General features: G+C 63.7%; 53 protein-coding genes (1 of these 53 cut by a window edge). 27 read left to right on the top strand and 26 right to left on the bottom strand.

Features of this window, described 5'->3' with window-relative positions:
- Window positions 1-23 precede the first annotated feature (23 nt).
- Entirely contained in the window at window positions 24-455 is a 432-nt protein-coding gene (locus NKJ64_RS13560) for a L,D-transpeptidase (protein WP_023681747.1), read from the top strand.
- A gap of 13 nt (window positions 456-468) precedes the next feature.
- On the opposite strand, the gene NKJ64_RS13555 is transcribed toward NKJ64_RS13560, so the two are convergent.
- From NKJ64_RS13555 to NKJ64_RS13525, 7 genes are all read right to left on the bottom strand, one after another.
- A complete protein-coding gene (locus NKJ64_RS13555) occupies window positions 469-1,476 on the bottom strand; it encodes a lipid A biosynthesis lauroyl acyltransferase (protein ID WP_031201580.1) in 1,008 nt (335 codons plus the stop codon).
- Between the two features lie 4 nt (window positions 1,477-1,480).
- Window positions 1,481-2,509 carry a zinc-binding dehydrogenase gene (locus tag NKJ64_RS13550; RefSeq protein ID WP_023696479.1) on the bottom strand — a complete coding sequence of 343 codons (1,029 nt, stop codon included), beginning with the start codon at window positions 2,507-2,509 and terminating at the stop codon, window positions 1,481-1,483.
- Between the two features lie 36 nt (window positions 2,510-2,545).
- The gene (locus NKJ64_RS13545; protein WP_023696480.1) at window positions 2,546-3,817 is read right to left on the bottom strand and encodes a beta-ketoacyl-ACP synthase; all 1,272 of its coding nucleotides are present in this window, start codon (window positions 3,815-3,817) and stop codon (window positions 2,546-2,548) included.
- A 42-nt stretch (window positions 3,818-3,859) separates the two neighbouring features.
- A complete protein-coding gene (locus NKJ64_RS13540) occupies window positions 3,860-5,053 on the bottom strand; it encodes a beta-ketoacyl-ACP synthase (RefSeq protein ID WP_023696481.1) in 1,194 nt (397 codons plus the stop codon).
- 55 nt (window positions 5,054-5,108) lie between these two features.
- Entirely contained in the window at window positions 5,109-5,390 is a 282-nt protein-coding gene (locus tag NKJ64_RS13535; RefSeq protein ID WP_010909964.1) for an acyl carrier protein, read from the bottom strand.
- 209 nt (window positions 5,391-5,599) lie between these two features.
- Entirely contained in the window at window positions 5,600-6,148 is a 549-nt protein-coding gene (locus NKJ64_RS13530) for a histidine phosphatase family protein (RefSeq protein ID WP_023670442.1), read from the bottom strand.
- A 98-nt stretch (window positions 6,149-6,246) separates the two neighbouring features.
- Window positions 6,247-9,261 carry a caspase family protein gene (locus NKJ64_RS13525; protein ID WP_023744739.1) on the bottom strand — a complete coding sequence of 1,005 codons (3,015 nt, stop codon included), beginning with the start codon at window positions 9,259-9,261 and terminating at the stop codon, window positions 6,247-6,249.
- 145 nt (window positions 9,262-9,406) lie between these two features.
- Between NKJ64_RS13525 and NKJ64_RS13520 the strand changes: the two genes are divergently transcribed.
- From NKJ64_RS13520 to NKJ64_RS13510, 3 genes are all read left to right on the top strand, one after another.
- Entirely contained in the window at window positions 9,407-10,357 is a 951-nt protein-coding gene (locus NKJ64_RS13520; protein ID WP_023670444.1) for an AEC family transporter, read from the top strand.
- Window positions 10,358-10,575: 218 nt separating this feature from the next.
- Window positions 10,576-12,033, top strand: a complete 1,458-nt coding sequence (locus NKJ64_RS13515) for an NAD-dependent succinate-semialdehyde dehydrogenase (RefSeq protein WP_023714372.1) — start codon at window positions 10,576-10,578, stop codon at window positions 12,031-12,033.
- Between the two features lie 193 nt (window positions 12,034-12,226).
- A complete protein-coding gene (locus tag NKJ64_RS13510; RefSeq protein WP_352462790.1) occupies window positions 12,227-13,252 on the top strand; it encodes an aldose epimerase family protein in 1,026 nt (341 codons plus the stop codon).
- A 4-nt stretch (window positions 13,253-13,256) separates the two neighbouring features.
- On the opposite strand, the gene NKJ64_RS13505 is transcribed toward NKJ64_RS13510, so the two are convergent.
- The gene (locus tag NKJ64_RS13505) at window positions 13,257-14,177 is read right to left on the bottom strand and encodes a sugar kinase (protein WP_023829379.1); all 921 of its coding nucleotides are present in this window, start codon (window positions 14,175-14,177) and stop codon (window positions 13,257-13,259) included.
- Between NKJ64_RS13505 and NKJ64_RS13500 the strand changes: the two genes are divergently transcribed.
- Both NKJ64_RS13500 and NKJ64_RS13495 read left to right on the top strand, forming a co-directional pair.
- A complete protein-coding gene (locus NKJ64_RS13500) occupies window positions 14,101-14,775 on the top strand; it encodes a FixH family protein (RefSeq protein ID WP_245260578.1) in 675 nt (224 codons plus the stop codon). The genes NKJ64_RS13505 and NKJ64_RS13500 overlap by 77 nt on opposite strands.
- Window positions 14,776-14,779: 4 nt before the next feature.
- A complete protein-coding gene (locus NKJ64_RS13495) occupies window positions 14,780-15,979 on the top strand; it encodes a cytochrome-c peroxidase (protein ID WP_352462772.1) in 1,200 nt (399 codons plus the stop codon).
- A 1-nt stretch (window position 15,980) separates the two neighbouring features.
- On the opposite strand, the gene NKJ64_RS13490 is transcribed toward NKJ64_RS13495, so the two are convergent.
- Complete coding sequence (locus NKJ64_RS13490; RefSeq protein ID WP_023688158.1) at window positions 15,981-16,433, bottom strand: Lrp/AsnC family transcriptional regulator; 453 nt, start codon at window positions 16,431-16,433, stop codon at window positions 15,981-15,983.
- 163 nt (window positions 16,434-16,596) lie between these two features.
- Here NKJ64_RS13490 and putA point away from each other — a divergent pair, with 163 nt between their 5' ends.
- On the top strand, window positions 16,597-20,205 hold the full coding sequence (putA, locus tag NKJ64_RS13485; RefSeq protein ID WP_023815476.1) for a bifunctional proline dehydrogenase/L-glutamate gamma-semialdehyde dehydrogenase PutA: 3,609 nt from the start codon (window positions 16,597-16,599) through the stop codon (window positions 20,203-20,205).
- Between the two features lie 87 nt (window positions 20,206-20,292).
- A complete protein-coding gene (locus NKJ64_RS13480; protein ID WP_023829377.1) occupies window positions 20,293-21,357 on the top strand; it encodes a glycosyltransferase in 1,065 nt (354 codons plus the stop codon).
- A gap of 45 nt (window positions 21,358-21,402) precedes the next feature.
- On the opposite strand, the gene hmuQ is transcribed toward NKJ64_RS13480, so the two are convergent.
- The 4 genes from hmuQ to NKJ64_RS13460 form a co-directional block, all read right to left on the bottom strand.
- Window positions 21,403-21,717: a heme-degrading protein HmuQ gene (gene hmuQ, locus NKJ64_RS13475; RefSeq protein WP_023688161.1), complete on the bottom strand. Its 315-nt coding sequence runs from the start codon at window positions 21,715-21,717 to the stop codon at window positions 21,403-21,405.
- A gap of 55 nt (window positions 21,718-21,772) precedes the next feature.
- The gene (locus tag NKJ64_RS13470) at window positions 21,773-22,687 is read right to left on the bottom strand and encodes an energy transducer TonB family protein (protein ID WP_352462771.1); all 915 of its coding nucleotides are present in this window, start codon (window positions 22,685-22,687) and stop codon (window positions 21,773-21,775) included.
- Window positions 22,688-22,865: 178 nt separating this feature from the next.
- On the bottom strand, window positions 22,866-23,300 hold the full coding sequence (locus tag NKJ64_RS13465; protein WP_023821471.1) for a hypothetical protein: 435 nt from the start codon (window positions 23,298-23,300) through the stop codon (window positions 22,866-22,868).
- Window positions 23,301-23,305: 5 nt separating this feature from the next.
- The gene (locus tag NKJ64_RS13460; protein ID WP_352462770.1) at window positions 23,306-25,447 is read right to left on the bottom strand and encodes a TonB-dependent hemoglobin/transferrin/lactoferrin family receptor; all 2,142 of its coding nucleotides are present in this window, start codon (window positions 25,445-25,447) and stop codon (window positions 23,306-23,308) included.
- 273 nt (window positions 25,448-25,720) lie between these two features.
- Between NKJ64_RS13460 and hemP the strand changes: the two genes are divergently transcribed.
- From hemP to NKJ64_RS13435, 5 genes are read left to right on the top strand one after another with little or no spacing between them, the layout of a single operon-like run.
- A complete protein-coding gene (hemP, locus tag NKJ64_RS13455; protein ID WP_023673860.1) occupies window positions 25,721-25,927 on the top strand; it encodes a hemin uptake protein HemP in 207 nt (68 codons plus the stop codon).
- Between the two features lie 36 nt (window positions 25,928-25,963).
- Complete coding sequence (locus NKJ64_RS13450) at window positions 25,964-27,022, top strand: hemin-degrading factor (protein WP_023829375.1); 1,059 nt, start codon at window positions 25,964-25,966, stop codon at window positions 27,020-27,022.
- Between the two features lie 10 nt (window positions 27,023-27,032).
- Window positions 27,033-27,914 (top strand): heme/hemin ABC transporter substrate-binding protein, encoded by an 882-nt coding sequence (locus NKJ64_RS13445; protein ID WP_031203268.1) that lies wholly within the window; start codon window positions 27,033-27,035, stop codon window positions 27,912-27,914.
- 4 nt (window positions 27,915-27,918) lie between these two features.
- Window positions 27,919-29,013 (top strand): FecCD family ABC transporter permease, encoded by a 1,095-nt coding sequence (locus tag NKJ64_RS13440; RefSeq protein ID WP_352462769.1) that lies wholly within the window; start codon window positions 27,919-27,921, stop codon window positions 29,011-29,013.
- Window positions 29,014-29,036: 23 nt separating this feature from the next.
- On the top strand, window positions 29,037-29,825 hold the full coding sequence (locus NKJ64_RS13435) for a heme ABC transporter ATP-binding protein (protein WP_023707864.1): 789 nt from the start codon (window positions 29,037-29,039) through the stop codon (window positions 29,823-29,825).
- Window positions 29,826-29,933: 108 nt separating this feature from the next.
- Here NKJ64_RS13435 and rirA read toward each other — a convergent pair whose 3' ends face one another.
- Window positions 29,934-30,395: an iron-responsive transcriptional regulator RirA gene (gene rirA / locus NKJ64_RS13430; RefSeq protein ID WP_023672640.1), complete on the bottom strand. Its 462-nt coding sequence runs from the start codon at window positions 30,393-30,395 to the stop codon at window positions 29,934-29,936.
- Window positions 30,396-30,690: 295 nt separating this feature from the next.
- On the opposite strand from rirA, the gene NKJ64_RS13425 reads away from it, so the two are divergent.
- From NKJ64_RS13425 to NKJ64_RS13415, 3 genes are all read left to right on the top strand, one after another.
- On the top strand, window positions 30,691-31,986 hold the full coding sequence (locus tag NKJ64_RS13425) for a DUF445 domain-containing protein (RefSeq protein ID WP_352462768.1): 1,296 nt from the start codon (window positions 30,691-30,693) through the stop codon (window positions 31,984-31,986).
- A gap of 107 nt (window positions 31,987-32,093) precedes the next feature.
- Complete coding sequence (locus tag NKJ64_RS13420; protein ID WP_352462767.1) at window positions 32,094-32,516, top strand: phasin family protein; 423 nt, start codon at window positions 32,094-32,096, stop codon at window positions 32,514-32,516.
- 160 nt (window positions 32,517-32,676) lie between these two features.
- Window positions 32,677-33,174: a MaoC family dehydratase gene (locus NKJ64_RS13415; protein ID WP_023681725.1), complete on the top strand. Its 498-nt coding sequence runs from the start codon at window positions 32,677-32,679 to the stop codon at window positions 33,172-33,174.
- A 15-nt stretch (window positions 33,175-33,189) separates the two neighbouring features.
- Here NKJ64_RS13415 and NKJ64_RS13410 read toward each other — a convergent pair whose 3' ends face one another.
- Window positions 33,190-34,662, bottom strand: coding sequence for an MFS transporter (locus NKJ64_RS13410; protein ID WP_352462766.1), 1,473 nt, complete (start codon window positions 34,660-34,662; stop codon window positions 33,190-33,192).
- 131 nt (window positions 34,663-34,793) lie between these two features.
- Here NKJ64_RS13410 and NKJ64_RS13405 point away from each other — a divergent pair, with 131 nt between their 5' ends.
- Window positions 34,794-35,687, top strand: a complete 894-nt coding sequence (locus tag NKJ64_RS13405) for a LysR family transcriptional regulator (protein ID WP_352462765.1) — start codon at window positions 34,794-34,796, stop codon at window positions 35,685-35,687.
- Between the two features lie 4 nt (window positions 35,688-35,691).
- On the opposite strand, the gene NKJ64_RS13400 is transcribed toward NKJ64_RS13405, so the two are convergent.
- Window positions 35,692-37,110: an aminotransferase-like domain-containing protein gene (locus tag NKJ64_RS13400; protein ID WP_352462764.1), complete on the bottom strand. Its 1,419-nt coding sequence runs from the start codon at window positions 37,108-37,110 to the stop codon at window positions 35,692-35,694.
- 106 nt (window positions 37,111-37,216) lie between these two features.
- Here NKJ64_RS13400 and NKJ64_RS13395 point away from each other — a divergent pair, with 106 nt between their 5' ends.
- On the top strand, window positions 37,217-38,080 hold the full coding sequence (locus NKJ64_RS13395) for a DMT family transporter (protein WP_352462763.1): 864 nt from the start codon (window positions 37,217-37,219) through the stop codon (window positions 38,078-38,080).
- A 28-nt stretch (window positions 38,081-38,108) separates the two neighbouring features.
- Here NKJ64_RS13395 and NKJ64_RS13390 read toward each other — a convergent pair whose 3' ends face one another.
- From NKJ64_RS13390 to NKJ64_RS13380, 3 genes are read right to left on the bottom strand one after another with little or no spacing between them, the layout of a single operon-like run.
- Complete coding sequence (locus tag NKJ64_RS13390; RefSeq protein ID WP_352462762.1) at window positions 38,109-39,149, bottom strand: zinc-dependent alcohol dehydrogenase family protein; 1,041 nt, start codon at window positions 39,147-39,149, stop codon at window positions 38,109-38,111.
- A gap of 36 nt (window positions 39,150-39,185) precedes the next feature.
- Window positions 39,186-39,836: a maleylacetoacetate isomerase gene (gene maiA, locus NKJ64_RS13385; RefSeq protein ID WP_023672629.1), complete on the bottom strand. Its 651-nt coding sequence runs from the start codon at window positions 39,834-39,836 to the stop codon at window positions 39,186-39,188.
- A 4-nt stretch (window positions 39,837-39,840) separates the two neighbouring features.
- Complete coding sequence (locus tag NKJ64_RS13380) at window positions 39,841-40,563, bottom strand: fumarylacetoacetate hydrolase family protein (protein WP_352462761.1); 723 nt, start codon at window positions 40,561-40,563, stop codon at window positions 39,841-39,843.
- A 210-nt stretch (window positions 40,564-40,773) separates the two neighbouring features.
- Between NKJ64_RS13380 and NKJ64_RS13375 the strand changes: the two genes are divergently transcribed.
- A complete protein-coding gene (locus NKJ64_RS13375) occupies window positions 40,774-41,457 on the top strand; it encodes a response regulator (RefSeq protein ID WP_023672627.1) in 684 nt (227 codons plus the stop codon).
- A 123-nt stretch (window positions 41,458-41,580) separates the two neighbouring features.
- Here the strand turns inward: NKJ64_RS13375 and NKJ64_RS13370 are convergent, their stop codons facing one another.
- Window positions 41,581-42,924: a hybrid sensor histidine kinase/response regulator gene (locus NKJ64_RS13370; protein WP_023672626.1), complete on the bottom strand. Its 1,344-nt coding sequence runs from the start codon at window positions 42,922-42,924 to the stop codon at window positions 41,581-41,583.
- Window positions 42,925-42,927: 3 nt separating this feature from the next.
- Window positions 42,928-44,064, bottom strand: a complete 1,137-nt coding sequence (locus NKJ64_RS13365) for an FIST signal transduction protein (protein ID WP_031200506.1) — start codon at window positions 44,062-44,064, stop codon at window positions 42,928-42,930.
- A gap of 296 nt (window positions 44,065-44,360) precedes the next feature.
- Here NKJ64_RS13365 and NKJ64_RS13360 point away from each other — a divergent pair, with 296 nt between their 5' ends.
- The 4 genes from NKJ64_RS13360 (at window position 44,361) to NKJ64_RS13345 (ending at window position 49,550) form a co-directional block, all read left to right on the top strand.
- Window positions 44,361-44,861, top strand: coding sequence for a (2Fe-2S)-binding protein (locus NKJ64_RS13360; protein ID WP_023681712.1), 501 nt, complete (start codon window positions 44,361-44,363; stop codon window positions 44,859-44,861).
- A gap of 123 nt (window positions 44,862-44,984) precedes the next feature.
- Window positions 44,985-47,330, top strand: coding sequence for a xanthine dehydrogenase family protein molybdopterin-binding subunit (locus NKJ64_RS13355; RefSeq protein ID WP_023691066.1), 2,346 nt, complete (start codon window positions 44,985-44,987; stop codon window positions 47,328-47,330).
- A 112-nt stretch (window positions 47,331-47,442) separates the two neighbouring features.
- Window positions 47,443-48,240: an FAD binding domain-containing protein gene (locus NKJ64_RS13350; RefSeq protein ID WP_023739056.1), complete on the top strand. Its 798-nt coding sequence runs from the start codon at window positions 47,443-47,445 to the stop codon at window positions 48,238-48,240.
- Between the two features lie 287 nt (window positions 48,241-48,527).
- Entirely contained in the window at window positions 48,528-49,550 is a 1,023-nt protein-coding gene (locus NKJ64_RS13345; protein WP_023735274.1) for an acyltransferase family protein, read from the top strand.
- Between the two features lie 66 nt (window positions 49,551-49,616).
- Here the strand turns inward: NKJ64_RS13345 and NKJ64_RS13340 are convergent, their stop codons facing one another.
- From NKJ64_RS13340 to NKJ64_RS13320, 5 genes are all read right to left on the bottom strand, one after another.
- Window positions 49,617-50,123, bottom strand: coding sequence for a GNAT family N-acetyltransferase (locus NKJ64_RS13340; RefSeq protein ID WP_023746795.1), 507 nt, complete (start codon window positions 50,121-50,123; stop codon window positions 49,617-49,619).
- Window positions 50,123-50,893 (bottom strand): copper homeostasis protein CutC, encoded by a 771-nt coding sequence (locus tag NKJ64_RS13335; RefSeq protein ID WP_023735276.1) that lies wholly within the window; start codon window positions 50,891-50,893, stop codon window positions 50,123-50,125. Before NKJ64_RS13335 ends, NKJ64_RS13340 begins: the two co-directional genes overlap by 1 nt.
- Window positions 50,894-51,001: 108 nt before the next feature.
- Window positions 51,002-51,436 carry a cupin domain-containing protein gene (locus NKJ64_RS13330; protein WP_023672618.1) on the bottom strand — a complete coding sequence of 145 codons (435 nt, stop codon included), beginning with the start codon at window positions 51,434-51,436 and terminating at the stop codon, window positions 51,002-51,004.
- Between the two features lie 78 nt (window positions 51,437-51,514).
- Entirely contained in the window at window positions 51,515-51,901 is a 387-nt protein-coding gene (locus NKJ64_RS13325; RefSeq protein WP_023730737.1) for a hypothetical protein, read from the bottom strand.
- 64 nt (window positions 51,902-51,965) lie between these two features.
- Window positions 51,966-52,562 carry an alpha-ketoglutarate-dependent dioxygenase AlkB gene (locus tag NKJ64_RS13320; RefSeq protein ID WP_023672616.1) on the bottom strand — a complete coding sequence of 199 codons (597 nt, stop codon included), beginning with the start codon at window positions 52,560-52,562 and terminating at the stop codon, window positions 51,966-51,968.
- Between the two features lie 148 nt (window positions 52,563-52,710).
- On the opposite strand from NKJ64_RS13320, the gene NKJ64_RS13315 reads away from it, so the two are divergent.
- The 4 genes from NKJ64_RS13315 to NKJ64_RS13300 form a co-directional block, all read left to right on the top strand.
- Window positions 52,711-52,938, top strand: coding sequence for a KTSC domain-containing protein (locus NKJ64_RS13315; protein ID WP_023805420.1), 228 nt, complete (start codon window positions 52,711-52,713; stop codon window positions 52,936-52,938).
- 136 nt (window positions 52,939-53,074) lie between these two features.
- A complete protein-coding gene (locus NKJ64_RS13310) occupies window positions 53,075-53,455 on the top strand; it encodes a hypothetical protein (protein ID WP_023697645.1) in 381 nt (126 codons plus the stop codon).
- Between the two features lie 423 nt (window positions 53,456-53,878).
- Window positions 53,879-54,706, top strand: coding sequence for a phosphogluconate dehydrogenase C-terminal domain-containing protein (locus NKJ64_RS13305; RefSeq protein WP_023706030.1), 828 nt, complete (start codon window positions 53,879-53,881; stop codon window positions 54,704-54,706).
- A 321-nt stretch (window positions 54,707-55,027) separates the two neighbouring features.
- On the top strand, window positions 55,028-55,569 hold the 5' portion of the coding sequence (locus NKJ64_RS13300; protein ID WP_023691074.1) for a D-ribose ABC transporter substrate-binding protein. It continues 400 nt past the right edge of the window; only the first 542 of its 942 coding nucleotides appear in the window; it begins with the start codon at window positions 55,028-55,030; the stop codon falls past the right edge of the window.

Genomic DNA, 55,569 nt, shown 5'->3' with positions numbered 1-55,569 from the left:
GGGCATCAAAGGGGTTTGATCTCATGACTAAAATCGTTCTCATGGCAGCTGCTTTTGCGGCGATGCTGTTCGGCACGTCCATCGAAAGCAGGGCTGCCTCGCTGGTGGCCAGCATCGACGTCTCGTCGCAGACCATGACCGTCAGCCAATACGGCCAGGTGCTTTATCGCTGGAGCGTGTCGACCGCCCGCAGTGGCTATTTCACGCCGCGCGGCACCTATCGGCCGCAACGCACGGCGCGGATGTGGTATTCGAAGAAATACCACATGTCGCCAATGCCTTACTCGGTGTTCTTCCACGGCGGCTACGCCATCCACGGCACCGGCGCGGTCAGGCAGCTAGGGCGTCCGGCATCGCATGGCTGCGTGCGGCTGCACACCGCCAATGCCGCGATGTTCTATGCGATGGTGCGCGAAGTCGGCTTCGGCAATACGCGGATCGTTGTGACGAACTGAGGCTTTCGACGACTTAAGATTGACGCTGCCCCTGGCCGGTGGCGTTGGCCTGTCCGCGCCGGCGGCGACGCCGGCCTGAGATTTCCCACCTTTTGTGGAACCACATCCACTGTCCCGGATCTTCGCGCACCCAGCGCTCGACCACGTCGGCGAGCAGTTGGGTGGTGGCCGCGACATCGACGCTGCCGCTTTCATTGCGCGGCAAGGTCAGCTTGTCCTCGATCTCGAGGCGGAAGCGGTTGCCTGGCAGCCGCACACATCGCGCCGGATAGACGTCGCAATCATAGTGACGGGCGAGCATGCCCAGAACCGGATTGCTCTGGCATGGGCGATTAAAGAAGATCGTCTCCAGTCCGCTGGAGAATTTCTGGTCGACCAAAACGCCGATATTGCCGCCTTTCTCCAGAATCGACGCCAACGCGAAGGAGGCGCCGGTCGAAGACGGCAGCAAGGCGCCCATGCTCGAACGCCGCGTCGAATGGATATAATCGGCGAGGTAAGGATTGTTCGGCGGACGAAACAGCGCCGTGATCTTCATGCCGAACGTCGCGGCAGCCACCGGCAGCAATTCAAAATTGCCGAGATGGCCGGTGAACAGGATATGCGGTTTGTCCTCGCCAGCTATCTGATGGAAATGGTCGGCGCCGCCAACTTCGACGCGGCCGGGCGTCGCTGCGTTCGGATCATAGTCGAAGAGCGCGTCAAGAAAGATGTATTCGGCGGCGAGCCGGGCCATGTTGCCCCACATGTCGGAGGCGATGGCCTCGATCTCGACATCGCTCTTTTCGGGATAGGCAAGGCGCAGATTGCTGATGGCGACGCGGTGGCGCCCGACGCGCGGACCGATGCGGCGTGCGGCGCGGTCGGCAAAATTGAGCGCGCTGTCGGCGGGCAAAAGGCGCAGCAGCGAAATGATCGTCATCGCCGCACGCGCCACCAGCCAGTGCTCCATCTGGCGCAGCCGCCTGCCATAGCGGAACATGAAGTCCCGGCGGGCTTTCTTGAACACCTTGCCGACCATGGTCCTAAGAAACGCGCAGGATGATCTTGCCGAACACGTCGCGGCCTTCCATGCGCTTCAGCGCGGCGTCGATGCCGTCGAAGCCGACCTCGGTGTCGATAACAGGTGCTACCTGTCCCGCCGCCATCTTCTGCATGGCGTTGGCCATGTTCTCCATGCGGCAGCCGAAGGACCCGAGCAGCTTCAGCTGCTGCTGGAACAGCTGCATCAGATTGATCTGGGTCGACACGCCGGAGGTCGAGCCGCAGGTAACGAGGCGGCCGCCGCGCTTGAGGCACAGCATCGAGGCGGCAAAGGTGTCGGCGCCGACATGTTCGAACACGACATCGACGCCCTTCTTCCTGGTAAGCTTGCGCACGACGCCTTCGAAACGGTCGTCGCGGTAGTTGATGATATGGTCGGCGCCGAGCGCCTTGGCCTTGTCGATCTTGTCGTTGGAGCCGACCGTGGTGATGATGGAGCAACCCATGCGCTTGGCCAGCTGGATCGCCGCCGAGCCGATGCCGGAGCCCCCGGCATGGATGAGGATGGTTTCGCCGGGCTGCAGCTTGGCATTGTCGAACAGCATGTGCTCGACGGTGCCGAAGGTGACGGGGGCGACGGCAGCGCCGACATCGGTCACGCCTGGAGGGGCCGGGACCAGCAGGCGCGCCGGCAGGTTGATCTTCTCCTGCGCAAAGCCGTCGAGATGGAAGCCGTGGACGCCCGAGACATGTTCGCAGAGATTGTCACGGCCTTCGCGGCAGGCGCGGCAAAGGCCGCAGGTGCGCGCGCCGTAGATCGACACCAATTGTCCGGGCAGCAGGCTGGAGACGCCGGGGCCGACAGCTTCGACCTCGCCGGAGGCTTCGGCGCCGACGACCAGCGGCAGCTTACGCTTGGCGAAGGCCATGCCACGCCAGCCCCAGACGTCGATATGGTTCAGCGCCACCGCCTTGATGCGCAGCGTGACTTCGCCCAATGTGGGGGGCGGCGGGGGCGGCAGGTCCACCGTTTCAAGACGGCGGTCCTCGATAAGTTGCAGTGCGCGCATGGAGCCTGTCAGTTCAGTCTGGCTGAAAAAAGTCGCTTAGACCGGTTCCCGCGCCATGACAAGGCAAGTGTTCTGGCCGCCGAAGCCGAACGAGTTCGACAGCACCGTGCCGACTTCGGCATTGCGCTTCTTGTTGGGCACCACGTCGAGCACGATTGCCGGGTCGGGATTGTCGTAGTTGATGGTCGGCGGAATGACGCTTTCGCGCATGGTCATCAGCGAAAACGCCGCTTCGACGGCGCCGGCCGCCGACAGCGTGTGGCCGATCATCGACTTGTTGGACGAGACCGGCATCGAGCCGATGCGATCGCCGAACACGGTCGACAGCGACAGATGCTCCATCTTGTCGTTTTCCGGCGTCGAGGTGCCGTGAGCGTTGACGTAGTCGATCTCGTCCTTGCTCAGGCCGGCATCCGCAAGGGCGGCGCGGACTGCTGCGATCGCCGGCGAACCGTCGGGCTTGGAACGGGTGCGATGGAAATCATCGGCCTTTTCACCGCAGCCGCGCAGGATGCCGAGAACGCTGGCGCCCCGGGCAAGGGCTGCCTCAAGCGATTCCAGCACCAGAGCGCCGGAGCCTTCCGCCAGCACAAAGCCGTCGCGGTCCTTGGAGAAGGGTTTTGACGCCTTTTCAGGGATGTCATTGTGGGTCGACAGCGCCGAGAGCAGCGAAAAGCGGATCAGCGCCTCGGCGGTTGCCGAACCGTCGGCGCCGATCGACAGCGCCCGGTCGCATTCGCCGCGGCGGATCGCTTCGACGCCGAGCTGGATGGCGGTGGCGCCCGAAGCGCAGGCCGTCGACAGCGTGATCGGCAGGCCGCGCGTGCCAAAGCGGTCGGCCAGCCGGTCGGCGATCGCGCCGAACTGCGTGCTTGCGAACGTATCTGTTTCCTTCAGCCCGCGCGCCACCCTGAGCAGCCTTTCGGCGCCGGCGCCTTTGCCGTCGGAATTGTAGAGCGCGAAGCGATCCTGCCAGTCGAGTTCGACCGGCGGCGAGGCGAGGAACAGAGGCCCGCCAAAATCAGAGGAATCGAGGCCGGATTCGGCCACCGCCTCATTCGCGGCGGTTTCGGCCAGTTCGTAGGTCAGCAGGCTGGCGCCTTTCGAGCTTGAGTCGAGGAAATCGACCATGCCGGAGATGCGGGTGTTGAGGTGGTCGACGGGAAAGCGGGTGATCGGGTGGATGCCCGATTTGCCGGAGGTCAGTGCCGCCCAGTTATCGGCCTTGCCGATGCCGAGCGACGTTACCACGCCGATGCCGGTGACGGCGACGATCGGCCTGCCCATGTGATCTCTGAGATTGGCCATCCGGAACCTCTTAACTTTGCAGCATGATCGCGCAGCGCTGCTTCAAGCAGCAGCGTTGACCAGAGCCATGCCCTCGAATTGGTGATAGCCGATCGCCGTTGCGATCACGGTTTCGGGAATGCCTTCGAACGGCTTCTCGGCCGCGGCGTCGAAAACGGGGTAGGCGGCCTTGCGGTCGACGGCCAGGGCGGCGAGGGCGACCGCGAATGGAAACTGCGCTTCCTTCATATGCCCGGTCAGCGTCGCGAAGCCGCGCGCCGATATCGCCGGATTGGCATCCAGCGCTGCCTTTTCGGCTGACGTTGCGGTATGCGCCCCGGATGCGCCCGACAGGGCCAGCAACTTGCCGTTCGGGAGAGCCGCCTGTTTGAGCAATGCCGCGATCTCGGCGTCAAGCTCGCCGCGCGAGCGCCGGGCGCGGCCTGAGATGACCGGTCCGAGCTCGGCATAGATTTTCCGCCCACGGCTTTGCGCGTGTTCGCGCTGCTCCAGCACCAGGAAGGCGCCACCGGAGCCGGAGACCAGGCCGCCGCCCTCGGCGCCCTGTCTCTGCCAGACCGGCTTCCATGGGCCGCGATGCAGATAACCGGCCAGCTCATAGCCGAGCAGCATGTCGGAATGTTCGGTCTGGAAGGCGCCGCCGACCAGTATGTGCGTCGACTGTCCGGAGCGGATGCGCGCGGCGGCGGTCTCGACGGCGGCGACGCCAGCACCTTCCTCGCCCATGAAGGTCCTCGACGACCCCGTCACCTTGTGGACGATGGAGATGTTGCCGGCGAGCAAATTGGAGAGCTGGGCCAGGAAAAGCGTCGGCCGCAATTCGGTGGTCAGTTTCTCGTTGAGCAGCACGTCGCGGTCGTTGCGGCTCTCGGACGCGGCGAGGATGGCGGCATCGACCGCCTCGTCCCGCTCGCCGCCGCCGGCGGCCACCACCATGTCCATCGTCGTGCAGAGATCGTCATTGCCCTTGATGCCGGCGTCGTCCAGCGCCATGCCGGCGGCATAGGTGCCCAGCCTCTGCCAGGTTTCCATCTGCCGCTGGTCGCCGCGCTTGGCGATCTGCAGGTTCCAGTCGATCTCCGGCAGGGGATGCACGGTGTAGGGCGCAAAGCGCGCGGCTTCGAGCACCGGCTGCAAGCCGGGCTGCGCCAGCTTCTGCCAGTGGGTATCCGGACCCTCTCCCAGCGAGGAGACAAGGCCGATACCGGTGATGACGACGTCGCGACGGCTGCTCATGAGCGGCTTTGTGGGTCAGGCGGCGCAGCCCGTCAAGGCCGCGCGCCAGCCGATATCAGGCGGTCTTGGCGGCGACCAGCGCGTCGATCTTGGCGCACAGGTTCTTCATGACGAAGTAATCGTCGGTCGAAGCCTTGCCGTCATTGACTTCCTGGGTCCACTTTTCCAGCGGCACCTTGATGCCGAATTCCTTGTCGATGGCAAAGACGATATCAAGGAAATCGAGACTGTCGATGCCGAGATCGTCGATCGTGTGGCTCTCGGGAGTGATGGTGTCGATATCGATCTCGCTGGTGTCGGCAATGATCTTGGCGACTTTGTCGAACGTGGTGGACAAGGGCTCTTCCTTCGGTTGCGGGCGGAATCTGTCCGCATCTGGTTTGGGCGCTGTCTAATCGGTTTTTCCCGGCAGGAAAAGGCCTGATGCGCCGGGCGCAGATGGGATGGCCCTTCCGTGAAGACAAGAAGGGCAGCCCGACAAGCCGGCGGCCCTCCCAGTTGACGTTACGTCAGCTCAGTTTTCGCGGAGCTTGACCACTGGCTTTCTCAGAACGTGACGCGGCCGAGCACGCGCAAGCCATCGCCCTGCGGCTCGACCACCACCGCTTCGCCCTCGCGCGGCGAGACGCCGGTCAGCGCGACGATGTTTTCGAGATGCGTGACCATGACCAGATTGTCGGAACCGGTGTAGGCGCGGATTTCCTTCATCACCGCGTCGAGCTGCGCGGCCTTCTCGGTCGGATCGCTCCTCAGGAGGTCTAGCGGCGCAAAGAGCTCCGGCTCCGCTTCGAAGGCGATGCGGGCAGTGTCGAGGCAGCGGCAATAGCGGCTGGACAGCACCCGCTCGATGGGGGCGGCGCGGGCGCCGAACAAGGCGCCGATCTTGCTCGCCTGCTGCTTGCCGCGCGCCGATAGGTTGACCTGGGTGGCGCAGTTGTCGATGACGAAATTGGCGGGGTCGGTGGTGCCGGTGACCAGTGCATGGCGAAGCAGCACGACATGGCCGCCGTCACGCAGCAGCGCCCAGCCGGCGTCGGTCGCGTGGGCGACGGCGGGAACAGCAAGCAGGAACAGCGACAGCACAAACCGAATCATCGAAACCTTTCCGGGAGCCGGATGCCGCTCCGGTCATTCTGATATAGGGATCGGAAAGCCGGCACAAAGACAAGCGAAAGGCGAACCCTCGGTTCGCTTCACATTTTCGCCATTTGCTTCTTCGCCAGCTCGATCTTCTGATCGGTGAGCGGGATAGGGATCGTGTAGCCGGCTTCGGTGAAGCCCTGCTTGGCGTTCTCGAAGAATTCGATCGCCTTGAGATATTCCGGCTTGCCCGCGCCATAGCTGGCGCGGTTCCAGTGGACGTCGCCGATATTGTTCTGCTCGAAGGCCCACTGCAGCGGCTGACTTTCGCGCGTAAACACCTTCAGCGCCGCCGTGAACGCCGCTTCGGCGTCGTTGAGATATTTGTCGGTCCGCTGGAGATTGCCGAGATTGAGCAGGCTCATACCGATGCCATTTTGAGCGTTGGCCCAGTCGACCGGCGCGGCCTCGATGGTGAGTATTTCGAGCGCTGCCCGCCGCGCCGCAATCGAATCCTGCAGCGTCTTGGCATCGCCATTGCTCATGCTCAACCAGTGCAGCGTCGAGCCCAGGCCGGCCTGGGCCATTGCCCATTGCCGCGGGTTGGTCTCGCGCTTGTACTCGCGCAACGCATTGCCGTAGGCGTCGACCGCCTCGCTGTAATGCTCGGGCTTGTCGGTGACGCCGCCGAGAAGCTGCAGCGTGTTGCCGAGATTGTAGTAGCTCATCGCCCAGTCCTGCGGGAACTTCCGCCTGACATAGACCTGCCGTGCCGCCTGGAAGGCTGCCGCCGACTGTTCCAGCTTGGCCGCATCACGCGTGCGCTGGCCCAGCGTCTGATAGATCGAGCCGAGATTGTTCTGGGCTGACGCCCAGTCCATCGGGAAGCGCTTGCGGGTAAACACCGTCAGAGCGTCGTCATAGGCAGCAGCAGCTTCTTCGAGCGTAGCCGTGCCCATATCGAAGCGGGCGATACCGCTCAGCGCATTGCCCAGGTTGAGGCGGCTGGTCGCCCAGGACACCGGGAAAGTTTCGCGGGTTCGCACTTCCAGCGCGGCGCGAAACGCGTCGGCCGCCTCGTTGATCTTCGCCTTGTCGTTGAGCTGGATGCCAAGCGTTACAAGCGTGTTGCCGAGATTGTTCTCGACCATCGCCCATTCCACGGGTGCTTTCTCGCGTGTGTATTCCTCAAGCGCCAGCCGGTAGGCTGCTTCGGCCTGGGTGAGATGCTCGCCGGCAGGCTCACGCTCGGAGAGTGCATAGAGCGCGAGGCCTAGATTGTTCTGCGAACCGGCCCAGTCCAACGGCAGCTTGTCGCGCGGACGCTTCTCAAGGGTGGCGCGCGTCGCCGCCACCGCTTCATTGAGACGCTTCGGGTCGCTCTCGCGTTCGCCGATCTTCAGAAGCACGTTGGCCAGGTTGTTCTGCGCCGCGGCCCAGTTGCGGTCGTCCTTCTCGCGCTCGAACACCACCAGCGAATCGCGGAAAATCACCGCTGCTTCTTCGAGATGCGCAGTCTCGGTTTCGCGCTCTCCAATGGTCTGCAGCACCACCGCCATGTTGTTGCGGGTGATTGCCCAGTCGCGATTCTGTTCGCCGTTGGGGATGAAGTTCAAGATGGTGCGATAGGCCTCGATGGAGTGCTGCAGCGCATCGAGGTCGCCGGTGGCGTAGCCATGAGCGTTCAACGCCTCGGCCTCCTGGTTCTTGTAGTTCCAGCGCAGCTTTTCGTCCCACTTCTCGACCAACGAATACGCCTTGGCATAGTCGTTGGCGGCGGATTTGTAGTCGAAGACCAGCGCGGCGGCGTCGGCGCGTTTGGCATAGATGGCGGCGTCGGCGATGCGCTTTTGCCGGAGCAGGTCCTCGGCCTCGTCGACCGCACCGCTGTTTTCCTCGATCCGGCCGACCGCGTCGTCGAGGAATTTGCGCGCCGTCACCATGGCGCCCTGGCCTATGGCCTTGTCGGCGGATGCGACCAGGCGACTGATCTCGGGATCGTCGGTGCGTAATGCGGCGCGCTCGGCCATCATCTTCTTCAGACGCTCGGCCTGGCTGTCCAGCACCTTCTGCAGGTCGTTGGGATCCTCAGGGATCTTTTCCGTGCCGAGCGCCTTGAGCACGCCGTAGAGCGCGTCAAGGGGCACGCCGTCCTGCAGAGAAGCCAACTCCACCTGAGCCCGTTTGGGATCGGGCAGGTCGGAAATGGTCAGCAGCAATTGCCGCCGCTCACCGGTGATCAGCCCGTCGTCGCCGGTCGGTTCCGGCGGCGCGACGCCGAAATAGAGCAGGCGACGCAGACTCTCGCTGACCCAGGGGCGCTGCTTTGCCTTGGTGTCGAGATAGACCTCCTCGGTGACCATGCGCATGACCGAGCCGAATTCCGTGCCTTTCATCGCGGTGAGGTGGCGCAGCAGGGCGGCGGCGTAGGGGCTGTTTTCGCCGGCGGCGCCATCAAGTGCGGGTCGGCCCGGCTCAGCGGCGAAGCCGACCACGGTTCCCAGGCTGGCATTATCCAATGAGGCATCGGCGAGGGCTTTTGCGCCGCGCACCGGTTCCAGCCCGCCGGCGCCGACAGGCTCGGCGGAAGCCGTCGGCCCGCGTCGCACGACCGCGTCCGGCGGAAACGGGTTGGTGCGGCAGGCGTCAAGCAGCACGATCGTCACCGGCACGGTCTTTTTCAGCTCGTCCATGACGGCTGAAATCGGCACCAGCGCCTCACCAGCATTTTTCAACGACGAGACGTCGGCATCGACCGGCACCAGATAATTCTCGCCGCCCGCCTCGATGCCGTGGCCGGAATAATAGATGAAGGCGACGTCGGCGCCTTCGGCGTCCTCGACAAACCGATCGAGATCGCGCTTCAGCTTGGCGGCATCGCGATCGGTGACGTTGCGGGCGTCGAAGCCGAGGTCGGTCAGCATCTTGGCCATGTCGCGGGCGTCGTTGGCCGGGTTGGCAAGGGCTGCGATGTGTTTGTATTTCGACTGGCCGATGATCAGCGCCACGCCCTTGAGACTTTTGGTCTCGGCGGCCTGGGCCTCAGATACGCCAAGGCAAAGCAGTATAGCGACGAAACCCGCCAGCCACCCCTGTCTGAAATGACGCTGTTTCGGCGTCGCAACCATTCGCTGTGTGTCCGCCCTGATGATCCCAAGCCTGTATAGCGCTGCCACCCGACCATGATCAAATTCAGGCGCCGGGCGGATCGAGGATCAGTTTCTGAAGATCATGGCGATTGCGCTGGAATCCGGGCTCGCCTATCCCTGAAAAATGTCTCCGCTTACCGAAACCGTTCTTTTCGTCTTCAGCCTCGTTGCGCTCGGCTATGTCACCGGGCTCACCGGCTATCTGAAACCGGCCAGCGGGGACGGCATCTCCGAATTCGCCATCAACGTGGCGATGCCGCTGCTGCTGTTTCGGACGATGGTGAATTCCGATTTCCACGGCGTGGCGCCCTGGTCGCTGTGGGGTGCTTATTTCGCGGCGGTTGCAATGACATGGGCCGCCGGCCATCTGGTGACGACACGGATCTTCGGGCGGGACGCGCGCACCGGCATCGTCGGTGGAGTGTCGTCATCCTTCTCGAATGTGGTGTTGCTGGGCATTCCCTTCGTTCTCGGCGTATTCGGGTCCAGCGGATTCGAAGTGCTGTCGCTGCTCGTTTCCGTGCACCTGCCGACCATGATGATGGCTTCGATCATCATGTTCGAGATATTTGGCCGCGGCGGCAGCGAGCCCGTACACCCGCTGCGCATCATCCAGAGCTTTCTGAGAAGACTGTTCACGAACCCGCTGATCATCGGCATCCTGGCCGGGCTGGCATGGCGCCTCACCGGCGCGCCGCTGCCGAACCTTGCGACGCGGCTGGTCGATGCGCTGGCTAACACCGCCGGGCCGGTGGCGCTGTTCGCCATGGGGCTCAGCCTGCGCCGTTTCGGCATTTCCGGTAACATCCGACCGGCGCTGGCGCTGTCGACGCTGAAACTGTTCCTGATGCCGGCGCTGGTGCTCGGCCTGGTCTGGCTGTTTGGCCTGCCGCCCTTGACGGCCAAAGTGGCGGTCGTGGTGGCGGCGCTGCCGTCCGGCATCAATTCCTATCTCATCGCCGTTCAGTTCAACACCGGCCAGGCGCTGGCGTCGAACCAGATGACCATCGCCACGGCAAGCGCGGTTGTTACAACCGCCTTTTGGCTGACGGTGGTGGTTCATGTCTTTGGGTAGGCTTGGTCTTCGGCAAGGCTGGGGCCCAAACTAATTTACATGTGAATTTTCTCTGGCGTTTGGCTGGCCCAAAGCCTATATGCCATCTTGCAATTGCTTGCCGAGCTTGCCCTAGGTAAAGAGCAGTGGCTCAGCGTGTCGGGCATCCAGGCCATTGCGCGCGCTCATCGAAGACATCCACAGACCGGCCCGTCAGTGCGCCGAACGGAGGCTAGACCATGCTGCAGAAAACCAGCCATTTCATGCGCCAGGCCAATCTCATCAATGGCGAATGGGTGCAGGCCGACAGCGGCCAAGCGGTCGACGTCAACAACCCGGCCACCGGTCTCAAGATCGGCACCGTGCCGAAGTCGGGCAAGGCGGAAACCCGCCGCGCCATCGAAGCCGCAAGCGAAGCCTTCAAGACCTGGCGCAAGACGACCGCGCTGGAGCGCTCGAAGCTGCTGCGCAAGCTGCATGACGCGATGATGGATAATCAGGATGTGCTGGCCGAACTGCTCACCATCGAGCAGGGCAAGTCGCTCGCCGAATCCAAGGGCGAGATCGGTTCGGCCGCCGCCTACATCATGTGGTTTGCCGAGGAAGGCCGCCGCACCTATGGCGATGTCGTGCCATCGCCGTGGGGCGATCGCCGCATCCTGGTGACCAAGGAGCCGGTCGGCGTCATTGCCGCCATCACGCCGTGGAATTTCCCCTCCTCGATGCTTGCCCGCAAGCTCGGCCCCGCGCTTGCCGCCGGCTGCACCGCCGTGGTCAAGCCCGCCTCGCAGACGCCGTATTCCGGCCTTGCATGGGGCGCGCTCGCCGAGGAAGTCGGCTTCCCAAAGGGCGTCATCAACATCCTCACGGGTGCTGCCGGCGAAATCGGCGACGAGATCTGCGCCAATCCGCTGGTGTCGAAGATCACCTTCACCGGCTCGACCGAGATCGGCAAGCTGCTGATCCAGAAGTCGTCCGTCACCGTCAAGAAGGTCTCGATGGAACTCGGCGGCAATGCGCCGTTCGTGGTCTTCGACGATGCCGACCTCGATCGCGCCGTCGCCGGCGCCATCACCGCCAAATACCGCAATTCAGGCCAGACCTGCGTGTGCACCAACCGCTTCCTGGTGCAGGCCGGCATCTACGACAAGTTTGTCGAGAAGCTGGCCGCTGCCAGCAATGCGCTGAAGGTTGGCTCGGGCCTGGAAGAGGGCGTGCAGCAGGGACCGCTGATCGACGTGAAGGCGGTCGAGAAGGTCGAGGAATTCATCGCCGACGCCACGTCGAAGGGCGGCAAGGTCGTTGCCGGCGGCAAGCGCCACGCGCTTGGCGGCTCATTCTTCCAGCCGACCGTCATCGCCGATGCGAAGCCTGACATGCGCTTCATGAAGGAAGAGATTTTTGGCCCGATCGCCCCGGTGTTCAAGTTCGAGACCGAGGAGGAAGCCATTGCGCTTGCCAACGACACCGAGTTCGGCCTTGCCGCCTATTTCTACACCGGCGACCTCGGCCGCGCCTTCCGGGTCATGGAAGGCCTGAAATACGGCATGGTCGGCGTCAATGAAGGCCTGATCACCACGCCGGAAGCGCCGTTCGGCGGCGTCAAGGAATCGGGCCTCGGCAAGGAAGGCGGACATCAGGGCATCGAGGACTATCTCGACACCAAATATGTCTGCATCGGGGGTCTCGGCCTCTAAATCATTGACGGGCAGGGCAGGCCGCGGGCCGGCCCTTGCCAGACGACATTCAGCCGGCCTGGAGCGGTTCAGCGTTTCACGGAAACGCCGAACCGCTCCAGTTCTTTGTTTTTTGCAATTCCGGACGGAAAACCGTTTCACACTTTTCCTGGAATTGCTCTAAGTCGATAGATCGACGAATTAGCATTTGGACATAGCGATGAAGGACGGCGAAGTCTTCGGCACGACGCAGGCGGGCGAACCCGTTCGCCGTTTCACCATCCGGGGCGGCGGCATCAGCGCCAACATCATCGGGCTCGGCGCAATCATCCAGGATCTGCGCCTCGCCGGCCACGATGCGCCGCTGGTGCTGGGCTACGACCGCTTCGAGCCTTACGAGACCGACCGGGCCTTCTTCGGCGCGGTCGTCGGCCGTTACGCCAACCGCATCCGCGACGGCCGCTTCACCATTGCCGGCCAGCGCTACCAGACCGAGCGCAATTTCCTCGGCAAGCACACGCTGCATGGCGGTTCGGAGGGCTTCTTCCAGCGGCCGTGGACGGTTTCGCTGCATGGCCGGGATTTCGTCACCCTGACCCTGCACGATCCCGAGGGCACGATGGGCTTTCCCGGCGCGCTCGACGTCACCTGCACCTACCGGCTGAAGATTCCCGGCACGCTCTCGATGGAGCTGACCGCCACCTGCGAGGAGCCGACGCTGTGCAATCTGGCGCAGCATTCCTATTTCAATCTCGACGATGGCGGCACCGGTGACATTCTCGACCACCGGCTGATGCTGAATGCCGGCGCCTATACGCCGGTCGATGGCGAGATGATCCCGACCGGCGTCGTCAAACCTGTCGACGGCACGCCCTTCGACTTCCGCCAGGCGCGGCCGCTGCGCATGGAAACGGAAGGCGAGCAGCTTCCCTACGACGTCAATTTCTGCCTGGCGTCAGCCCGGGGCCCGCTTCACCAGGTGGCGTGGGCGCAAGGCGCCAATTCCGGCGTCGAGATGGAAGTCTGGACCACCGAGCCGGGCCTGCAGCTTTACACCGGCCAGTATGTCGCGCCGACCTCGGGCGGCCTGGACGGACGGCGCTACAAGGCGTTTTCCGGCTTTTGCCTGGAAGCGCAGACCTGGCCCGACGCGCCGAACCGGCCCTATTTCCCGCAGGCCACGCTGTGGCCGGGCCAGATCTGTCATCAGGTGACGGAATATCGTTTCAGGCTTCCCTAAGGTCTTAGCCCTCGAAAGCGGTTCTTAGAACCTCGAACGGCGCCAGCGCGCCTCGCACCTGCACGACAGCGGCGGCGACGCGATGCGCGCGCTGCACGGCATCCGCCGGGGCATGGCCGGCAAGCCGGGCGGCGAGATAGCCGCCATTGAAGGAATCGCCGGCGCCGGTGGTGTCGACCGGGGTGGCGACATGCTGGGCCGGAACCGGCTGCAGGGCTCCGCCAGTGGCGATCAGCGCGGGTTCCTCGCCATTCTTGACGACGACTTCGCCGACCAGTTTTCCGAACCGCTCGGCGGTCGCTTGCGATGCCGTGTCGCCAAACAGCATCTGCTCGTCGGGAAAGGTCGGCAGCGCGATGTCGGTGACGGCAAGCGCGTCGAGGATCGCGGCTTGCGCCTCCTCGCGGCTCTGCCACAGGCGCGGCCGGTAGTTGGGGTCGAAGGCGACGAGCGAACCGGCAGCCCGCGCCTTGGACACTTCCGCCAGCAACGTCTTGCGCGCGGCGGCATCCAGAATTGCCAAAGTGATTCCGGAAAAATACACAACAGCCTGGTTTTCAAGGCTTTTTGCCAAGGCGGCCGGGTCCGAGGCGAGCCGCCTGGCCGCCGCGTCGCTGCGCCAGTAGGTGAAGGCGCGTTCGGCGCCGGTCAAGGTGATGGCGTAGAGGCCGGGCCGCGCGCCTGGGATGACCGGGCTGGCGCCGATGTCGATGCCGTTTTCGGCGAAGAACGAAATCTGGCCCTGCGAGAAGGGATCGTCGCCGAAGGCCGAGACATAGGTCGCCGGCCGCTCGCCGCTCAGCGCATGCAGCGCCCACAGCGTGTTGAACGTGTCGCCGGCAAAGCCCATGCGCCAGTTCGGCCCGGCCTGGCCGGACAGCTCGAGCATGCATTCACCGATCGAAGCGACGCCGTCTGCTGCCATGTATCTGTCTCCGGATCAGTTCGCTGCTGTAGCTTTTTGCGGCCGGCAGCGCCATGCTTGGCGGCGGCGGTTTTTTGCGCCAGAAGCGTTTTCCCACAGAAGCGGCGGGACGCGAATTGCTTCCCGAGACGTTATGCCCAGAAGAGGAACCGGTTTGGCATCGATATGGCGTTATCTTCTTGCGGGCGTTGGTCTGGCCGGCTTGCTGGCTGGCATATTGGCGATCGTCTATCTGACCGCGCCGCAGTCGGCGCCGGGCCCGGATATTTCGCGCTCGAAGAAGACGGCGAACGGCTTGTTTGTCGCCAGCATTCAGCCGGAACGCGGCGTTATCCGGCAAGGCGAACTGCAATCCTGGTTGCTGACCCTGAAGACGGTCAACGGCGATTCCGTGGAAGGTGCGGCGATCTCGGTGTCCGGCGGCATGCCGCAGCACAATCACGGCTTGCCGACCAGTCCGCAGGCGACCGATTATCTTGGCGAGGGGCGCTACAGGATCGAGGGGCTGAAATTCACCATGAGCGGCGTGTGGCAGTTGCGCTTCGCCATTTCGGCGGCGGCCGGTTCCGACACGGTCGTCTTCAACGTGGTGCTGTGAGCGGATGAACGGCCTGTTGCGCTTTCTGGCATTGGCGGCGGTCGTGCTCGTTGCCGGCTGCGGCAAACCGGATTTTTCCGATGCCGAGAAGAAGACCATCGCTTCGCTGGCGCTGAACACCTTGCCGGCGCTCAAACCCGACACCACCAACCGCTTCGCCGACGTGCCGGCCGCCGCCGCCCTGGGCTCCACTCTGTTCTTCGATCAGGGGATGAGCCGTGACGGGAACGTATCCTGCTCGACCTGCCACAAGATCGACCGGCAATTCCAGGATGACCTGCCGCAATCCGTCGGCGTTGGCCGAACCAACAGGCGCTCGATGCCGCTGGCCGGCATTGCCCGCAATCCGTGGTTCTTCTGGGATGGACGGCGCGACAGCCTGTGGGCGCAGGCGCTGACGCCGCTGGAAAACCCGCTTGAGCAGGCGGGGAACCGCGCGGCCTTCGCGCATTACATCCAGAAGCGGTTCGGCGAGCGCTATGAGCGCATCTTCGGGCCACTGCCGGATCTTTCCGCCGTGCCGGCCAACGCCAGCCCGCTCGGCAATGAGGCCGAGCAGGCGGCGTGGAAGGCAATGACCGCGGCGCAAATGGACGACGTCAACCGCGTCTTTTCCAACATCGGCAAGGCGATCGCCGCCTTCGAACGGTCGATCGAACCGGCACAGACGCGCTTTGACCGCTTTGCCATCGATCTTGCGTCAGGCGCCAAGCCGAAAGCCGACGATGCCTTTTCGCAGGAGGAGATGCTCGGGCTGAAACTGTTCATCGGCAAGGCCAATTGCGTCACCTGCCATAACGGCCCGCGCTTCACCGACAACGCTTTCCACAACACCGGCGTGCGGCCGGTCAGGGATTTGCCATTGGATCGCGGCCGTTTCGATGCGGTGGCCCAGGTTCAGGCCGACCCATTCAACTGCTTCGGCGCCTTCCGCGATGGCGACGCCGGCGCCTGCGGAGAACTGCGCTTCATCGTCAAGGCAGCACCCGAACTGATGCGTGCCTACAAGACGCCGTCGCTGCGGGGCGCGGCGACACGGCCGCCCTATATGCATGCCGGACAGTTCTCCACGCTGGAGGAGGTGGTGGCGCACTACGCGAAGGCGGAGGCGGCCGTTGAAGGCACCTCCGAAGTGCACCCGTTGCAACTGTCGGACCGCGAACGCGCGGCGCTGGTGGCGTTTTTGAAGACGCTGTCGGAGTGAGCTAGCGATCCTTCACCGTCTCCATCGCCACGAAGGTCGAGGTCTGGGCGACGTGGGGGAGCGCCGAGATGCGCTCACCGAGAACACGGCGATAGGCGGCGATGTCGGTGGTACGGACTTTCAGGAGATAATCGAAGCTCGACGCCATCATGTGGCACTGCTCGATCTCCGGCACGGCCTGCACCGCGCGATTGAAAGCATCGAGCGCGGCCGAGCGTGTGTCCGACAATTTGACCTGGACGAAGGCGACATGACCTTCGCCCATGCGCTCGCGATCGATGATCGCCTGATAGCCCCTGATATAGCCGTCCTTCTCCAGGCGCTTCACCCGCGCCTGCACCGGCGTCTTCGACAGGCCGACCTTGCCGGCCAGTTCCGACATGGACAGCCGCCCGTCGCGCGCCAGCGCCGACAGGATGTTTCTGTCGATGCGGTCCAATTGGTCTCCTGTCACGGATATCACAGTCCATCTGATAACAATTTAGCCGCATGATAGACCGCTCGGCCTGCCATGTCGATTTCTTTGGACCGGCCGAAAATGCGGCTCTGTGCTAGCTTGCGCCATTCGGTCCGGCGACCGCCGGCCCGCTCCCAGATGCTTGCTCCGCAGGACCGCCATGCCGCTCGACACCATCCGCCAGCAGATCCGCGCCAACTACCTGCCCGACGAAGACGCGGCTGTGAAGCGCCTGGCTGCCGCGACAGAACTTTCGGCCGATGACCGCAAAGCCGTCTCGGCCCGTGCCGCGGATCTGGTGCGCGCGGTGCGCGGCTCGTCCGACCCGCGGCTGATGGAGGTTTTTCTCTCGGCCTACGGCCTCTCCACCAAGGAAGGAGTGGCGCTCATGTGCCTGGCCGAGGCACTGCTGCGCGTGCCTGACACCGAGACCATGGACGACCTGATCGCCGACAAGATCGCACCGCATGACTGGTCGGCGCATTCGGGCGGTTCGAGCTCGATCTTCGTCAACGCCTCGACCTGGGCGCTGATGCTGACCGGCCGTGTGCTCGACGAAGGCGAGGGCGGCATTGAAGGCACGCTGCGCTCGATGGTTCGCCGGCTGGGCGAACCGGTGATCCGCAAGGCGGTCGCCGCCGCCATGCGCGAAATGGGCGAGCAGTTCGTGCTCGGCCGCACCATTGCGGAAGCCGTCAAGCGCGGCAAGTCGATGATCCAGAAAGGTTATCTCTATTCCTTCGACATGCTGGGCGAGGCCGCCCGCACCGAGGCCGATGCGCTGCGCTACCTCAAGGCCTATGCCGACGCGATCTCCTCGCTGGATTCAGGCTCCAACGGTCCCGATATCCGCCAGAACCACGGCATCTCGGTCAAACTGTCGGCGCTGCATCCGCGCTATGAAGAGGCACAGAAGGAAAAGATGCTGCCGGTGATGGCCGAGCGGCTGCTGTCGCTGGCGCTGGCCGCACGCCATTCGCGCATGGGCCTCAACATCGACGCCGAGGAGGCCGACCGGCTCGACCTGTCGCTCGATGTCATCGAGCGCGTGCTGGCTGAGCCGGAGCTTGCCGGCTGGAACGGCTTTGGCGTCGTCGTCCAGGCCTACGGCCCGCGCGCGGCCTTCACAATCGACTGGCTCTATGCGCTGGCGAAAAAGTACGACCGCAACATCATGGTGCGGCTGGTCAAGGGCGCCTATTGGGACACCGAGATCAAGCGGGCGCAGACGCTGGGGCTTTCCGGCTACCCCGTCTTCACCCGCAAGGCCAACACCGATGTTTCCTATATGGCCTGCGCTAGGAAGCTGCTTGGCATGACCGACCGTATCTATCCGCAATTCGCCACGCACAATGCCCATACCGTCGCCGCCATCCTGTCGATGGCTGACAACCGTGACGCTTTCGAATTCCAGCGCCTGCACGGCATGGGCGAAGCGCTGCATGAGACGGTGCGCCGGGCCGAAGGCACGCGCTGCCGCATCTATGCGCCGGTCGGCGCGCACTCCGACCTCTTGGCCTATCTGGTTCGCCGCCTGCTGGAGAATGGCGCCAACTCCTCCTTCGTCCATCAGCTCACCGACGAGGACGTCGAGCCGGAGGATATTGCGCGCGATCCGCTCGAGACGGTCGAGAGCCAGGGCCCCGCCGCCAATCCGGCAATCGCTCGTCCTGCGACGATCTTCGGCGCTGGTCGGCGCAACTCGAAGGGGTTCGACATCACCGATCCGGTGACGCTGGCGGCGATCGACAAGGCCAAGGCGGCCTTTGCCGGGCCCGAGCGCTGGCATGCCAAGCCGATGACGCGCGCCGCCGGCTACGGCAAGCAGCGCCCGGTGGTCAATCCGGCAAAGCCTGCCGAGATCGTCGGCACGGTCGCCGAAGCCGCTGCCAAGCAGGTCGCGACCGCGGTGCGCTTTGCTGTGGAAGCGCAGCCGTCCTGGGCGAAGCGTCCCGTTGCCGAGCGCGCCGCCATCCTCAACCGCGCCGCCGACCTCTATGAGGCCAATGCGGTCGAGTTTTTCGCGCTGGCTACAAGGGAAGCCGGCAAGTCGCTGGCCGACGGCGTGGCTGAAGTGCGCGAAGCCGTCGACTTCCTGCGCTACTACGCTGCCGAAGCGGCCAACAACGAAGCGGGCACCGAGGCGCGCGGCGCGATCGTGTGCATTTCGCCGTGGAATTTCCCGCTCGCCATCTTCACCGGCCAGATCGCGGCAGCGCTCGTCACCGGCAATTCGGTCATCGCCAAGCCAGCCGAACAGACCCCGCTGATCGCCTTCCGCGCCGTCGAGCTGCTGCGCGAGGCCGGCGTGCCGGAAGATGTCATCCAGCTTCTGCCGGGCGACGGTCCGTCGGTCGGCGGACCGCTAACTGCGGATCCGCGCATTGCCGGCGTATGCTTCACCGGCTCGACCGAGGTTGCAAAGCTGATCGAGAAGCAACTGGCCGAGACAGCCGCGCCCGACGCCATGCTGATCGCGGAGACCGGCGGTCTCAATGCCATGATCGTCGATTCCACAGCACTGCCCGAACAGGCGGTGCGCGACATTCTGGCATCCGCCTTCCAGAGTGCGGGTCAGCGCTGTTCGGCGCTGCGCGTGCTCTACGTGCAGAAGGATGTCGAGAAGAAGATGCTGGAGATGCTGAAGGGCGCCATGGAAGCGCTCACCATCGGCGATCCCTGGCAGATTTCGACCGATGTCGGGCCGGTCATCGATGACGAGGCGCAGGAATCGATCCGCGAGTATTGCACCAAGATGGGGCTGCAGGGCCGGTTGATTGCCAAACTCGAAGCACCGAAGGACGGCCGCTTCGTTGCGCCGCATGTGTTCCGGGTCAAAGGCATCGAGGAGATGGAGCGCGAAGTGTTCGGCCCGGTGCTGCATGTCGCCAGCTTCGACGCCGACGGGATCGACGCCGTCATCGCCGCCATCAACCGCAAGGGCTATGGCCTGACCTTCGGCCTGCACACCCGCATAGAAGGCCGCGCCCAGCATTTCGTCGACGGCATCCATGCCGGCAACATCTATGTCAACCGCAACCAGATCGGCGCCGTCGTCGGTTCGCAGCCCTTTGGCGGCGAGGGGCTTTCGGGCACCGGGCCGAAGGCCGGCGGGCCGCATTATCTCCGGCGGTTCCGCAAAGGGCCGGAGGCGGGCACGGAGATTGCCGAGGGCCACAAGGTGACTGCGACCGAACTCGCCGACAATCTGCCCGATCCGACGCTTGGCGGCTGGTCGACGCGGCCGGATCGCATCGCCATCTTGAGAAAGCATTTGCGTGGCAAGGGCGCTGCAGCCATCGGCGCTGCAGCCGCCATCGATTTCGGCCAGGTCGACCTGCCCGGACCGACCGGCGAGGCCAACACGCTGTCGCTGTCGCCGCGCGGCCGGGTGCTGTGCCTCGGTCCGGACGCCGAAACGCTGCTTGCCCAGACGATCCAGGCGCTGGCCGCCGGCAATGCGGTGCTGGCCGTGGCGCCGGGCGCGCCGGCAGCACTGTCGGCGCTGACCGGCAAGGGGTTGCCGCTGGCGGCCATAGACGGTCGGCCAGACCCAGTCGAAGCGCGTTCGCTGCGCGTCGATGTCGTCGCCTTCTCGGGCAGGCCCGAGGCGGCGCGGATCGTGCGCAAGGTCATTGCCGACCGCAGCGGGCCGATCGTGCCGCTGGTCAGCGAGGTGCTCAACCCGGCGGCCTATGCGCATGAACGCGCTGTCTGCGTCGACACCACGGCTGCCGGCGGCAATGCCAGCCTGCTCGCGGCGGCCTAGGGGGCTTTTCGCGGCTCGCTTGCCTGCGTCGGGTTGCAAGGGTATGCGCAAGGGACAGAGAGCAACTCGAGCGGGGCAGCCGAACAGATGGAAGACACGTCCCGACCGTTTGAGCTGCCGCGCGTGGCGGTGGTCATCACTTGCTTCAACTATCGGCCGTACGTCGAACAGGCGATCCGCTCGGTGCTTGCGCAGACCTACCGGAATTGGGAATGCGTCATCGTCGACGATGCCTCGACGGACGGCTCGGCCGACCATGTCCGACAGCTTCTAAGGGATATAGAAGACCCGCGCCTGCGCCTGTTGGCGCGCAAGGAGAATGGCGGCCAGACCGCGGGATTCCGCGACGGCTTTGCCGCAACCGACGCGCCCTTCGTCGCGTTTCTCGACGCCGATGACGTGTGGCTGCCGGATTTTCTCCTCGCGCATCTGTCCGCCCACCTCAACACGACGCATTCGGCCGCACTGTCGAGTTCCGATGTGTTCCTTGTCGATGGCGACGGCACCTTGCTGGGCGGTACCTTCCTTGCCTTGCGCAAACCGCGGTCCGGAGCGGATCGCAATGGCGTCGCCATCGCGCCCGGTGGCCGGCTTGCCGGCATGGCGCCCGGGATCGCCTACGCATCGGAGCATCCGGTAACCTATTTCGCACCTGCGGTGACGGGCTGGCTGTGGTCGCAATGCTCGGCGATCATGTACCGGCGTGGCGCGCTGGAACCGGTATTGTCCTTCCCGTTCAAGGCCAAGGTCGGGACGGATTATCTGACGGCGACACTCGCGCACCAGGCCGGCGGCAGCCTCATCCTGTCAGAAGGTCTCGGCCTCTATCGCCTGCATGGCTCCAACCTGTCCACCGGAACTGCCTTTGCCGGCGGCAATGTGCGGCAAACGCCTGCATACAGGAGCTACAGGAGCGTGTTGGCGGCGGATGCCGCAGACTATTTGCTGGCGAATTCTGCCTGGCTCAGCGATCTCAACGGGCGAAATTTCATACCTGCATTCCTGATGCAGCATGTGCGCCAGTTCCCGGAGCTGGCCGGTGATCCGCGGTTGGCGCGCTACCTGACACGCGGACAGCCCTGGCGGCGGCTGCGCCTGCACATTGCCCAGTGGCTTCGGCGACTGGGCGGCCGGAATTCAACCGGAACATGACGGCATCTGCAGGTCGTCAGATCTCGTCGACGGGTGAAATCTCAATCAGGCGCCTTCGACAACCGAAAAGCCTTCGAACTGCGGATGGCCGAGATAATGCACCTTCGAGGTGCCGGTGTTGCGATGGGCGGCGCGAAAATTCTCGGATTTGGTCCAGGCGACGAAATCCTCATGGCTTGCCCACACCGTGTGCGAGGCAAACAGCGTGTAACCCTCGGCCTCGTTGACCGGGCCGCGCAGCAAGTGGAATTCCCTGAAGCCTTCCATCTTCGAAAGGCTGGAATCGCGGTTCTTCCAGACATCCTCGAAGGCAGTCTCCGAGCCGTTCTGGACCTTGAAGCGGTTCATGGCGATGTACATTGGGCTTCCTCTTGAATTGGTGGACGACGACATTTGGCGAAGGTCTGCGAGCTGGTTAAAACGGACCGATCCGCGCCCTGAACACCCAACTTGATAATCCGGTCTCGGGTGGAATGGGCGGGAACGGGGCTTGCTGGCGCACCAGTTTCAAAGCGAATTGGTCTAGCTCGGCAGACCCTGAACTTTCGATAAGCTGCAAGTCGCTGACGCTGCCGTCGGCCATGACGACGAAATAGACCCTGGCATTGTTGCGAGCCTTGGCTTGAACCGCCTTCGAAACGTGGCGGTTGGCGCGGACAAGCTTGTTCTGAACTTCAACGCTGTAGCCGGATTCCATCGAATTGCCCGCCGCGCCCTGTTTTCCGCCTTTGCTGGCAACCGCCGTTGCCTCGCGCTCCTCGCCATCTGCCGTGCCGCCAGTCTCTCCCGGTATTGGTGCGCCTGATATTGATGTACTTGGCCTCGGGCTTGGGACTGGTGGCCTCGCGGTAGGCAATTCAACGGCAGGCTCATTGGCGGGAGACGCCTCCGAACTATGCGTTTGAACCGGTGACGGTGCAGGCGTCTCACCCTCCGGGGCGACACTTTGATCATCCGGGATGGCAGCCGTCGGTGCATCCGGAGCGACGACTACCTGCTTGGCAGCTTCCGGCGCAGATTTGGGCGCCGCCGGCTCCTCTACGGCTTGAGGCGCCTCGGTTTGCGGCGTGGGTTGGACGGGGTTGGCCGGCTGAGGATCGGTTACCAGGGTAACATCCACTGCGTCGGGTACCGGGTTTTGCAAAGCGGTGCCGAGGACGTCTGCGCCTGATCGATCGGCGCCTTCGGCCTGTATTGCCTTTCCGGTATCGAATGTCCCGGCGGGTGCGACCATGAACGCCGCTGCGGCAGCGGCATGGAGCAGGCAGGACGCGACGATCGCCACAGTCCATTTGCGGTCCGCGGCCGCCGGCTGTACGAGCTCGTCCATTGTTATCGCCGGTTCGTTGCCGGCGTCGGGGAGGGGGGTGATGTCCTGCATGGTTCGCGGCGAGACCTGCCGCGAGCGCGGCGGGATTGTCAAATCAAGATCGGTTGCCGGCCATAACGGCGGAGCTGCGACGGGTCGTGTCGCATTGTCGTGCAGGAAGGCGGGATGCAGACCCACCTCAAACGCCGAATGCGATACCGGTCTTGGTCTGCGTCTTCAGGCCGCGCATGCAGGCGCCCGGTTCGACGCCGGCGCATTCGGTGGCGCTGTTGATCAGCACGCGGCTGAGTTTGGTGCAGTCGGTGCCGGCGAGGTCGAAGCGGATCACCTTGGTCTTGCCGGCCGGCAGGTCCTTGAAGTCGAGCACGCTCAGGCGGTCGACCACGCCGGCCTCGTTGAACAGCGCGATTTCGAAAGCCGCCTTGGACAGATCGGCGCCGAGCGCATTGTTGACGACGAAGGTCAGCCGGCAACCCTTGTCCGAGGGCTGCGCGGCATTGAGCTCGAGGCTGAGTTGCGGAGCCGGCGCGGACTGAGCCCACGCCGGCATCAAGCCAAGCGACATCGCCAGCGTCGAGGTCAGGAGCCGAAGCGATGCCGTCAAACTTGTCATGGGTGTCAGCCTCCAAAGCGCATGGTTGCGGCCAGCTTCAGCGTGATGCCGGGTTCATAGATGACGGCGGTGGTGCCGCCGTTCAGCGGGTTGGTGTATTTGACGTCGAACAAATTGTCGGCGCGGAAGTCCACCTTCAGATTGTCGGTGGCCTGGTAACTGGCGAAGGCGTTGACCAGAGTATAATCCTTGGCTACGGGGTTGCCCTTCGGCTTGCCGTTGTACTGCACCTCGCCGCCGACGGTCAGCTTGTCCTGAAGGAAGCGGAAGCCGAGCTGCCCGGTGACCTGCGAGGACGGGATGGTGGCAAGGTCGGCGCGCTCACCTTCATCGGAGATGGTGTGGCCGTTGGTGATCGAGGCGGAGAGCCCGGCATAACCCCAGGCGGCATCGTAGACGCTTTCCAGTTCGAAGCCGTTTATCTTGGCCTGGGCGACGTTCTGGTACTGGAAGCAGATCGGAATGCCGGGGCCGAACGGGCAGCCGCTGGTCGGGTCGAATGCCGACAGTGTGACGCCTTCGATGTAGTCATCGACATCGTTGTGGAAGTAGGCGGCCTTGAGCCGGAACGCGTCGCCGGCCTCGATGAGGTCGTTCAGCTTGTAGTTGACGCCGAACTCGGTGGTCTTGCCGGTTTCAGGCCGCAGGTTTGGGTTGGGCAGGAACGGGAAGGTGACGCCTGCCGGATGGTTGCCGCTGATCAGCGTTTCGGTCAGCGACGGCGAGCGGTAGCCTTCCGCGTAGGTGCCATAGAACTGCAGGCCCGCCAGGCTGGCGCTTTCGAAAGGCGTGACACCAACGGTGATGCGCGGCGACAGACGATCACCTGACGTTTCGTGGGTGCTGTCTTCGAGGCTGTAATTGTCGTAACGCAGCCCGGCAATGACCTCGAGCCAGTCCCAGGTGAGCTTGTCCTGGATGTAGGCGCCCGAAACACTACGCTTGCCCGATGGGGTGTAGAAGCTGTCGCCGCCGGCGGTGCCGCCGGTCTCGACATCGTCACCCACCCAGTCGCCGCCATAGGTCAATTCGTGCGCAACACCGGCTGTTTCGAAGCGCGACGTGTTCCAGATGTCGACGCCGGCCGTGCCAACGTCGAAGGTCGAGGTCGAACCGACGGGCAGCAGCACGGGAAGGCCGGTCGACGGATCGAAGCGGTTCTGCGGGACCAGCGTGGTGAGGTCGAGATTGGTCTTGTTGTAGGAGGCGTTGATGTGGAGATCGAGCCAGCTCCTGGCGTCGTCAGTGATGTTGTAGCGGGCGGTGAAGGTGTTCGACTTCAGGTCGACGTCGTTGGCCGGCACGCCGCCGCTGGTTTCCGTCCAGCCGTCGCTCGAGCCGACCCAGCCGAGCTTCAATTCGCTGTCTTCGCTGGGGCGGATTGTGGTCTTGAGCAGGCCGCTCAGCAGGTCGAAGCCGGTGCCGGCGACGGTGTCGCCGCTGCCATTCTTGTAGTCTCCGTAGTCGCGGTAGACGATGTTGCCCAGCACATCCAAATCGTCGTTGAATTTGTAGGCGCCGCTGGCACTGGCGGTCCAGCCCTTGCCGTTGCTTTCATAGCGCCCGGTGACGGAGCCGGCCCAGGTTTCGCCCGGTCTGAGGAAATCCACCGCATCCTTGGTGTCGAAGAAGACGACGCCGCCAATGGCGCCGGAGCCGTAGGTGTTGGCGGTCGGTCCGCGAATGACGTCAACGGATTTGATGAGCTCGGGATCGACATAGAAGGTCGACTGCGTGCCGTGGTCTGAGCGCTGGAAATTCTGCCTGGCACCGTCGACGATGACCGCGACGCGACCGAAATCCTGCAGGCCGCGGATGTTGATGCTGGAGCTGACGCGTCGCGCATCGGCCTGCACGGCGACACCAGGCACACCGAGCAGCATTTCGTTCGGCGTCGTCGCCATGCGGCGGTCGAGCTGTTCCTGGTCGACATGGCTGGCTGAGGCCAGCGATTCGATTGCCGTCTTGCCGGTGCGGCTGATGACGAGGATCTTGTCCAGCAGGGTCGCGCCGGCGGGCGCCGGCTTGGTGTCCTCGGTTTTCCTGGTCTGGTCGGCCTGGTCAGCGGCCGGCTGAGCGGCCTGCTGAGCGCTGGCCGGCGATGTCAGCAGCGCGATCGTCGCTGCCCCCGCAAGCAAGGCTGCCATTGCCTTTGCCATAGGCCGATGCACCGGATCGGCGTTCGCCAGACCCAGTCGTCCACAATTTCCCAAGCCCATGCCCCAACTCCAAAATTCCAGGTTCGATGCTGGCTGGCTTGGTGCTCGCTGGCATTTTTCATTCTGTCCGGCGTCTTAAATGTTGACTCATTTGGTCCGGTATTGCACTGACTAATAAACATGATTATTCGTGTCAAGAAATGAATCGGCATTTTTGCAACGCCTAGCCAGTTGCCCGGCACAGGAAAGGGATCGAAAGAGATGAACACCCACAATCCCAACGACTTTCGTTACCGCGTCCGCCGTTCCGAGGAGACGCCGACCCGCTTCGACCGGGTGCCGCTGGCGGTGCGGACGCTGTCCTCCAACACGCTGTTCCAGGGCGAGCACGAGATCGGCATCGAGCACCATGGCGCGCTCTATCGGCTGAAGATCACCCGCCAGGGCAAGCTCATCCTCAACAAGTGACGAAACGACCAAACACGGCAGACAGGTAAGCAGGACATGGACCAGCGCGCAAAACCCGCCCCGCATGAAATCCGGCGGGCGCGGGCAGACAATCCGAAAGCGCGCGAGCGCGATCTTGCCGCCGAGCTCGGTATTTCCGAGGCCGAGCTGGTGGCCGCGCATTGCGGCGACGGCGTCGTGCGCGTCGAGCCCTGGGTCAACGATCTTCTGACCGGCCTCGACGCCGTCGGCGAAGTGATGGCGCTGACCCGCAACGAAAGCGCGGTGCACGAGAAGATCGGCGTCTACGACAAGGTTGTCACAGGCACGCACAACGCCATGGTGCTGGGCGAAAACATCGACCTGCGCATTTTTCCCAAAGTCTGGGCGCATGGCTTTGCCGTGGAAAAGCGCGACGGCGGCGACATCCGCCGCAGCCTGCAATTCTTCGACGCGGCCGGCGATGCGGTGCACAAGGTGCATCTGCGGCCGGCTTCCAATCTCTATGCCTACCAGAAGCTCGTGGCCGCACTCGAATCGCCGAACCAGGAGGCGACCGTGTCTATCGCAGGCCTGGCCGACGACGACGCGGAGACGTCGGGCATTGCCGCAGACATCGATGATCTGCGCGACCGCTGGAGCCGGCTGACCGACGTGCATCAGTTCTTTGGCATGTTGAAAACGCTGAAGCTCACCCGCCGCCAGGCCGTGCGCATGGTCGGCCAGGACTATGCCTGGCTGCTCGACAATGACGCCATCGGCGCCATGTTCCACCATGCCGCCGCCGACGGCATGCCGATCATGTGTTTTGTCGGAAACCGAGGCTGCATCCAGATCCATTCCGGTCCCGTCAAGTCGATCAGGCCGATGGGGCCGTGGATCAACGTGATGGACGAGACGTTCCACCTGCATCTGCGCACCGACCACATCCAGGAGGTGTGGGCGGTGCGCAAACCGACCAAGGACGGTCATGTCACCTCGCTCGAAGCCTATGGCGCCGACGGCAAGATGATCATCCAGTTCTTCGGCGAGCGCCATGAAGGCGAGGGCGAGCGCGACGACTGGCGGTTTCTCGCCGAAAATCTGCCGCGCATTCCAAGCCCGACCGCAGCCTGAGGAAACGACGATGATTTCACTGTTCAGGATGCTTGCCGCGGCCATGGGCCTGTCGCTGTTTATTGCCGCCCCAGTGCCGGCCAGCGAGAACGTGGCCGTGTTTGCCGACACGTCGCGGATCGTGGCGATCGGCGGTTCGATCACCGAGATCGTCTACGCGCTTGGCGAGGAAGGTCATCTCGTCGCCCGCGATTCGACCAGCCGCTACCCCGCCGCCGCGGTCGCGCTGCCCGACGTCGGCTATATGCGCCAGCTGTCGCCGGAAGGCGTGTTGTCGGTCAATCCCTCGGGCATTCTGGCGCTGCATGGCAGTGGGCCGAAGGAAGCGGTCGATGTGCTGAAAAAGTCGAGCGTTCCGTTCATCGACGTGCCCGAGCATTACAGCCATGACGGCATCCTGGAAAAGATCCGCATCGTCGGCAAGGCGCTCGGCGTCGACGCCAAGGCCGAGACGCTGGTGGCTGAGACCGATGCCAAGCTGAAGGCGGCCGAGAAGCAGACGGCGTCGATCAAGCAGCGCAAGCGCATCCTGTTCGTGCTGTCGATCCAGGGCGGCAAGATCCTGGCCGCCGGCACCGACACCGCCGGTGACGGCATCATCAAGCTCGCCGGTGCGGTCAACGCCGTCGAAGGTTTTTCCGGCTACAAGCAGATGTCCGACGAGGCCGTCGTAACCGCCAGGCCGGACGTGATCCTGGCCATGAAGAATGCCGGCCCGCCGATTGCGGAGGCCGAGCTTTTCGCCATCCCGTCGATCACCTCGACGCCGGCGGGTGAAGGCCGCAAACTGACCCTGATGGATGGCAGCTATCTCCTCGGCTTCGGGCCGCGCACGGCCGATGCCATCCACGATCTGGCCGCCTCGCTCTATGGCAGCCAGGTCACGGACTGAGCCGATGGTGGATCAGTCGATCGCCGGCGCGGCGGGCAAGGTGGCCGAGGGCGATCGCTCCGGGCGCGCTCGCCTGGTTATTGTGCTCCTGTGTGTGGCGCTTGCCCTTTCGCTGTTCCTGTCGCTGAGGTCGGGCGCTTCCGATGCATCGGCCGTTGGTGTCATTCGTGACTGGCTGACCGGCGCCATGCCGGACGACGCCGCGCTTGGTGCCCGCGACCGGTTGATCGTCTACGATATCCGCATGCCGCGCGTACTGCTCGGTGTGCTCATCGGGGCGGCACTGGCCGTATCGGGTGCGGTCATGCAAGGCCTGTTTCGCAATCCGCTCGCCGATCCCGGCCTGATCGGCGTTTCAGCCGGTTCCAGCCTCGGCGCGGTCGCCGTCATCGTGCTCGGCACGACGTGGCTGGCGCCGCTCACTCTGGCGCTCGGCAGTTTGGCCTTGCCGTTGGCCGCCTTTTGCGGTGGCTTTGCGGTGACGCTGGTGCTCTACCGTGTCGCCACGCGGCAGGGACAGACCTCGGTCGCCACCATGCTGCTTGCCGGCATTGCGCTGGCAGCCCTTGCTATGGCGCTGACCGGTATCCTGATTTTCATGGCCGACGACCGGCAGTTGCGCGACCTGACGTTCTGGCAACTGGGCTCGCTGGGCGGCGCGACCTGGCCGAAGATCGCTTCCGTCGGTCCGATCATCATCCTGGCGCTTGCGGCAATGCCGTTCCTGGCCAAAGGCCTCAACGCCCTGGCGCTCGGCGAGGCGACGGCCGGACATCTCGGCATCCCGGTACAGCGCCTGAAATACACCGCGATCGTCGGCGTCTCGGCAGCGGTCGGCGCCTCTGTCGCAGTCAGCGGAGGCATCGGTTTTGTCGGCATCGTCGTGCCGCATCTGCTGCGGCTGCTGATCGGTCCGGACAATCGCTATCTCTTGCCGGCATCGGCGCTGCTCGGCGCCTCGATGCTGCTGATCGCCGATGCCGTTGCCCGCGTGGTCGTGGCCCCGGCCGAACTGCCGATCGGCATCGTCACCGCGATCGCCGGCGCACCGTTCTTCCTCTGGATCCTGCTGCGCAAGCGCGGCGTAATCGACTTGTGAGATTTGAAACCTATGAGGCCGGCATGATCGAAGCACGCGATGTCTCGGTAGCGATCGGCGGCAAGCGCATTGTTGCCAATGTCGATTTCGTCGCGCGGCCGGGCGAAATTGCGGCAGTCGTCGGACCCAACGGCTCGGGCAAGACGACGTTTTTGAAGGCGTTGTCGGGCGATCTGGCGTTTGTGGGGACAGTGGCCGTCAACGGGCGCGATCTCACGGCGATGAGGCCGGTGGAGGCCGCCACCGTGCGTGCCGTGCTGCCGCAGGCCGCGACGCTGTCCTTTCCCTTCACGGTGCACGAAGTGGTCAGGCTCGGCCTTATCGGCGGCCGTTCCGGCGTTCTGCCGGGCGAAGATGATCGTCTGCCCGAGCGGGCGCTGGCGCGGGTCGACCTCGACGGCTTTGCCGGCCGCTTCTATCAGGAGCTTTCGGGCGGCGAACAACAGCGTGTGCAGCTGGCGCGCGTGCTGTGCCAGGTCTGGGCGCCGGTGCTGGACGGCAAGCCGCGCTATCTCTATCTCGACGAGCCGGTCTCCAGCCTTGATATCAAGCACCAGCTGATCATCATGAACATCGCCCGCGATTTCGCCCGGCGCGGCGGCGGTGTGATCGCCATCCTGCACGACCTCAATCTGACGGCCATGTATGCCGACCGAATTTTCGTGATGCATCGCGGCCGGCTCGCCGCCGACGGTTCACCGCAGGAGGTGCTGAGCGACGATCTGATCGAAAAGGTGTTCGATTGTCGGCTAAGGGTCGGTGTGTTGCCGGCGGCGAACATGCCGTTTGTCTTGCCGCAGTCAGCCGCCTAAAGCGCGTCGCGTTTGAACGAACTCAGGCGACGCGCTTTAGGTCTTTGTCTTTATGCATGTCGTTGTCTCAAAACCGGGGCCACTTTTGAGCGACATGCACTAGAAAACTCAGGCGGCCGGTGCTCGCTGGACCAGCATGTCGATGCCGAGCAAATGACGCACATTCGGGCGCGCCGCCACCATATCGGCGATGGTGTAGCGGGAGAGTACGGCAAAGAAGGCGTTGAGCGCCTCGCGCAGCGCCGAATTCAGCTGGCAGCTGTCGACCAGCGGGCATTCGGCGGCGTCGTTTTCGAAGCACTCGGCCATGGCGAAGCTCTCTTCGGTCACCCGTACGACGTCGAACAGGCTGATCTGCTCGGCGGGGCGGCCGATCCTCACGCCGCCATTCCTGCCGCGCACCGTCTCGACCAGGCCATGCTCGACCAGCGGCTGCAGGATCTTGAACAGGAAAAGCTCCGACACCGAATAGGCGGCCGCAATCTCGGGGATGCGGCTCAGGCGATCGTTGTTGGCGGCGCAATACATCAGGATGCGCATGGCGTAGTTGGTCTGGCGCGTCAGCCGCATTTAATTCCTCACCCGAGTGCTGGCGCGCTGGAACTGCACCAGATTTTAGATTGTGCTGGTGCGGCTTTCTCACCCGGAGTTTCGGATTCGCCCACACTGGCCTGATCGGAATATGGCCTATACCTTGGAACAATTCCAGACTGGGATTGCATGATAGATGAACATTCTTGTCAACTTTGCGTGCGAAACCGGCAATCCCCGGACGAAATCGGCCCATCCGATCATGCTACGGGCCCAAACACCCCCTAAATAGCCCATGCCAGATAGCCAAGAGATCGATGAGGAGCGGCGTATCATGTCCCAATCGGCTTCGTCCCTGGCGCCTGGCGGTTTTGATGCCGAGACGGGCGCCAAGCTTTTCGCGTTGCGGCGGACAAAGTTCCTCGCCACGGCTGCGCTGGTGCTTTGCGTCGTGGTTTTTGCCGTGGCCAAATCGTCCGAGGCCAAGTATCCGTGGCTGGGCTTCGTGGCGGCCTTCGCCGAGGCGGCGACCATTGGCGGCCTGGCCGACTGGTACGCGGTGGTGGCGCTGTTCAAGCGGCCGCTGGGCCTGCCGATCCCGCACACCGCCATCATCCCAGCGAACCAGAACCGCATCGCCGATAATCTGGGCCGCTTCATCGAGGTCAATTTTCTGGCGCCGGAGCCGGTGCGGGAAAAGCTGGCCGAGGTCGATTTTGCAGCACTCGTCGCCGACTGGCTGACTGACGCCGAACGCTCTGCCGGCCTGTCGCGCTTCGTCGTACGGCTGGTCCCGCAGACGCTTGCGGCGATCGAGCAATCCGGCCTGCGGAGCTTCGTCACCAGCCGCATGCTGGAGCAGATCGACAAGGTGCCGCTGGCGCCGCTCGCGGCCGAATTGCTGTCGGCACTGACCGACGACCGCCGCCACCAGAAACTCTTCGACGAATTCACCAGGGTGATCGGCCGGTTTCTGAACGATGAAGAGGCGCTGGCGACCATGCGCGAGAAAATCCGCGAGGAATTGCCGTCGCTGTTCAACCTGTTCAGAGCCGACGCCTATCTGCTGAAAAAGATCGTCGCTTCCGCCGGTTCGCTGCTTGACGAGGTGCGGGCCGATCCCGACCATCCGATGCGCGCCGAATTCGACCGTTTCGCGCACAGCTTCATCGAGCGGCTCAGAACCTCGAAGCAATACGCCAAACGGGCCGAGAAGCTGAAGCGCGATTTCCTGGCGCGGCCGGAAGTGAAGTCGCTCGCCGGCGACATGTGGCAGAGCCTCAGCGTGTTCATCGAACAGGACGCCAAGGCGGAGAATTCGATTGTTCGCGCGCATCTCGCCAACATGTTCGTCGAGGTCGGCCGCCATCTCTCAGGCGATCCGCAGATCAGGGCCGACATGAACCAGGGCTTTGTCGTGGCGCTGTCGTCGTTCGTGGAGAGCCAGAAGAGCGGTGTGTCGACGTTCATCGCCGATCAGGTCAAGCGCTGGGACCTTGCCCAGCTGACGAGGCTGATCGAGATGAACATCGGCAGGGACCTGCAATATATCCGCTTCAATGGCATGATTATTGGCGGCCTGGCCGGTCTCGTGCTCTACACGGCGGAGAGGCTGTTTCTCGCTGGCTGATGCTGCATTTGCCGCTGAATTGCTTGGGCGTCCGAATGGACACACGGCGCGCGAGTGCTATTGTCCAGAACAGGGTTCAGCATTTGCGACACTGGGGAGCACGAGCAATGGCCAAACGACCCGACTCCGATTCGTTCCTGGACATGTTCAGCCGGTTCGGCCGTGACCTGAAGGTGCCGAATGTCGAGGCGATCCTCGCGCATCATCGCAAGAACCTCGAGGCCCTGGAAAGATCGGCGCGGGCGGGAGCTGCCGGCGCGACCTCATTGTTGTCCAGACAGCGCGAGATGCTGCAGGACACGCTGCGTGAAGTCAGCGACATGGCGCAGAGCTACAAGGCGCCGGGCAATCCCCAGGAACTGATGACAAAACAGGCGGAGTTCGCCAGGAAATCCTTCGAAGCCGCCCTGAAAAATGCCGGCGAAGTGGCCGAGCTGGTCAAGAAATCCGGCACCGAATCGATCGAAATCCTGCGCAGCCGCATCAAGGAAGCGATGGAGGAAATCCGCTCGGGCTATGACAAGAAGTGACTCTCAACGCAACCATGAGAGGAGCGGGCCGGTTGCGGCGCATGAGCATGGACGAGGGACGCTGTTTGGCGGAAAATGGCGGAACGGAATCGCAACGGGCGAATTGACAGGAGCCGTCCGTTCGTGGTCCGAGGCACTGGGAGCCACCGGGAAAGCAGGAATGACGGAACTACGGCCGAAAACGCCGCCGACCTTCGAGCAGTTAAGGGCGATGGCCGGGCAGGAGCTCGGCGTGTCGGAATGGACGACCGTCGACCAGAACCGCATCAACCAGTTTGCCGAATGCACAGGCGACCATCAGTGGATCCACGTCGATCCGGAGCGGGCGAAGCGGCAGAGCCCATTTCGCACCACGATCGCGCATGGCTATCTGACGCTGTCGATCATCGGCGCGCTGGCGCTGGGCATGGGCATCGTCCCCGAAAACACGCAAGCCGCCTTCAATTACGGCTTCGACAAGGTGCGGTTCCTGGCGCCCGTCAGGGTCGGCGCACGCATCCGGCTGCGCACGACGCTGTTGTCGGTGGAGGACAAGGGGCCGGGCCAGTATCTGATGAAGGCCGCCAATACGGTCGAGATCGAGGGCGAACAGAGGCCGGCGCTGACCGCCGAAACGCTGGTCATGCTTTATGAGCGGCGCAAGCGGGCGGGAGCGTAAGCTCCCTATCTTCGGTCATGATGGCTGTTGCCGCACCGACAGCCTGCCGCCGGCGCGGGTCGAGAGCAGTGCCAGCAACAGCGCAGCCACCGCCAGGACCGTTGCCGTCTGAAAGGTAACCTGCATGCCGTGCGCGGCTGCCGCTGAGGTCAGCATGTCCTGGCTTTGCCGTTCTCCCGTCGAGGCAGCCGCAAAAATGGCGCCCATAAGCGATGCGCCGGTGATCAGGCCGAGATTGCGCGACAGATTGAGCAGGCCGGACACCACGCCGCGCTCGCCGGCAGCGACACCGCTCATGACGGCGGCATTGTTGGATGTCTGGAACAGGGCGTACCCGAAGCAGGTGACGGCGATCGGCACGATATAGCTGGCAATGCCGAGTTTTGTTGCGGCGAGCGACAACAATGAGGTTCCGACGGCAAGACTGAACAGTCCGACGACCATCATCCTGTGCGCGCCGAAGCGATCGGTGAGGCGGCCGGCGATAAGCGCCGAGAGCGCGGAGACCAGCGGACCTGTCGACAGGACCACGCCGACCATCGCAGCATTGAGCCCCAGCGCTCGCGACAGATAGAATGGAGCGACCACCAGGGTCGCCATCATCACTGTGGCGACGACGAGGTTCGTGGCGAGGCTGGCGCTGAGCCGGATGTCGTACAACCGGGCAAGCCGGATCAAGGGATTCTTCGCCCTCTTCTCCGCGACGCCGAACAGAACGACGCCGATGCCGGCGGCAACCAGGAGGCCGATGTTGAGGGCGCCGAAATGGCCGCGGCCGAGCGTCATGGCCAATGCATAGGCGGCGAGCGTCAGGGCCAGCAAGACCGTTCCGATCGCGTCGAACCCGCCTTGAACGCCTTGTGCAGCCTTGCCACGGGCGGGCAGGGCCAGCCAGGCGAGGGCAAAGGTCAGGAGGCCGAGCGGGACATTGACGAGCAAGATCGCCCGCCAGCCAAAGCCGGCAATCAGAAAGCCGCCGAGCGAGGGGCCGAGCGTGGTGCCGATTGCCGACATGGCGCCGAGCAGCCCCATGGCGCTGCCGGTCCGTTCCTTGGCTACAGTCTCCGCGACAAAGGTCAGCGTCAGTGCCATCATCAGCGCGGCACCCAGTCCTTGCACGGCGCGCGCCGCGATCAGCAGCCAGAGCGTCGGCGCCAGGCCGCAGAGCACCGAGGCCAGTGTGAACAGCGCGATGCCGCCGAGCAGCAACGGCCGGCGGCCGACCATATCGGCCAGTCGGCCAGCGCTGACGATCAGGGCGGTAATGGCCAGCAGATAGGCGAGAACCACCCATTGCACGGACTGGAACGGCGCACCGAACGCCTGCATCAGGGAAGGCAGTCCGACGCTGGCAATGCTGGTTCCAAGCGACGACAGCAGCGTGGAGAGCGACAGGCTGGCCAATGCCAAGACAGGAGAGTGGGCCAGGCCTGCGGACCGGGTGTTCTGCCGCGCCGATGCGCACTCGTTCTGCTCAGCGATTGCCATGGCGATTTCCTCCTTGTCAGTCCCGCAACCGGACCTGTCGGAGATCTAGTCGTCAGCGTGGCATGGCGGAAGGCGCAGCATTTGCATCTTATTCGTGCGCCAAACGCCATGGGATGTGCTACCATCCGCCGATGGCATCGCCCGATCTCAATCTGCTGTTCGCGCTCGACGTTTTGCTCGCCGAAGGCAGCGTGGCGCGCGCCGCCAGCCGGCTACGGCTCAGCCCGTCGGCGATGAGCCGCACGCTGGCGCGGCTGCGGGAAGCGACCGGTGATCCGCTGCTGGTCCGCGCCGGCCGCGGCCTGGTTCCAACGCCGCGCGCGGAGGCATTGCGGCAGCAGGCCGGCCGTGTCGTCCAGGAAGCGGAAATGCTGCTGCGTCCCGCCAGGCTGCTCGATCTCGCAAAGCTGGGCCAGATCTTCACGCTGCGCACCAATGAGGGGTTCGTCGAGGAGTTCGGGCCGGGTCTTGTCGCCCGCATACAGGCCGAGGCGCCGGGCGTGCGGCTGCGCTTTGCGCCGAAAGCCGACAAGGACGTCGTCTCATTGCGCGACGCCGACATCGACCTCGAAATCGGCGTTGCCGGCGAGGCCGGACCTGAAGTGCTGATACAGGCGCTGTTTCGCGACCGCTTCGTCGGTGCTGTGCGAGCCGGCCACCCTTTGAGTGAAGGCGCGGTAACGCCTGAACGCTACGCGGCCGGCCGCCACATCAGCGTTTCACGGCGGGGTCGGGAAAGAGGGCCGATCGATCAGACTTTGGCGCTGCTCGGCCTGCAGCGAACCGTGGCGTGCATGGTCTCCGGCTTTTCGGCTGCACTCGCCATGGCGCGCGCTTCGGACCTTATCGCCAGCGTGCCCGAACGGCACACGCAAGGCGCACGCGCCGGCATGGTCAGCTTTCCGCTGCCGGTCGCCACTGTGGAGGTCACCATCTCGATGCTCTGGCATCCACGGCTCGATGCCGATCCGGCGCAACGCTGGCTGCGAGATTGCGTTCGGGAGGTCTGCGCGGCCTCCCGCTGAGCGCTCAGCGCGCCATTGCCGCCTTGAGCACCCTGAAAATCCGCTCGTCCTGGCACTGGGCAACGTTGAAGCGCAGGAAGCGGCTGGCGGTTCCCGACAGGCTGAATGCATTGCCGGGCGCCAGCACGATGTTGTCGGCCAGCGCGCGGCGGGCGATTTCGGCCGCATCCACGCCATCGGGCAGGCTGCACCACAGGAACAAGCCGGCCGGTTGGTCGATCCAGGGCGTGATGCCGATCGCCTTCAGGCGCACGCCCGTCTCGCCCATGGCGCGGGAAAGCCGCGCGCGCAGCAATTCCATGTGCTTGCGGTAGCTGCCGTCCCTAAGCAGCGTCAGCACCAGTTCGGCCGCCAGCCGGCCGCCGCCGAAGGTGGTGGCAATCTTGAGGTCGGTGAGTTGCTCGATCCAGTCGCGCGGTGCCGCGATGAAGCCGCAGCGAACCGATGCCGATAGCGTCTTGGAGAAGCTGCCGATATGGACGACGCGGTTGAGGCCGTCGAACGCCGCCAGCCGGGGCGCGGGGCTGTGCTCGAAATCGGCGAAGATATCGTCCTCGATGATGGTCAGGTCCGACTGGTCGGCGAGTTTCAGCAGCCGGTGCGCGGTGACCGGCGACAGGATCGCGCCGGTCGGGTTGTGGATAGCGGAATTGGTGATGTAGAGGCGCGGCCTGTGCTCGGCGAGCGCCTGCGCGAACAGCTCGATATCCGGCCCCGATGGCGTGTAGGGCACGCTGACGACCTTGGCGCGATGGGCGCGCAGCAGCGCGTGAAAATTGAAATAGCAGGGGTCGTCGAGCAGCACGGTATCGCCGGGTTCGATCAGGAAGCGGCACAGAAGATCGATGGCCTGCGTGCCCGATTCGGTCAGCATGATCTGTTCGGGCGAGACCTCGATGCCGTGGCCAGCCATGCGCCGCGCGAGCAATTGCCTGAGCGGCGGCAGGCCGAGCGGCGTGCCGTAATCGGCGAGGTCGACATCGTCGGCGCGCGCAACGGTGCGCAGCGCCCGGCGCAGGGCGGACTGCGGCATCCACGAGGCCGGCATCCAGCCGCAGCCAGGTTTCAGCATGTCGCCGCCGGCTTCCAGCGACTGGCGCGAGACCCACAGCGGATCGATGGCGCGATCGAGCCGGGGTCCAATCTCGGCCAGCGACAGTGGCGCCAGCGATCCGGCGGCATAGAAACCCGAGCCCGGCCGCGAGCGGATCGCGCCTTCGGCAGCAAGCCGCTCATAGGCTTCGACGACGGTGGATTTGGACACCTGCATGGCCTTGGCGAAGGCGCGGATCGAAGGCAGCCGCGCGCCCGGCGTCAGGCTGCGCGCGGCAATCCGCAGGCGGATGGTCGCCATGACAGTTTCGACCAGAGTGGCCGCGGCAACAGTGCGTGCGGTGTCGACTTCCAGAACGAGACCAGTCATCTGTATTGCTCAATCAGCCATTACAGTTTGATGGAATTGTACTGCATTGTCTCTGGCTGCACCATAGGCACTTGCCCGATAGAGGTCGAAAGCAATGGAGCCTGGAATGGACAAGACCGCGAGCGGCTGGCTGAACGGATTCGTCGGCGTGCTGATCTTCTCAGGCTCGCTGCCGGCGACGCGCGTCGCAGTGGCGGAGTTCGATCCGACATTCCTGACCTCGGCCCGCGCCGCGATTGCCGGGCTGCTTGGTCTCGCGATGCTCGTCCTGTTCCAGCAGAAGCGCCCGGCGCGCAGCGATTTTCTGTCGCTGGTGATCGTCGCCCTTGGGGTGGTTGTCGGCTTTCCCTTGCTCACCGCTCTGGCGCTCAAGCACGTCACCTCTGCCCACTCTATCATCTTCGTCGGCCTGCTGCCGCTGGCCACCGCGATCTTCGGCGTGCTGCGCGGTGGCGAGCGTCCGCGCCCGGCCTTCTGGCTGTTTTCCTGCATCGGCAGCGCGCTGGTCGCCGGTTTTGCCCTGATGCAAGGCGTGACGGCCTCACCTGTCGGCGACGGCCTGATGCTGGCCGCCATCATGGTCTGCGGCCTGGGCTATGCCGAGGGGGCGGCATTGTCGCGCAGGCTGGGCGGCTGGCAGGTGATCTGCTGGGCGCTGGCGATCTCGCTGCCGATCATGCTGGTTCTGACCTTTGCGACGCTGCCGTCGTCCTTCGCCGGCGTCGGCTCCGGCGCCTGGGCGGGTCTCGCCTATGTCTCGCTGTTCAGCATGCTGATCGGCTTCGTGTTCTGGTACCGCGGCCTCGCCCAAGGCGGCATCGCTGCCGTCGGGCAGTTGCAGTTGCTGCAGCCCTTTTTCGGCCTGGCGCTGGCAGCGTCGCTGCTGCACGAGCAGGTCAGCCCGCTGATGATTGTTGTCACGCTCGGCGTGGTGGCCTGCGTGTTCGGGGCGAAGAAATTTGCACGCTAGGAGTTTGGTGGTGGAGGGCGACTCCGCCCTAGAACTTCGTCACCACCCCAATGCCAATCCCCTCGAACCCGCCCATCGCCATCAGCGCCGCCGGCGCCTCATCAAGGCTGATCTTGTTGCCGACCAGCAGTTCGGGCTTGAGCTTGCCGGTGCGGATCATCTCCATCATGGCGGGGTAGCGGTAGGCCTGCATGCCATGGCTGCCGAGGATTTCCAGCTCGAAGGCGATCACCTTGTCCATCGGCACTTGCGGGCGGGCATGTTCGCCCAGCATCAGGCCGACCTGCACGTGGCGGCCGCGCCGGCGCAGATTGGCAATCGAGTTGAACGATGTCGTGGGGTGACCGAGCGCGTCCATAGACATATGCGCGCCGCCATTGGTGATCTGCTTGACCGCCTTGACCACGTTCGGCGTCGTCGAGGCGTTGATGGTCGCCACGGCGCCGATCTTTTTGGCCAATTCCAGTTTCTCGTCGGTGAGGTCGATGGCGATGACATTGGCGCCCATGGAACTGGCGATCATGATCGCCGACAGGCCGACGCCGCCGCAGCCATGCACCGCCACCCATTCGCCCGGCGTCACCCGGCCCTGGTCGACAATGGCGCGAAACGAGGTGACGAAGCGGCATCCGAGGCTGGCGGCGGTGGCGAACTCCATCTCCTCGGGCAGGCGCACGAGATTGGTGTCGGCATGCTCGATGGCGACATATTCGGCAAACGATCCCCAGGCGGTGAAGCCGGGCTGCGTCTGGTGTTCGCAGACCTGATGATTGCCCGAATTGCATTCGAAGCAGCGGCCGCAGCCGACGCAGAACGGCACGGTGACGCGCTCGCCGGCCTTCCAGCGGGTCACCCGCTTGCCGACGGCGACGACGATGCCGGCCAGTTCATGGCCCGGCACATGCGGCAGCGTGATGCCGTCATCATGACCCATCCAGCCATGCCAGTCGCTGCGGCAGAGCCCGGTCGCCTCGACCTTGATGACCACACCGTCTGCGGCCGGTTTCGGATCCGGCACGGTCTGGATTCTCGGCGCCTCGCCGAATCTTTCGAAGACGACGGCTTTCATCGGCAACTCTCCGTGCTCTGCTCCGGCATTGTGAGCCTATTCGGCATCTATCTGATTCTCCGGCGCCGCCTTCTGAAAGGCCGGCAGCGCCATGCAGGCGGCGTGGATGCGCGAGATCTCGGGGTAGGGTGTCAGGTCGACGCCGAAGCGGGCGTTGCTGGCGATCTGGGCGACCAGGCAGATGTCGGCGAGGCCCGGTGCGTCGCCATGGCAAAATGTGCCGGTCTCATCCGATGAAGCCAGAATCTTTTCAAGCGGCTGGAACCCTTCGTTCACCCAGTGGCGAAACCAGTGGATGACATCCTGGTCGCCGGCGCCGAACAAAGTGCGCAGCGAGGTCAGCACGCGCAGATTGTTCACCGGGTGGATGTCGCAGGCGATCATCTGCGCTAGCATTCGCACGCGCGCCCGGCCGAGCGCGTCCTTCGGCAGCAGCGACGGTTCGGGGTGGGTCTCGTCGAGATATTCGATGATTGCCAGCGACTGCGTCAAAAGCGTGCCGTCGCCCAGGATCAGCGCCGGCACCAGCCCCTGCGGATTGACCGCGCGATAGGCCGGCTCCAGATGGTCGCCATGCCGCAGATGATGCGGCACGTAGTCGTAGCCCAGCCCCTTCATCTCGAGCGCGATGCGCACGCGGTAGGAGGTGGAGGAGCGGTAGTAGTTGTGGAGGACGAGGTCGCTCATTGGATCACGGCTTGTCGGTGGAATTTTGGCCGATCGAATCTTGGCCGACAGTGATCTCGATGGTGCCGATGCCGTCGACACCGCCGGTCATCGTCTGACCCGGCGCTACCGCGCCGACGCCGGCCGGCGTGCCGGTGAAGATCAGGTCGCCCGGTTGTAGTACAACCGCACTGCTGCAGATCGAAACGATATCGGCGATCGGCCAGATCAGTTCGGCGAGGTCGCCCTCCTGCTTCACCGCGCCGTCGACGGCGAGCCAAATGCGGCCCTTTTGCGGATGGCCGGATTTGGCGGCTGATACCAACGGGCCGCAGGGCGCCGAGCGGTCGAAGGCCTTCGACCAGTCCCACGGCCGCGCCGCCTTCTTGGCCTCGTCCTGCAGGTCGCGGCGGGTGAGATCGATGCCGACGCCGTAGCCCCAGACATGGTCTAGCGCCTCAGTGCGGGGAATGCGGACGCCGGCCTTGCCGATCGCCGCGACCAGTTCGATCTCGTGGTGCAGGTTTTTGGTCAAGGGCGGGTAGGGGATCGTGGTGCCGGAATCGACCACCGCATCGGCCGGCTTGGTGAAGAAGAAGGGCGGGTCGCGTTCGTCATTGCCGAGTTCGCGGGCGTGGGCGGCGTAGTTGCGGCCGACGCAGAAGATGCGGCGCACCGCAAAACGCTCGGCCGAGCCGGCGACGGCGACCGATGGTGTTGCGGGCAGGGGAAGGACGAAGTCTGTCATGCGCGGGTCTCTGCTTGGGATCTTGACGGCACATTTGACCGATTTGAACCCCCGGGCAAGGCATCAGCGTCCGCAAAAGCACGAGCTGCGCCTTGATTGTCGGATAAAGTCGGCTTCGCCTCCGGGGGTTAAGATGGCGATAGACTATTTGCCAATAAGCTGGCCATACCAGCGGGAGTATCGTGCCCACGGAGAACTGAAACAAACACCATGACCGCAATCAACGATCGCGCCCGGTTTCTGATCATCGACGACCATCCGCTGTTTCGCGAGGCGCTGCACAGCGCCGTGCAGATGGCGTACCCGGAAGTCGACACGGTGGAGGCGCGCTCGATTGCCGAAGCGCTCGATCTCCTGGGTGGGATAAAACCGTTCGATCTGGCGCTGCTCGATCTCAACATGCCCGATGTGCATGGCTTTGACGGGTTGCTGCAGCTGAGGACCCGCCATCCGCGGCTGCCGGTGGTCGTCGTCTCGGGCTATGAGGAGCCGAAGATCATCTCCGAGGCGTTGTCCTATGGCGCTGCCGGCTTCATCCCGAAATCGGCGCGCAAGAGCGATCTTGCGGCCGCAATCCGCTCGGTGATGGAGGGCGCGATCTATGTGCCGGAGACATATGAGGGACAGCCGCCCGACGCCGACAGCGCCGACCGCGCCGACATGGTGCAGCGGCTGGCCAAACTGACGCCGCAGCAGCTGCGCGTGCTGCAGATGCTGCGCCAAGGCCTGCTCAACAAGCAGATCGCCTACGAGCTGCAGGTCGGCGAGACCACGGTCAAGGCGCATGTCTCGGAGATCCTGCGCAAGCTCAACGTCTACAGCCGCACGCAAGCGGTGATCGAGGTGTCGAAGCTGGACAATGCGGAGCTGTTTCGCGATCAGGCCGGGTTTTGATCTTTACCCTCCCCCTTGTTGGGAGGGTCGATCCGCGAAGCGGAGCGGGGTGGGGGACCTTGGCGCTGCACCCCGCCCCGGCGTTGCGCGCCGACCCTCCCCATCAAGGGGAGGGTATGGGGCTCAAGCCAGCAGATGCGCCAGCAGCGCCCTTAGCTGCGCCGGTTTCAGCGGCTTGCGCATCAGTTCGATGCCGGCGGCGCGGGCGGCTTTGGCGACGGCCTCCGATCCGTCGGCGGTGACGATCAGCGCCGGCACGGCGCGGCCGAGATAATCGCGCACTTCGGCTATTGTTGCGGTGCCGAGGTCGCCGTCGTCGAGATGCTGGTCGGCAATGACGATGTCGGGCACCCAGTCGGTGTCGCCGAGCAGGCTGAGCGCATCCTCGGTCGAGGTCGCGGCACGCACCAGGCACTGCCAGCGCTCGAGCAGGAAGGTCATCGCCTGCAACACATCGGCGTCGTTTTCGACCAGCAGCACCTTGGTGCCGAACAGGCCGTAGCCGCGCGGCCGCTCCATCTCGGCAAGGCTGGCGATGGCGTCGGCGCTGGCGCCGATGCCGACCGGCACATCGATGTGGAAGATGGTGCCGCGCCCGACTTTCGACGAAAACGTCACGGGGTGGCCGAGCGCGGCGGCCATGCGCCGCACGATGGCAAGGCCCAGCCCCAGCCCGCCGCCGGAAATTCCGGTATCGGCCGGAATGGCGGAGCCGCGATGGAATTCCTCGAACACCGCCTCGCGCTGGTCGTCGGGAATGCCGCAGCCGGTGTCGGCGACATCGATGCGGATGGTGTCGCCGCGATGCCTGGTGCCGACCAGCACGCCGCCCGAGCGGGTATAGCGCAGCGCATTGGACAGGATGTTCTGCAGGATGCGGCGCAAAAGCGTGCGGTCCGAACGCACCACGGCGCTGACCGGGCGGAATTTCAGTGTCAGCCCCTTCAGCTTGGCAACCGGCTTGAAATCCGAGCGCAGCGACGAAAACAACGTCTCCAGATTGACGTCGCCAATGTCGGGCTGGACCACGCCGGCGTCGAGCTTGGAAATGTCGAGCAGCGTGCGCAACAGGTCTTCCATGGTCTCCAGCGAGCGCTCGACCTGGCGGACCAGCTTCTTGCCCTCGTCGCTGGTCTGCACTTCGGCCAGCGCCGAGACGGAGAGGTGGGCGGCGTTCAGCGGCTGCAGCACGTCATGGCTGGCGGCGGCCAGGAACCTGGTCTTGGACAGGTTTGCCAGCTCGGCGTTTTCCTTGGCGGCGCTGAGGTCGATGTTCGACTGTTCCAGCCGGCGCAAGGTCGAGTGCAGTTCCTCGGTGCGCATACGCACGCGGTTTTCAAGTGAAATCGCGGTCTGGAACAGCGAGAAGGCATTGCCTTGCTGGTCCATCGAGCGCTCGACGCGGCTGACCAGAGCGGCGTTGATCTTCTTCAGCCTGTCGACGTCGTCGATGTCCCTGAGCGGCATGGGCTATTCCGCCGCCTGGCGTTCGCCGAAGGCGATGCCGGTGAAGGTTTGGTTCAGATGCATCGAGCGGTACTGTTCGCCATAGGTGCCGAAGCCGATGACATTGTTGACCCGGTAGAGCTCCGAAATGTCGCGGAACACCTGGCGGTTGCGCGCATCGAGCCGGCGCAGCACGCAATCGAAGCCGAGGATCATGTCGATGCCGCCGAGCCGTTGCTCGACGTCGCGCAGTGCTGCGCGCGTCGATTCCACCATGTCCTTGGGCTGGGCGATGGACAGCACGACGCCGTCGTCTATGGCGCAGAAGAAAGACAGCGATCCGTCGGCATGCATCTTCTGGATCGAGCGGCAGTAATATTCGCCGCCCACTTTCACCACCACCGGGTGCGAGGCGAAGCTCATCGGCGTCAGGTTCTGCGCAACGATGCCGACCGAGGCGGCATATTCCTCAGCCGCGTTGGTGGCGTTGAATTCGCGCACGGTGCGGTGGTCCGGATCGGATGCCGTCACCACCAGCTTCTCGTCGGTTGGGATGAAATTGTCGGTCTTGAAGACATGGAACGGTATCTCGGTGGCGATCAGCACAATGATGGCGCTGTCGGACGCTACCTTGCCGTTCGAAATCAGCCTGGTGGTTTCGAATTTCAAATCGTCGCCCGCCGAACCGCCGATCAGCGGGATGTCGTCCAGCCCCCAATGGATGGCCGAGGTCACCGCTTCCTCTGCAAAGGACAGGCCGTCGATGAAGCAGAGCGCGAAAGTGCTTTTGGCATGGCAACTGCCGGTGCGTCCGCGTAGCAGGCGCCGCAAGCCCTCGACTTCATCAGTGATCCTGTCCATGCCCGACGAGGAGAGATTGTCGACCATGGTGCTGACCGCCGAAAACGACGCGGAGGGAAAGAGCAGCGCCAGCACATGGCCTTCCTCCAGGCCCTGGGGGGTAATCTCGCCGGCGGTCGAGCAGGCGGCGTAGGCCAGCGTCGGCGCGTGGGTCTTCAGCCCTTGCGAAAGGACGCTCGCGTCAAACAAGCTCTGGGAGAAGAACAGCAGGGCAAAGCCGGCATCGATGGCTGCGGCCTCGACGGCGACCGCCAGGGCGAATGCATCGGCGTCGGGCTCGTCGGTGGTGAGCGCCGACAGACCGGATGCATAGCTCGTCCGTGAACTGGCCAGAGGCTTCCTCCCGATATCCTCCGACGCTTCCTGCGCGCGCCCGTTTTATGTCTCTCGGCGCGTTGGCGTCGAGGGCATTGTTGCCCCCTATTCGCTCTTTGGCAATGGGGCGGACAGGCCCATGATTTTCGTTTTCTCCATGACCGAAAGTACAATGAGCGCCGTGTGTTTTTTGCGCTTTGTGCAGTGTACCAATAGCGCATGGCCGAGCGCCAAAGCCGCATCGGCAGCATGACTACCAAGGTCATACCCAGGGAGGATGCATGTCGGACGTTTCGTTTGTCGTGAACGGAAAACGGATCAGCGGCGCTGCCGAGGACCGAACGCTTCTGGTTCATTTCCTGCGCGAAAATCTTGGTCTCACCGGAACGCATGTCGGTTGTGACACCTCTCAATGCGGCGCCTGCGTCGTGCATGTCGACGGCAAGGCGGTGAAGTCCTGTTCGATGCTGGCCGTGCAGGCCTCCGGGTCGACCGTGGTGACGATCGAAGGGCTTGCCAATGGCGGCGACCTGCATCCGATGCAGGCCGCGTTCAAGGAACATCATGGGCTGCAATGCGGCTTCTGCACGCCGGGCATGATCATGACCGCGACCGACATGATCGCGCGCCATCCCGAAGGCCTTGACGAGGCGACGGTGCGCGCCGAGCTCGAAGGCAACATCTGCCGCTGCACCGGCTACCACAACATCGTCAAGGCGATCCTCGCCGCATCGCAGACGATGGCGAAGGTGCCGAAGGGCAGGGCGAAACAGGCAGCGTAAGAAAGAAGCGAGTAGTGAATAGTGAATAGCGAGTAGTCGGTTTAGCCGAACCGCTCCGAGCACAATTCCCTACTCACTGTTCACTATTCGCTACTCACTATTCGCTATTCCGGAGGAATTCCTATGGGCATTGAAGGCATCGGCGCTCGGGTCGTGCGCAAGGAAGACAAACGGTTCATCACCGGCGCCGGCCGCTATGTCGACGACATGGTGGTTCCCGGCATGAAGCATGCCGCTTTCGTGCGCAGCCCGCACGCGCATGCTCAGATCAAGAAGATCGACGTCAGACGAGCGCAGGCGATGCCCGGCGTCATCGGCGTCTTGACCGGCAAGGAGCTCAAGGCCGACGGCATCGGCAACCTGATCTGCGGCTGGATGATCCATTCCAAGGACGGCTCGCCGATGAAGATGGGCGCGTGGTCGCCGCTGGCCGTCGACAAGGTGCGCTATGTCGGCGACGCGGTCGTCATCGTGGTGGCGGAAACCAAGGGCCAGGCCCGCGACGCGGCCGAAGCGGTCGAGATCACCTACAAGGAATTGAAGGCGGTGGTCGATGCCACCAAGGCGCTGCAAAAAGGTGCGCCGCAGGTCCATGCCGAAGCCGAGGACAATCTTATCTTCGACTGGGAGATCGGCGATGCCAAGGCGACCGACGCGGCGATCCAGGCGGCGGCCCATGTCACCCGCATGAAGATCGTCAACAACCGGCTGGTTCCCAACGCCATGGAGCCGCGCGCGGCCCTTGGCCATTACGACAAGGCCGAGGACCATTTTACCTGCTGGACGACGTCGCAGAACCCGCATGTCGCGCGGCTGGTGATGAGCGCCTTCTACAATGTCGCACCGGAAAACAAACTGCGCGTCATTGCGCCCGATGTCGGCGGCGGCTTCGGCTCGAAGATCTACATCTATCCCGAAGAGATCGTCTGCCTTTGGGCGTCGAAGAAGACCGGCGTGCCGGTCAAATGGGTCGCCGACCGCACCGAAAGCTTCCTCACCGACGCACATGGCCGCGACCATGTCTCGACGGTCGAAATGGCGTTCGACCAGAACAACAAGATCACCGGCTTCAAAGTCGACACCATCGCCAATCTCGGCGCCTACATGTCGCTGTTCTCGTCTTGCGTGCCGACCTATCTCTACGCGACGCTGCTGTCGGGCCAGTACAACATCCCGACGATCCACGCCAATGTGCGCACCGTCTACACCAACACGGCACCCGTCGATGCCTATCGCGGGGCAGGGCGGCCGGAAGCCACGTATCTGCTCGAACGGACAATGGAGACCGCCGCGCGTGAACTTGGGGTCTCTCCGGCGGAGTTGCGGCGCATCAATTTCATCACCGAGTTTCCGCACCAGACGCCGGTCATCATGAACTATGACGCCGGCGACTATGGAGCTTCACTCGATGCGGCGACACAGGCGTCCGACTATGCCGGCTTTGCCAAGCGCAAAGCGGCGGCCGGCAGCCAGGGCAGACTGCGCGGCATCGGCATGAGCTGCTATATCGAGGCCTGCGGCATCGCGCCGTCGGCGGCGGTCGGTTCGCTCGGCGCCGGCGTCGGTCTGTGGGAATCCGCCGAAGTGCGGGTCAATGCCGTCGGCACGATCGAGGTGCTGACCGGCTCGCACAGCCATGGCCAGGGCCATGAGACGACCTTCGCGCAACTCGTCAACCAGCGTTTTGGCGTGCCACTGGACTCGGTCTCGATCGTCCATGGAGATACCGACAAGGTGCAGATGGGTATGGGCACCTACGGCTCGCGCTCGGGCGCGGTCGGCATGTCGGCAATTGCCAAGGCGCTCGACAAGGTCGAGGCCAAGGCCAAGAAAATCGCCGCCCATCTGCTCGAGGCCGACGAGGGCGACATCGTCATCGAGAATGGCGAGGTCAAGGTTGCCGGCACCGACAAGAGCCTGCCCTGGTTCCAGGTGGCGCTTGCCGCCTACACCGCTCACAATCTGCCGGCAGGCATGGAGCCGGGACTGAAGGAAACAGCCTTCTACGATCCGGCGAACTTCACTTTCCCGGCGGGCTGCTACATCTGCGAGGTCGAGATCGATCCGGAAACCGGCACGACCGAGATCGTCCAGTTCGTCGCGGCGGACGATTTCGGCAACATCATCAACCCGATGATCGTCGAGGGTCAGGTGCATGGCGGCATCGCCCAGGGCATCGGCCAGGCGCTGCTGGAAGGCGCGCACTATGACGATAGCGGGCAGCTGCTGACGGCGAGCTACATGGACTACACCATGCCGCGCGCGGACGACCTGCCGTCATTCAAGGTCTCGACGTCGAACACGCCGTGTCCGAGCAATCCGCTCGGCATCAAGGGCTGTGGCGAGGCCGGCGCCATCGGCTCGCCGCCGGCGGTCATCAACGCCATCACCGACGCTTTGGGGATTGTGGACATCGCCATGCCGGCCTCGCCGTCGAAGGTGTGGGCGGCGATTAGGGCGAAGAAATGAGTGAGTAGGGAGAAGTGAGTAGGGAATGGGCATTGCCGGAGATGACAGCGTCCCTATTCCCTATTCCCTACTCCCTACTCACTACTGCCTAACCACTTCAGGGGAGGATCCCATGTACGCAGTCAACTACCACCGCGCCGCCTCGGTCGCCGACGCCGCCAAGCTGGTGAAGAGCGGCGACGCCAGGCTTTTGTCAGGCGGCATGACGCTGATCCCGGCGATGAAGACGCGGCTCGCCGCACCGTCCGACCTGATCGACCTGTCGCGGATCAGGGAGCTGCAAGGCGTCAAGGTGTCGGGCAAGACCGTCACCATCGGCGCCGCCACAACCCATTACGACGTCGCCAATGACGAGAAGCTGCGGAAGGCCTGTCCGGCGCTTGCGCACCTTGCGTCGCTGATTGGCGATCCGGCGGTGCGCCACAAGGGCACGATCGGCGGCTCGGTCGCCAACAACGACCCAGCCGCCGATTATCCGGCGGCGCTCTTGGCGCTGGGCGCCACCATCGTCACCAACAAGCGCGAGATTTCAGCCGCGAAATTCTTCACCGGCCTGTTCGAAACGGCGCTGAAAGAAGGCGAGATCATCACCGCGGTGAGTTTTACCGCGCCGGCCAAGGCTGCTTACGAAAAATTCCGCAACCCGGCCTCGCGCTATGCGATCGTCGGCGTGTTCGTGGCAAAGGGCAAGGACGGGGTCAGCGTTGCCGTTACCGGCGCCGGCGATGACGGTGTGTTCCGCTCGAAGGAGATCGAAGCAGCACTGGCGAAGAATTTTGCCGCATCGGCGCTCGACGGCGTGAAAGTGCCGGCGAAGAATTTGATGACCGACCTCCACGCTTCGGCCGAATACCGTGCCAATTTGATCGCCGTGATGGCCAAGCGCGCGGTGGCGGCAGCCAACGCCTGACATCATAAAGCTACTGACAAGGAAAGGGGCCATCGCGGCCCCTTTGTTCGTCTGTGGCGGGCTGTAACTGCCCAGTCCTTGCGGGTTCGCTGCCACGCGCAAATCCGTTGTTTCAGGTAATTCCCGTGCAAGAACAGGCGCATACTTCCCAAGGGACTGCCCAGCCCCATTCTCGCACTTGCACAATCTGATATTGCACGCAATATGTATAGCTTGGCGGAACACGGGGTGGATTCTGCGCGCGGCGGTGTGAGCTGCGCCAAGATCTTGCGTCGTAGAGGATCGGCATGGCCGACATCTCCGCAGCGTCTGTTGCCCTGCCGCGGGCCACAGCCGACAAAGCAGCCAGAGCAAGACTGGCCTATCTCGATGGTTGGCGCGGGCTTTCGATCGCACTGGTGCTGATCGGCCATTTCTTCCCCGTTCCCGGGATCAATCTCGGCGTGCTCGGCGTCGAGTTCTTCTTCGTGCTCTCAGGCCGGCTGATGGGCGAGATACTGTTCATCGAACGCTTTCCGCTGAAAAAATTCTTCAAGCGCCGCTTTTCGCGCATCTATCCCGCGCTGCTGGTGTTCGTGACATCAGCCATGATCGGGCTCTCCGGCACCTTTATCGGCTTCAAATGGAAGGCGGCGCTGACGGCGCTGACATTCACCTACAACTATGCCGGAATTCTCATCACCCGCGCCGGCGCGCTCGACCACATCTGGTCGCTATGCGTGGAAGAGCATGCCTACATCATCCTGGCGCTGATCAGCGTGGTGGTGACCGGGCGGGGTAATGTCGTTCGGCTGCTGGTGACGCTGTCGCTGCTGGCGATGGCCAATGGCGCCATTTCGTACTGGGCACTCGGCATGGATTACGAGCACAGCTATTGGCGCACCGATGTGCATATCGCCTCGATCCTGCTGTCGGCATCGATCTGCCTGCTCAAGCACGATGACCGGCTGCCGGCATTCCTGACGAGCCCCTATGTCAGCCTCGTGTCGGCGGCGGCGGCTATATTGCTGTTCCTCGATCCGGTGCCGACGCCGATCCATTACCTACTGGCGGTGCCGTTGCTGGCGCTTGCCGTCAATACGCTGGACACCAGCAACTGGCATCTTACCGGCCTGCTTTCATCCAGGCCGATGGTGATGATCGGGCTATGGTCGTACTCGCTCTATCTCTGGCAACAGCCCTTCTACAAATTCGTCGCCGAGCAGGGCAGTGCACCGATCCCGATGCTGGCGGCTGTCTTCGCCTGTGCATTATGCAGCTACTATCTGGTCGAGAAGCCCGCGCGGGCCTGGCTGAACCGGAATTGGTGAGGGCTACGGACTCCTAATCTTATGCTGCCGTGGCGATCTGCTTGCCGATCATCAGCCAGCGATGCGTCAGCCCGCAATCTGCCTGAGGTAGTAGCGCACGGTCTTCTTGCCGCCATGGATCACCGCGTCGCCGACCTCGGCGAAGCCAAGCGCGGCATGGAAGGCGTCCGAAGCCGGATTGGGCGGTTCGGCATTCACCTCGCACGTGACGATGCTGTGGCCCGCGCGTGCGACTTCCCCGAACAGATCCTCGTAGAGCCGGCGGGCATGGCCGCGGCCGCGCGCTTGCGCCGCGACGACGACGCGGTCGACATAGACGAAGCGTGGATAGCGCTCGCGGAACCAGAGGAAATTCGGGCTGTCGTAGCGCGCATCCTGGTCGAAGGTCATGATGAAGGCTTCGAGCGCGCCGATGCGCCTGACGTAAAACGCTTCGCCAAGAAGGAAGGACAGCCGTTCGGGCTCGAGCCATGACAGTTCGGCGGCGTGCTCGTTGTTGAGTGCGAGGATGGCCGCTTCGTCCTGAGGCGAGACACGGCTGATCGGCGACGGCCCACTCACGGCTTCGCTCATCATGCTCTGGCCGCCGCAATCGTCGCGGCAACCAGCGCCCCATCGGTGACTGTGGTGCGATACTCGCGGTCGAGATCGGTGCCGCCCATGCCGACTTGCGGGTTGCGGTAGGCCATGGCGCTCGGTACGTCCTTGAGCGCGGCGAAATGCAGTTCCGTCAGCCCGGTTGATGCCAGCACCCCGGCGATGTTTTCGGGGTCCAGCGCGCCGCAGCCGAGGATGATGATGCGGCCGTCGGCCTGGCGGACGAGATCCGCCAACAGGCCGGCGCCTTCCACCGCGGTGTCCCTCTGGCCGCTGGTCAGCACGCGGCCGACCTTGCAGCGGATTAGCGCTTCCAGCGCCTCGGCCGGGTCGCGCGTCATGTCGAAGGCGCGGTGGCAGGTAACGGCGAGCGGACCGGCGGCATCGACCAGCGCGCCCATGCGGGTTTCATCGATGGTGCCGTCGGCATCGAGGCAACCGACAACGACGCCGGCGACGCCGAGGTCACGAAGCGCTGCGACATCGGCGAGCATCGAGCTGTATTCGGCCTCGCTGTAGAGGAAATCGCCGCCGCGCGGCCGCACGATGACATGGAAGGGAATGGTCGCGCTCTCGAGTGCGGCGCGCACCGTGCCGAGGCTGGGCGTGATGCCGCCTTCGACCAGGCTGGCGCAGAGCTCGACCCGGTCGGCGCCGGCGGCCTGCGCAGCCAGCAGTCCATCGATGCCTTCGACGCAGATTTCGATCAGGGGGCGAGCATTTCCGGCCAAGGGGCGATCCTTCATGATTGCAGATGGCCAGCCCTAGCATCGGCTCGGTTCCCGGGGAAGCCGGAACAGCCAGTCGCTGCTTGGGCCAGCCCGGCAACCCTGCCTAGGTCCGTAGCGAGAGATCTATTGTTTCTGCAGCACCGTGTTCTTGGCGCCTCGTTCGGCCTGGTCGATGACCAGCAGCTTGACCGGGGCGTCGCCGATGTTGGTGGCCTGGTGCCATTGGCCGATCATCTCGATGATGAAATCGCCCGTCTTGTAGGTGTTGCTGTTGCCGGTCTCGACATTCGTCACTTTGAGTGTCCCGGCCTCGACATAGGCGTAGCGGGCAAACGGGTGCTTGTGCACCGGCAGAGTGGCGCCGACCGCAATGTCATAGGTTGAAACCAGCACTTGGACATTTTTCTGCGGCAGCACGATCGGCTGGCCGGACGCCGTCTGGCTGCGATCGGCAAGCGGCGTGACGACAACCGGCGGGCTGGTACTGTCCAGCGCCCGAGCGGGGTTTGCAGATAGCGCCGCCGCGAACAGCAGCATCGATGCCAGGATCTTTCGCATGGTTCCTCCAGGTTTTACCGCCACCGCGCGGGCGCGACGCCAAACTTCTATCTCTCGTCAGCTACTGGAGACACAACGTCATCCGCCGGTGCCGTCGTCCATCATCGTATTCGTGAGCGCTTCATAGATGTTGCTGCATACCTGGGACCGCGGACAGTGTTTTACGATGAATACCGGCACGACAGTCAGTGCGGCGGCGATCAGGATTTGCAGGAAGAGAGGAGCAGGCTCGAAGCGTTTGCCAAACAAGGCTCGGCAAGCGAAGTAGAGACTTTGAGCCAGGCATGCCCAGACAAGGACATGCAACAGCGTGCTCGTTGCTCGGGCATAGGGCGTTATGTATCCGTCGGGAAAGCCGACCATGCCAAGGTCGACGAGCCACTGCAGAGCCAGAACGCAGGACAGGCATGCCCACAGAAAGAGCGCCACGCGGGTAACCAAAACTCTGCTGCGATCCACGCTCATGTGCGATCGAAGCACAACTGCGCTCGGTCTTCCAGAGCGGCTGCTGCGTGGCTTGGAGTGTGGCCTATTTCAGAGTGCGCAGCGTGATCGAATAGCGGTGCCCGGCGACCGGCGGAATGCTGTGCTCCCACTCGTGGCGCGCCGGGCCGTCAATGAGATAGACAGATCTCGGCTGAACCTCGATCGTCTTGCGATCCCATTTCGAGCCGTTTTTTCGGCGCAGCCGAAAGCTGCAGGGCGCCAGCAGCGAGACGCCGGCGACGAGATCGAAATGCGGCTTGTCGCGATGCCAACCTATGCCCGCGCCCGGCCGATACTCGTTGATGAGCACTTGCGCGAATTCCGTGGCCTGCCTGCCGGCAAAATCCGCGACCTTGTCGCGAAGCGGCAGCAGGAATTTCGGGATGGGCGGCGCTTCGACGACCTGGCGCCGGTCGTAGTCGTAGCGCCAGCCGAAGCCGGCGACCTGCCGGTTGGCAAGGTGGCCGTGGAAATCGAACGGCTTGAAGGACAGTTCATTGAGGTGACGGACCAGTTCCGCCTCTTCGTCCGTTGTGATCAGGCTAGGCCGGTAAGAAAATCCTTCCGGCAGCGTGTCGGCCGCGCCGAAGAGATCGCCCTGGCTGGCATACGCTGTTGTACTGGATTTCGTCTGTGCCATCTGACGGAGAGATAGGAAGCCTCGCCACCCGGGCAAGATTCGGCGTTGTGGTGCGCCTCCCTGTCGGAACCTCCGCATCGTTGCGGCATTACGCATGTTCGAAGCAGGATTTGGGGCGAAAGATTTGGGGACGAAGCAGGATTTCGACATGCCGTCCACCGCCATCCGCAACACCCATTACGACCCGTCGACGAAAATCCTCTCGGTCTGGTTCGTCCCGAGCGGAGCCCGCTACGACTATGAAGAGGTCGAGCCCGAGACCTATGCGGCGTTCCGGGCCGCCTTCTCGAAAGGGCAATTTTTCAACGAGTTCGTGCGCGACCGCTACCGGTTTCAATTGGTTGAAGAAGGGCGTCCGCGAGCAACCGGGTTCTGAAGGTGCGGTGATCCGTATAAGGTCGCGAACCCCAATTGCTTTTCAAATTGACTTGTTTCAACCTGCTTTGTGGGGACGGACAATGCCGTGGTCGAGATGGCCGTAACATTGGGGGAGGCAGCTTTTGAAATGCATATTGATTATACTCGGCGTGGTAGGTGTCCTGTCCTCCGCTGCGTCTGCAAAAGATAATCGACAACACATCGACCCTGCCTATCAAAAAAACATCAACTATCTGGCCGGGCTGTCCGACGCCCAGTTGAAATTGGTCGTAACATGGTCAGCTAACGTCATCGCCGTTACGACGCGATGCCCGGCGCTGCAGCTGACTCCAGACGGAAAATCCAAAATAACGGCGATATACATCTTGTACGATGTGCAAGATAAACACCTGATACCCAATCCCCCCGAATTCAAGAGAGCCATCAGGTTTTATGAAGGCGCTTACCGCACGGCGGCGCAACGCACTGACAGCTGTCGGGCGGAGAAAGCCAAGGACCCGGGAAGCTACCGGTAAATAGTTGTCGGCATGATCGACTAGCAGTGATTTGGCTCGCCGGAACCCCGGCGAAGCGCGAATTCTCTATAGCCCCTTCGCCAAATCGCCGCGAGAACTCACGGCCCGAAAACGCGACCGGACCGCGCGGACGCGCTTCGCCTTGCTGGTGACGCCCCCACCGTCACTTCGCAACCGAGCCCCCGAGAAAATGGACCTAGAGGCTTCTAGCGCGGGCATCGATTGTCTGGAAAGGCAACGGCGCACTGGCTTGGTTGAATTATCGGCCGCCACCGCGGAAATCGTGCGGACGGAAGCCAAACGGCGACTGCATAGCCGCTCATCAAAGCCCTGTTCAACTCCTCAATTTGTGGTAAGGTGATCATACCAGTTAATAACGTGACGATCGGCGCGGCCGTCGTTTGAATCGGGAGTAGGGATTACATGACGACGATTGCGCTGCTCGGTGCCGGCGGCAAAATGGGTTACCGCCTGTCGACCAATTTTCGCGGATCGCTCTACACGGTACGCCATGTCGAGGTGAGCGAGGCCGGCCGCGAGCGGCTGAAGACCGGACTGGGCTTTGACGCGGTCAGTGCCGATGCGGCGCTGGACGGGGCGGATATCGTCATCCTGGCCGTTCCCGATACGCATATCGGCAAGGTGGCGGCTGATATCGAGAGCAAGCTCGCGCCTGGCACGATGGTGATAGTGCTCGACGCGGCCGCACCCTTCGCCGGCCATCTGCCCAACCGGCCGGACCTGACCTATTTCGTCACCCATCCCTGTCATCCGCCGATCTTCAACGACGAGACCGACATGGCGGCCAAGAAGGATTATTTTGGCGGCGTCAAGGCCAAGCAGCATATGGTCAGCGCGCTGATGCAGGGGCCGGAAGCGGACTACGCCAAGGGCGAGGCGGTCGCAAAAATCATCTGGGCGCCGGTCATGCGCTCGCACCGTGTAACCGTCGAACAGATGGCGCTGCTGGAGCCCGGTCTCTCGGAGACGGTGTGCGCGTCACTGCTTGTCGTCATGAAGGAAGCCGTCGACGAGGTCGTCGCGCGAGGCGTCGACCAACAGGCGGCGCTCGATTTCCTGCTCGGCCACATGAACGTGCTCGGCGCCGTGATTTTCGGCGAGACCAAGGGCGTATTCTCGGATGCCTGCAACAAGGCGATCGAATTCGGCAAGCCGGTGCTGATGCGCGACGACTGGAAGCGGGTGTTCGAGCCCGAAGAGATCGCCGCCAGCATTCGGCGCATTACTTGAGACAGAGCGAGTCGGGCGCTTGCCGGAGCGCCTCCATGGCTCGACACACCCGCCATGCCCAGATGCTTTCGCTCAGTGGGCACATGTCACCTCAATTAGTGATTGACTCATCATACCAGTTGGCTTAGCTGTTGATGGCTTGGGCAAGGATTCGCGAGAAGTACGAAGATTGGGCGAGTGGAGGGACGGCGGGGGAGCAGCGATCGTTTGGGAAGCCGGCACCGGCATTCAGCCTGAACGGATCGGCGGCCCGCGTTGCGCGACGAATTCGAGTGCAGAGGCCTTGATTGATCAAGGCAATTTTTCAAACGGGAGGACATCATGAAACTCACACGCAGAATGACACTTGCGGCTTTTGCCGGCATGCTGGCGCTTGGCACGGCGGCGCCCGCCTATGCGGCCGACCTCATTGCCATCATCACGCCCTCGCACGACAACCCGTTCTTCAAGGCGGAAGCCGTCGGCGCCGAAGCCAAGGCCAAGGAACTCGGCTACGAAGCGCTGGTGCTCGTCCATGACGACGATGCCAACAAGCAGTCCGAATTGATCGACACCGCGATCGGTCGCGGCGCCAAGGCGATCATCCTCGACAATGCCGGCGCCGACGCCACCGTCGCTGCCGTGCAGAAGGCCAAGGACGCGGGCGTGCCGTCGTTCCTGATCGATCGCGAGATCAACGCCACCGGCGTCGCCGTGGCTCAGATCGTCTCCAACAACTACCAGGGCGCCCAGCTCGGCGCGCAGGAGTTCGTCAAGCTGATGGGCGAGAAGGGCAATTTCGTCGAGCTGGTCGGCAAGGAATCCGATACCAATGCCGGCATTCGCTCGAAGGGCTATCATGACGTCATCGACGATTATCCGGA

Source organism: Mesorhizobium sp. M0062 (assembly GCF_040323125.1).
Taxonomy (GTDB): Bacteria; Pseudomonadota; Alphaproteobacteria; order Rhizobiales; family Rhizobiaceae; genus Mesorhizobium.
The sequence above is the reverse complement of the archived record's forward strand: the minus strand, read 5'-3'. Positions and strand labels throughout refer to the sequence as shown.

What these genes read in the sequence shown, in the direction of transcription:
- NKJ64_RS13560 (WP_023681747.1), top strand. Translation starts at nt 24, where the DNA reads ATGACTAAAATCGTTCTCATGGCAGCTGCTTTTGCGGCGATGCTGTTC.
- NKJ64_RS13555 (WP_031201580.1), bottom strand. Translation starts at nt 1,476, where the DNA reads ATGGTCGGCAAGGTGTTCAAGAAAGCCCGCCGGGACTTCATGTTCCGC.
- NKJ64_RS13550 (WP_023696479.1), bottom strand. Translation starts at nt 2,509, where the DNA reads ATGCGCGCACTGCAACTTATCGAGGACCGCCGTCTTGAAACGGTGGAC.
- NKJ64_RS13545 (WP_023696480.1), bottom strand. Translation starts at nt 3,817, where the DNA reads ATGGCCAATCTCAGAGATCACATGGGCAGGCCGATCGTCGCCGTCACC.
- NKJ64_RS13540 (WP_023696481.1), bottom strand. Translation starts at nt 5,053, where the DNA reads ATGAGCAGCCGTCGCGACGTCGTCATCACCGGTATCGGCCTTGTCTCC.
- NKJ64_RS13530 (WP_023670442.1), bottom strand. Translation starts at nt 6,148, where the DNA reads ATGATTCGGTTTGTGCTGTCGCTGTTCCTGCTTGCTGTTCCCGCCGTC.
- NKJ64_RS13525 (WP_023744739.1), bottom strand. Translation starts at nt 9,261, where the DNA reads ATGGTTGCGACGCCGAAACAGCGTCATTTCAGACAGGGGTGGCTGGCG.
- NKJ64_RS13520 (WP_023670444.1), top strand. Translation starts at nt 9,407, where the DNA reads ATGTCTCCGCTTACCGAAACCGTTCTTTTCGTCTTCAGCCTCGTTGCG.
- NKJ64_RS13515 (WP_023714372.1), top strand. Translation starts at nt 10,576, where the DNA reads ATGCTGCAGAAAACCAGCCATTTCATGCGCCAGGCCAATCTCATCAAT.
- NKJ64_RS13500 (WP_245260578.1), top strand. Translation starts at nt 14,101, where the DNA reads ATGCGCCAGTTCGGCCCGGCCTGGCCGGACAGCTCGAGCATGCATTCA.
- NKJ64_RS13505 (WP_023829379.1), bottom strand. Translation starts at nt 14,177, where the DNA reads ATGGCAGCAGACGGCGTCGCTTCGATCGGTGAATGCATGCTCGAGCTG.
- NKJ64_RS13495 (WP_352462772.1), top strand. Translation starts at nt 14,780, where the DNA reads ATGAACGGCCTGTTGCGCTTTCTGGCATTGGCGGCGGTCGTGCTCGTT.
- putA (WP_023815476.1), top strand. Translation starts at nt 16,597, where the DNA reads ATGCCGCTCGACACCATCCGCCAGCAGATCCGCGCCAACTACCTGCCC.
- NKJ64_RS13480 (WP_023829377.1), top strand. Translation starts at nt 20,293, where the DNA reads ATGGAAGACACGTCCCGACCGTTTGAGCTGCCGCGCGTGGCGGTGGTC.
- hmuQ (WP_023688161.1), bottom strand. Translation starts at nt 21,717, where the DNA reads ATGTACATCGCCATGAACCGCTTCAAGGTCCAGAACGGCTCGGAGACT.
- NKJ64_RS13470 (WP_352462771.1), bottom strand. Translation starts at nt 22,687, where the DNA reads ATGGACGAGCTCGTACAGCCGGCGGCCGCGGACCGCAAATGGACTGTG.
- NKJ64_RS13465 (WP_023821471.1), bottom strand. Translation starts at nt 23,300, where the DNA reads ATGACAAGTTTGACGGCATCGCTTCGGCTCCTGACCTCGACGCTGGCG.
- NKJ64_RS13460 (WP_352462770.1), bottom strand. Translation starts at nt 25,447, where the DNA reads ATGGCAGCCTTGCTTGCGGGGGCAGCGACGATCGCGCTGCTGACATCG.
- hemP (WP_023673860.1), top strand. Translation starts at nt 25,721, where the DNA reads ATGAACACCCACAATCCCAACGACTTTCGTTACCGCGTCCGCCGTTCC.
- NKJ64_RS13450 (WP_023829375.1), top strand. Translation starts at nt 25,964, where the DNA reads ATGGACCAGCGCGCAAAACCCGCCCCGCATGAAATCCGGCGGGCGCGG.
- NKJ64_RS13445 (WP_031203268.1), top strand. Translation starts at nt 27,033, where the DNA reads ATGATTTCACTGTTCAGGATGCTTGCCGCGGCCATGGGCCTGTCGCTG.
- NKJ64_RS13440 (WP_352462769.1), top strand. Translation starts at nt 27,919, where the DNA reads ATGGTGGATCAGTCGATCGCCGGCGCGGCGGGCAAGGTGGCCGAGGGC.
- NKJ64_RS13435 (WP_023707864.1), top strand. Translation starts at nt 29,037, where the DNA reads ATGATCGAAGCACGCGATGTCTCGGTAGCGATCGGCGGCAAGCGCATT.
- rirA (WP_023672640.1), bottom strand. Translation starts at nt 30,395, where the DNA reads ATGCGGCTGACGCGCCAGACCAACTACGCCATGCGCATCCTGATGTAT.
- NKJ64_RS13425 (WP_352462768.1), top strand. Translation starts at nt 30,691, where the DNA reads ATGTCCCAATCGGCTTCGTCCCTGGCGCCTGGCGGTTTTGATGCCGAG.
- NKJ64_RS13420 (WP_352462767.1), top strand. Translation starts at nt 32,094, where the DNA reads ATGGCCAAACGACCCGACTCCGATTCGTTCCTGGACATGTTCAGCCGG.
- NKJ64_RS13415 (WP_023681725.1), top strand. Translation starts at nt 32,677, where the DNA reads ATGACGGAACTACGGCCGAAAACGCCGCCGACCTTCGAGCAGTTAAGG.
- NKJ64_RS13410 (WP_352462766.1), bottom strand. Translation starts at nt 34,662, where the DNA reads ATGGCAATCGCTGAGCAGAACGAGTGCGCATCGGCGCGGCAGAACACC.
- NKJ64_RS13405 (WP_352462765.1), top strand. Translation starts at nt 34,794, where the DNA reads ATGGCATCGCCCGATCTCAATCTGCTGTTCGCGCTCGACGTTTTGCTC.
- NKJ64_RS13400 (WP_352462764.1), bottom strand. Translation starts at nt 37,110, where the DNA reads ATGACTGGTCTCGTTCTGGAAGTCGACACCGCACGCACTGTTGCCGCG.
- NKJ64_RS13395 (WP_352462763.1), top strand. Translation starts at nt 37,217, where the DNA reads ATGGACAAGACCGCGAGCGGCTGGCTGAACGGATTCGTCGGCGTGCTG.
- NKJ64_RS13390 (WP_352462762.1), bottom strand. Translation starts at nt 39,149, where the DNA reads ATGAAAGCCGTCGTCTTCGAAAGATTCGGCGAGGCGCCGAGAATCCAG.
- maiA (WP_023672629.1), bottom strand. Translation starts at nt 39,836, where the DNA reads ATGAGCGACCTCGTCCTCCACAACTACTACCGCTCCTCCACCTCCTAC.
- NKJ64_RS13380 (WP_352462761.1), bottom strand. Translation starts at nt 40,563, where the DNA reads ATGACAGACTTCGTCCTTCCCCTGCCCGCAACACCATCGGTCGCCGTC.
- NKJ64_RS13375 (WP_023672627.1), top strand. Translation starts at nt 40,774, where the DNA reads ATGACCGCAATCAACGATCGCGCCCGGTTTCTGATCATCGACGACCAT.
- NKJ64_RS13370 (WP_023672626.1), bottom strand. Translation starts at nt 42,924, where the DNA reads ATGCCGCTCAGGGACATCGACGACGTCGACAGGCTGAAGAAGATCAAC.
- NKJ64_RS13360 (WP_023681712.1), top strand. Translation starts at nt 44,361, where the DNA reads ATGTCGGACGTTTCGTTTGTCGTGAACGGAAAACGGATCAGCGGCGCT.
- NKJ64_RS13355 (WP_023691066.1), top strand. Translation starts at nt 44,985, where the DNA reads ATGGGCATTGAAGGCATCGGCGCTCGGGTCGTGCGCAAGGAAGACAAA.
- NKJ64_RS13350 (WP_023739056.1), top strand. Translation starts at nt 47,443, where the DNA reads ATGTACGCAGTCAACTACCACCGCGCCGCCTCGGTCGCCGACGCCGCC.
- NKJ64_RS13345 (WP_023735274.1), top strand. Translation starts at nt 48,528, where the DNA reads ATGGCCGACATCTCCGCAGCGTCTGTTGCCCTGCCGCGGGCCACAGCC.
- NKJ64_RS13340 (WP_023746795.1), bottom strand. Translation starts at nt 50,123, where the DNA reads ATGAGCGAAGCCGTGAGTGGGCCGTCGCCGATCAGCCGTGTCTCGCCT.
- NKJ64_RS13335 (WP_023735276.1), bottom strand. Translation starts at nt 50,893, where the DNA reads ATGAAGGATCGCCCCTTGGCCGGAAATGCTCGCCCCCTGATCGAAATC.
- NKJ64_RS13330 (WP_023672618.1), bottom strand. Translation starts at nt 51,436, where the DNA reads ATGCGAAAGATCCTGGCATCGATGCTGCTGTTCGCGGCGGCGCTATCT.
- NKJ64_RS13325 (WP_023730737.1), bottom strand. Translation starts at nt 51,901, where the DNA reads ATGAGCGTGGATCGCAGCAGAGTTTTGGTTACCCGCGTGGCGCTCTTT.
- NKJ64_RS13320 (WP_023672616.1), bottom strand. Translation starts at nt 52,562, where the DNA reads ATGGCACAGACGAAATCCAGTACAACAGCGTATGCCAGCCAGGGCGAT.
- NKJ64_RS13315 (WP_023805420.1), top strand. Translation starts at nt 52,711, where the DNA reads ATGCCGTCCACCGCCATCCGCAACACCCATTACGACCCGTCGACGAAA.
- NKJ64_RS13305 (WP_023706030.1), top strand. Translation starts at nt 53,879, where the DNA reads ATGACGACGATTGCGCTGCTCGGTGCCGGCGGCAAAATGGGTTACCGC.